This is a genomic window from Thalassospira marina (genome assembly GCF_002844375.1).
In the GTDB taxonomy this organism is placed as follows: Bacteria; Pseudomonadota; Alphaproteobacteria; order Rhodospirillales; family Thalassospiraceae; genus Thalassospira; species Thalassospira marina.
In genome coordinates this window covers 47501-105171 of record NZ_CP024200.1, presented here as the reverse complement: position 1 = coordinate 105171, position 57671 = coordinate 47501, and the positions used below count along the sequence as shown (strand labels likewise).

General features: G+C 54.3%; 44 protein-coding genes (1 of these 44 cut by a window edge). 16 read left to right on the top strand and 28 right to left on the bottom strand.

Features of this window, described 5'->3' with window-relative positions:
* Positions 1-28 precede the first annotated feature (28 nt).
* The 3 genes from CSC3H3_RS20970 to CSC3H3_RS20960 form a co-directional block, all read right to left on the bottom strand.
* Positions 29-793, bottom strand: coding sequence for a helix-turn-helix transcriptional regulator (locus tag CSC3H3_RS20970; RefSeq protein WP_172963477.1), 765 nt, complete (start codon positions 791-793; stop codon positions 29-31).
* A 159-nt stretch (positions 794-952) separates the two neighbouring features.
* Complete coding sequence (locus CSC3H3_RS20965; RefSeq protein WP_101286404.1) at positions 953-1723, bottom strand: helix-turn-helix transcriptional regulator; 771 nt, start codon at positions 1721-1723, stop codon at positions 953-955.
* Positions 1724-1884: 161 nt separating this feature from the next.
* Positions 1885-2649, bottom strand: coding sequence for a helix-turn-helix transcriptional regulator (locus tag CSC3H3_RS20960; RefSeq protein ID WP_101270871.1), 765 nt, complete (start codon positions 2647-2649; stop codon positions 1885-1887).
* A gap of 422 nt (positions 2650-3071) precedes the next feature.
* Between CSC3H3_RS20960 and CSC3H3_RS20955 the strand changes: the two genes are divergently transcribed.
* The 4 genes from CSC3H3_RS20955 to CSC3H3_RS20940 all read left to right on the top strand — a co-directional run bounded on the left by CSC3H3_RS20955 (position 3072) and on the right by CSC3H3_RS20940 (position 19561).
* The gene (locus CSC3H3_RS20955; RefSeq protein ID WP_157831979.1) at positions 3072-13826 is read left to right on the top strand and encodes a hypothetical protein; all 10755 of its coding nucleotides are present in this window, start codon (positions 3072-3074) and stop codon (positions 13824-13826) included.
* A 203-nt stretch (positions 13827-14029) separates the two neighbouring features.
* Complete coding sequence (locus tag CSC3H3_RS20950; RefSeq protein ID WP_157831978.1) at positions 14030-15499, top strand: TolC family outer membrane protein; 1470 nt, start codon at positions 14030-14032, stop codon at positions 15497-15499.
* Positions 15496-18255: a type I secretion system permease/ATPase gene (locus CSC3H3_RS20945; protein ID WP_245881422.1), complete on the top strand. Its 2760-nt coding sequence runs from the start codon at positions 15496-15498 to the stop codon at positions 18253-18255. Before CSC3H3_RS20950 ends, CSC3H3_RS20945 begins: the two co-directional genes overlap by 4 nt.
* A complete protein-coding gene (locus tag CSC3H3_RS20940) occupies positions 18248-19561 on the top strand; it encodes an HlyD family type I secretion periplasmic adaptor subunit (protein WP_157831977.1) in 1314 nt (437 codons plus the stop codon). Before CSC3H3_RS20945 ends, CSC3H3_RS20940 begins: the two co-directional genes overlap by 8 nt.
* A 63-nt stretch (positions 19562-19624) precedes the next feature.
* Here the strand turns inward: CSC3H3_RS20940 and CSC3H3_RS20935 are convergent, their stop codons facing one another.
* The gene (locus CSC3H3_RS20935) at positions 19625-20095 is read right to left on the bottom strand and encodes an Lrp/AsnC family transcriptional regulator (protein ID WP_101286401.1); all 471 of its coding nucleotides are present in this window, start codon (positions 20093-20095) and stop codon (positions 19625-19627) included.
* Between the two features lie 131 nt (positions 20096-20226).
* Between CSC3H3_RS20935 and CSC3H3_RS20930 the strand changes: the two genes are divergently transcribed.
* The 3 genes from CSC3H3_RS20930 to CSC3H3_RS20920 all read left to right on the top strand — a co-directional run bounded on the left by CSC3H3_RS20930 (position 20227) and on the right by CSC3H3_RS20920 (position 22352).
* On the top strand, positions 20227-20790 hold the full coding sequence (locus tag CSC3H3_RS20930) for an RBBP9/YdeN family alpha/beta hydrolase (protein WP_101286400.1): 564 nt from the start codon (positions 20227-20229) through the stop codon (positions 20788-20790).
* A gap of 109 nt (positions 20791-20899) precedes the next feature.
* Positions 20900-21850, top strand: a complete 951-nt coding sequence (locus CSC3H3_RS20925; protein ID WP_101286399.1) for an alpha/beta hydrolase family protein — start codon at positions 20900-20902, stop codon at positions 21848-21850.
* Entirely contained in the window at positions 21843-22352 is a 510-nt protein-coding gene (locus CSC3H3_RS20920; RefSeq protein WP_157831976.1) for a GNAT family N-acetyltransferase, read from the top strand. Before CSC3H3_RS20925 ends, CSC3H3_RS20920 begins: the two co-directional genes overlap by 8 nt.
* Before the next feature lie 55 nt (positions 22353-22407).
* Here the strand turns inward: CSC3H3_RS20920 and CSC3H3_RS20915 are convergent, their stop codons facing one another.
* The 7 genes from CSC3H3_RS20915 to CSC3H3_RS20885 form a co-directional block, all read right to left on the bottom strand.
* Positions 22408-24201 (bottom strand): adenine deaminase, encoded by a 1794-nt coding sequence (locus tag CSC3H3_RS20915; RefSeq protein WP_101286397.1) that lies wholly within the window; start codon positions 24199-24201, stop codon positions 22408-22410.
* Complete coding sequence (locus CSC3H3_RS20910) at positions 24198-25127, bottom strand: nucleoside hydrolase (RefSeq protein ID WP_101286396.1); 930 nt, start codon at positions 25125-25127, stop codon at positions 24198-24200. Before CSC3H3_RS20910 ends, CSC3H3_RS20915 begins: the two co-directional genes overlap by 4 nt.
* Complete coding sequence (locus CSC3H3_RS20905; RefSeq protein WP_101286395.1) at positions 25127-26161, bottom strand: ABC transporter ATP-binding protein; 1035 nt, start codon at positions 26159-26161, stop codon at positions 25127-25129. Before CSC3H3_RS20905 ends, CSC3H3_RS20910 begins: the two co-directional genes overlap by 1 nt.
* On the bottom strand, positions 26154-26933 hold the full coding sequence (locus tag CSC3H3_RS20900; RefSeq protein WP_101270890.1) for an ABC transporter permease: 780 nt from the start codon (positions 26931-26933) through the stop codon (positions 26154-26156). Before CSC3H3_RS20900 ends, CSC3H3_RS20905 begins: the two co-directional genes overlap by 8 nt.
* Positions 26930-27757, bottom strand: a complete 828-nt coding sequence (locus tag CSC3H3_RS20895) for an ABC transporter permease (RefSeq protein ID WP_101270892.1) — start codon at positions 27755-27757, stop codon at positions 26930-26932. Before CSC3H3_RS20895 ends, CSC3H3_RS20900 begins: the two co-directional genes overlap by 4 nt.
* A gap of 130 nt (positions 27758-27887) precedes the next feature.
* The gene (locus CSC3H3_RS20890; RefSeq protein ID WP_101270894.1) at positions 27888-28907 is read right to left on the bottom strand and encodes an ABC transporter substrate-binding protein; all 1020 of its coding nucleotides are present in this window, start codon (positions 28905-28907) and stop codon (positions 27888-27890) included.
* Entirely contained in the window at positions 28904-29983 is a 1080-nt protein-coding gene (locus tag CSC3H3_RS20885) for a LacI family DNA-binding transcriptional regulator (RefSeq protein WP_101286394.1), read from the bottom strand. The genes CSC3H3_RS20890 and CSC3H3_RS20885 overlap by 4 nt, the downstream gene beginning before the upstream one ends.
* Positions 29984-30284: 301 nt before the next feature.
* Between CSC3H3_RS20885 and CSC3H3_RS20880 the strand changes: the two genes are divergently transcribed.
* From CSC3H3_RS20880 to CSC3H3_RS20855, 6 genes are all read left to right on the top strand, one after another.
* Positions 30285-31037 (top strand): IclR family transcriptional regulator, encoded by a 753-nt coding sequence (locus CSC3H3_RS20880; protein WP_101270898.1) that lies wholly within the window; start codon positions 30285-30287, stop codon positions 31035-31037.
* A 93-nt stretch (positions 31038-31130) separates the two neighbouring features.
* Positions 31131-32090 carry a Bug family tripartite tricarboxylate transporter substrate binding protein gene (locus CSC3H3_RS20875; RefSeq protein WP_101270900.1) on the top strand — a complete coding sequence of 320 codons (960 nt, stop codon included), beginning with the start codon at positions 31131-31133 and terminating at the stop codon, positions 32088-32090.
* Between the two features lie 27 nt (positions 32091-32117).
* Positions 32118-32597 (top strand): tripartite tricarboxylate transporter TctB family protein, encoded by a 480-nt coding sequence (locus CSC3H3_RS20870; protein ID WP_101270902.1) that lies wholly within the window; start codon positions 32118-32120, stop codon positions 32595-32597.
* Positions 32598-32633: 36 nt separating this feature from the next.
* Entirely contained in the window at positions 32634-34139 is a 1506-nt protein-coding gene (locus CSC3H3_RS20865; RefSeq protein WP_101286393.1) for a tripartite tricarboxylate transporter permease, read from the top strand.
* A gap of 90 nt (positions 34140-34229) precedes the next feature.
* Positions 34230-35477: a CaiB/BaiF CoA transferase family protein gene (locus CSC3H3_RS20860; protein WP_101286392.1), complete on the top strand. Its 1248-nt coding sequence runs from the start codon at positions 34230-34232 to the stop codon at positions 35475-35477.
* Positions 35474-36367 carry an HpcH/HpaI aldolase/citrate lyase family protein gene (locus CSC3H3_RS20855; protein ID WP_101286391.1) on the top strand — a complete coding sequence of 298 codons (894 nt, stop codon included), beginning with the start codon at positions 35474-35476 and terminating at the stop codon, positions 36365-36367. The genes CSC3H3_RS20860 and CSC3H3_RS20855 overlap by 4 nt, the downstream gene beginning before the upstream one ends.
* 80 nt (positions 36368-36447) lie before the next feature.
* Here CSC3H3_RS20855 and CSC3H3_RS20850 read toward each other — a convergent pair whose 3' ends face one another.
* From CSC3H3_RS20850 to CSC3H3_RS20795, 12 genes are all read right to left on the bottom strand, one after another.
* Positions 36448-37116: an RraA family protein gene (locus CSC3H3_RS20850; protein WP_101286390.1), complete on the bottom strand. Its 669-nt coding sequence runs from the start codon at positions 37114-37116 to the stop codon at positions 36448-36450.
* The gene (locus CSC3H3_RS20845; protein ID WP_101270910.1) at positions 37113-37865 is read right to left on the bottom strand and encodes a FadR/GntR family transcriptional regulator; all 753 of its coding nucleotides are present in this window, start codon (positions 37863-37865) and stop codon (positions 37113-37115) included. Before CSC3H3_RS20845 ends, CSC3H3_RS20850 begins: the two co-directional genes overlap by 4 nt.
* On the bottom strand, positions 37859-38677 hold the full coding sequence (locus tag CSC3H3_RS20840) for an SDR family oxidoreductase (RefSeq protein WP_101286389.1): 819 nt from the start codon (positions 38675-38677) through the stop codon (positions 37859-37861). Before CSC3H3_RS20840 ends, CSC3H3_RS20845 begins: the two co-directional genes overlap by 7 nt.
* A 1-nt stretch (position 38678) precedes the next feature.
* Positions 38679-40226: a tripartite tricarboxylate transporter permease gene (locus tag CSC3H3_RS20835; protein ID WP_101286388.1), complete on the bottom strand. Its 1548-nt coding sequence runs from the start codon at positions 40224-40226 to the stop codon at positions 38679-38681.
* 5 nt (positions 40227-40231) lie between these two features.
* On the bottom strand, positions 40232-40702 hold the full coding sequence (locus CSC3H3_RS20830; protein WP_101286387.1) for a tripartite tricarboxylate transporter TctB family protein: 471 nt from the start codon (positions 40700-40702) through the stop codon (positions 40232-40234).
* Between the two features lie 20 nt (positions 40703-40722).
* Positions 40723-41691, bottom strand: a complete 969-nt coding sequence (locus CSC3H3_RS20825) for a tripartite tricarboxylate transporter substrate binding protein (RefSeq protein WP_101270918.1) — start codon at positions 41689-41691, stop codon at positions 40723-40725.
* 385 nt (positions 41692-42076) lie between these two features.
* Entirely contained in the window at positions 42077-43354 is a 1278-nt protein-coding gene (locus tag CSC3H3_RS20820) for a TRAP transporter large permease (RefSeq protein ID WP_101270922.1), read from the bottom strand.
* Positions 43351-43878, bottom strand: coding sequence for a TRAP transporter small permease (locus CSC3H3_RS20815; RefSeq protein ID WP_101270924.1), 528 nt, complete (start codon positions 43876-43878; stop codon positions 43351-43353). Before CSC3H3_RS20815 ends, CSC3H3_RS20820 begins: the two co-directional genes overlap by 4 nt.
* 89 nt (positions 43879-43967) lie before the next feature.
* The gene (locus CSC3H3_RS20810) at positions 43968-44960 is read right to left on the bottom strand and encodes a sialic acid TRAP transporter substrate-binding protein SiaP (protein WP_101286386.1); all 993 of its coding nucleotides are present in this window, start codon (positions 44958-44960) and stop codon (positions 43968-43970) included.
* A 154-nt stretch (positions 44961-45114) separates the two neighbouring features.
* Positions 45115-46617: a UxaA family hydrolase gene (locus CSC3H3_RS20805; protein WP_101286385.1), complete on the bottom strand. Its 1503-nt coding sequence runs from the start codon at positions 46615-46617 to the stop codon at positions 45115-45117.
* Positions 46614-47738 carry a mannitol dehydrogenase family protein gene (locus tag CSC3H3_RS20800; protein ID WP_101286384.1) on the bottom strand — a complete coding sequence of 375 codons (1125 nt, stop codon included), beginning with the start codon at positions 47736-47738 and terminating at the stop codon, positions 46614-46616. The genes CSC3H3_RS20805 and CSC3H3_RS20800 overlap by 4 nt, the downstream gene beginning before the upstream one ends.
* Entirely contained in the window at positions 47728-48726 is a 999-nt protein-coding gene (locus CSC3H3_RS20795) for a zinc-binding alcohol dehydrogenase family protein (protein WP_172963493.1), read from the bottom strand. The genes CSC3H3_RS20800 and CSC3H3_RS20795 overlap by 11 nt, the downstream gene beginning before the upstream one ends.
* A gap of 206 nt (positions 48727-48932) precedes the next feature.
* Here CSC3H3_RS20795 and CSC3H3_RS20790 point away from each other — a divergent pair, with 206 nt between their 5' ends.
* The gene (locus CSC3H3_RS20790) at positions 48933-49826 is read left to right on the top strand and encodes a GntR family transcriptional regulator (protein ID WP_101286382.1); all 894 of its coding nucleotides are present in this window, start codon (positions 48933-48935) and stop codon (positions 49824-49826) included.
* Between the two features lie 84 nt (positions 49827-49910).
* Here the strand turns inward: CSC3H3_RS20790 and CSC3H3_RS20785 are convergent, their stop codons facing one another.
* The 5 genes from CSC3H3_RS20785 to lsrA all read right to left on the bottom strand — a co-directional run bounded on the left by CSC3H3_RS20785 (position 49911) and on the right by lsrA (position 55895).
* A complete protein-coding gene (locus CSC3H3_RS20785; protein WP_101286381.1) occupies positions 49911-51158 on the bottom strand; it encodes a class II aldolase in 1248 nt (415 codons plus the stop codon).
* 100 nt (positions 51159-51258) lie between these two features.
* Positions 51259-52260 carry an autoinducer 2 ABC transporter substrate-binding protein LsrB gene (gene lsrB, locus CSC3H3_RS20780; RefSeq protein ID WP_165791942.1) on the bottom strand — a complete coding sequence of 334 codons (1002 nt, stop codon included), beginning with the start codon at positions 52258-52260 and terminating at the stop codon, positions 51259-51261.
* Between the two features lie 41 nt (positions 52261-52301).
* A complete protein-coding gene (locus CSC3H3_RS20775; RefSeq protein ID WP_101270939.1) occupies positions 52302-53303 on the bottom strand; it encodes an ABC transporter permease subunit in 1002 nt (333 codons plus the stop codon).
* On the bottom strand, positions 53303-54388 hold the full coding sequence (lsrC, locus tag CSC3H3_RS20770; protein WP_101286380.1) for an autoinducer 2 ABC transporter permease LsrC: 1086 nt from the start codon (positions 54386-54388) through the stop codon (positions 53303-53305). Before lsrC ends, CSC3H3_RS20775 begins: the two co-directional genes overlap by 1 nt.
* On the bottom strand, positions 54381-55895 hold the full coding sequence (gene lsrA / locus CSC3H3_RS20765; RefSeq protein ID WP_101286379.1) for an autoinducer 2 ABC transporter ATP-binding protein LsrA: 1515 nt from the start codon (positions 55893-55895) through the stop codon (positions 54381-54383). Before lsrA ends, lsrC begins: the two co-directional genes overlap by 8 nt.
* A gap of 233 nt (positions 55896-56128) precedes the next feature.
* Here lsrA and CSC3H3_RS20755 point away from each other — a divergent pair, with 233 nt between their 5' ends.
* Together CSC3H3_RS20755 and lsrK are read left to right on the top strand one after the other, a co-directional pair.
* Positions 56129-57073, top strand: a complete 945-nt coding sequence (locus tag CSC3H3_RS20755) for a sugar-binding transcriptional regulator (protein WP_101286377.1) — start codon at positions 56129-56131, stop codon at positions 57071-57073.
* Between the two features lies 1 nt (position 57074).
* Positions 57075-57671 carry the 5' portion of an autoinducer-2 kinase gene (gene lsrK / locus CSC3H3_RS20750; protein WP_101286376.1) on the top strand. It continues 969 nt past the right edge of the window, so the window shows 597 of its 1566 coding nt (coding positions 1-597); it begins with the start codon at positions 57075-57077; the stop codon falls past the right edge of the window.

Sequence of the window (57671 nt, the reverse complement as noted above, 5' to 3'; positions counted from 1 at the left end):
TGCCTGGTCACGGGCCCTGGAGCAAGGATTACGGGGTAATGAAACCCAGTTTGATGGCGGTTACCACGGCCTGTTCACGGGTGCGGGCCCCCAGTTTTTGCCGGCAGTTTCGCATATGCATTTCAACCGTGACACGGGTAATGCCCATACGATCGGCGATGGCATCATTGCGCATTCCCTTGCACAGCCATAACAGGCATTCGCGTTCACGCGGGCTGAGTTCGGGATAATGCGTGATTTTGTGGGGTGCCAGATGAACGTCTGTGCGGGTTAGTTGCGGGTCAAGTTCCTGGCAGCGTTGATGCACGGCATGGGCTGCCATAACCAGGGCGTTTTCCTTATCATCATAGAATTGGGAAAACTCCTGCTTCTGCATGGTATTTGCAATGTTAAAGCCGCTAATTTGCGGAACAGAGGGTGCCATTGTCGGGATGACAAACCCGGTGCTTGAACCTGTTTCGGCAAATTCGTTAAGCATCTGTCTGGCAGGAGCAGATAGGGAAACTGGAAGATTGACAGAATTGGTGTCAAATCTGGTGGGGGAAAAATAGGCACGGCCAACATCAATGAACGGGTCGAGGTTGGCATAGTTATTGTCGAGATAATAGCTCATCCACCAGTCGGGAAGGGTGGTTAGAAAGACGATACTGCCATCCTGTCTTTCGTGGGTATAGGTGATTTGATTGCCCCCATACTTTCTGAAAAACACCAGCCCGACCTGCCATGCGTCTGGAACGGTTTGTGCGGTGTCCAGTGCATTTAACAGATCAAACAGATCGTGATTCGGGTTCAAGAACATCCTTGCCCATTGTCAGTCTGGTGAAAATAAAAACCTGTGGTTTTTCATAAGTCATGGATTTTACCTTTATAAGGTAAAATATGCCCGGTTGTCAGCAAAAAGGCAGATAAATTCACGCTGGGTTTAGGGGGCGGACCATAAGGAAGGGGGTGTTCAGGGCGTAATGAAACCCTGTTTGATGGCGGTCACCACGGCCTGTTCACGGGTGCGTGCGCCCAGTTTTTGCCGGCAGTTTCGCAAATGCATTTCAACCGTGACACGGGTAATGCCCATACGTTCGGCAATGGCATCATTGCGCAGCCCTTTGCACAGCCATAACAGACATTCGCGTTCGCGCGGGCTGAGGTCGGGATAATGTGTGATTTTCGCTCGGACCAGGTGAACGTCTGTCTGGATAAACTGATGATCAAGTTCCTGACAGCGCTGTTGCAAGGCATGGGCCGCCAGGATCAGGGTGGTTTCCTTGCCACGATAGAATTTTGAAAATTCTTCCGTATCCATTGTGTTGGAAATGGCCAGGGCGCTTAATTGCTGCGGCATGGGCGTCATTCCCGGAATGACCAGCCCGGCAGTCGATTCCGTTTCACCAAATTCATTAAGTAGTTGCCTGGCCTTGGGCGAAAGGGTGACGGGGAAATTGGTGAAGGGCGTTTCAAATTTTCTGGGGGTAATATAGGCCCGGGCAATATCGATCAGCGGATCGCAACTGCCATAATTGTTGTCCAGATAATGGCTCATCCACCAGTCGGGCAGGGTGGTCAGAAAAACAACGCTGCCATCCAGTCTTTCAAAGCCATAGGTGAGCTGACGGGCCCCGAATTTTCTGAAAAACCGCAAGCCAGCCTGCCAGGCCGCTGGCACATCCCGCGCATCATCAAGGGCGTTTAACAGATCATAGAGATCGTTATTCGGATTCTCGATCATCTCTGCCCATTGTCAGTCTGGTGGAAATGAAAATCGGGGGTTTTTCAAAGGTCATGGATTTGACTTTTATAAGGGGAAATCTGCCAGGTTGTGAGAAAAAAGGCGGATAAGGCGGATGTGCCAGTTTGGGCTTATGGAGCAGGGCACTAAGAAAAGCGTGTTCAGGGTGTGATGAACCCCTGTTTTATGGCGGTTACCACAGCCTGTTCCCGGGTGCGCGCCCCCAGTTTTTGCCGGCAGTTTCGCAAATGCATTTCAACCGTGACACGGGTAATGCCCATACGCTCGGCAATGGCATCATTGCGCAGTCCTTTGCATAGCCACAGCAGACATTCGCGTTCGCGCGTGCTGAGAAGCGGCGAGCTGTATCGTGGCGCAACATGGACGTCCGTCTGGACGAGCTGTGGATCAAGTTCCTGGCAGCGCTGTTGTACGGCATGGGCTGCAAGGATCAGGGTGGTTTCCTTGCCGCGATAGAATTTCGAAAATTCTTCCGTATCCATCGTGTTGGAAATGGTCAGGGCACTGAGTTGCTGTGTCATGGGTGTCATTGCCGGAATGACCAGACCGGCGGTCGATTCCGTTTCGCCAAATTCATTCAGCATCTGCCGGGCTTTGGGCGAAAGGGTAACGGGAAAATCGGTGAAGGCCGTATCGAATTTTCTGGGGGCGATATAGGTCCGGGCAACATCGACCAGCGGATCGTCGATGGCATAATTGTTGTCCAGATAATGGCGCATCCACCAATCGGGTAGGGTGGTCAGAAAAACAATGCTGCCATCCAGCCTTTCAAGGCCATAGGTGATCTGACGGGCGCCGAATTTCCTGAAAAACCGCAAGCCAGCCTGCCAAGCGGCTGGCACATCATGCGCATTATCAAGAGCGTTTAACAGATCAAAGAGATCGTTATTCGGGTTGGTGATCATCCCTGGTTTTCCGGCAAAATTACACACCTATGGTTTTCCATAGGTTGTCTTCGATAATTTATAAGATGAAAATTGCGGGCATGTCAGCAGAAAGACGGACAGGAAACATAAATGTAAAAACAAAAGCTCATTGCCGACTGTTGGGTTTTGACTTTTCGCAGCAAGTGATCGTCAGGGATTCATATAGGGAATGCAGTTCTTAAGGGTAGGAAATCGAATCTATACTTAAGAGTGGTGTAGTGAAAAAGTTCACTTTTGAGTTTAATATGGTTTGAAAAATCAGACCATTGGGTAATTATTAATACCCATTGGGGACGACCGGCTGATCCTTTGGAAAACAGACCGGTCTTTAAAGCAAGATTTCGGGGCACTTGCCAGAAAGGCGTTGAAACGCACTTTCGCCAAAAACGGGAAATTTCGATATGACTTCAACGATGAACAGTGTTGAGGCGTCTGCGCAGGCAGTCGTCGGTGAACTCGCCAATGCAATTGATCGCGACACCAATGCTGCGTTTCTTGCAGGCCATTTTTTGCCATCCATTCGTGTGGCACATCAGGATGTTGACCTGGACGTTTTTGCCGGGCAGCAGACACGGGAAATCGAAATTCCCCAGGGACGAAAGGCGTTTCTGGAATTTATTGCTGACTGGCAAAAGAAATATCAGGCCAATCTCAAGCTGGGTATCGTTTCAACGCTGATCCTGCCACTGGCGGCGTGCGGCGGCGGTGGTGGCCTTGGCGGCGTTTTTGGCGGTGGTTCGGGCGGCCGCGTCGTTGACGGTTACATTTCCGGGGCCACCGTTTCGCGTGTTAACGGTTCGGGTAATACCGTTACGACCGATGCCAATGGTAATTTCACCGGGCTGACGGGCACGGGGGCGATCCAGATTACCGGTGGTACCGATATCAGCACCGGGCTTGCCTTTAACGGTACACTGACAGCGCCGGATGGCTCAACGGTTGTGACTCCGCTGACAACATTGGTTCAAAGCCTGATTGATTCGGGCGAAACTGAAGAAGACGCACTGAATGCCGTTAAAGCGGCCTTCAACGTGACGGAAGATCTTAAAACCGTTGATCCGGTTGCAACCAGTAACACAGCACTGTTCAAGGCTGGTGTTCAGGTTGCCAACATTCTGACCATGGGCGCAAAGGCCATTACCGGTTCTTCAAGCACGCAGTCGGAATCCGATGCGATCAAGTCGGTCGCGGATGCGCTGGCAACGACACTGAAGGGCGCAGTTGGCGCGGTAAACCTGGACAGTTCGGCAATCAATACCGTGCTGACAAATGCCGGTGTTGATACCACGCTTTCCAATGATACGGCCTCGATCATTTCGGCCAGTAACACCAACATCCAGAACGCCGCAACGACTGAAGACATCGTCAAAAGCCAGTATGTTGCCCAGGGTGAAGCTGCAAACGCTATCCAGGAAGGGGCGGCATCGGGCAGTCTCTCGCAAACGGCATCGGAATATGATTCCGCTGCACAGGCTGCCAAGGCGCAGAATGTCTCGCTCAGCAATGGCGGGGTTGGGTCCTTTACGGTTTCGGTCACGGAACAGGGCGTGTTGTCTTTCAGCAACCTGCCGACATCGGGCAATATTACCCTGACGCTTGATGCGGATGGTGGTGGATCGGTTGTGTATACCGGCGGAACCCTGACCATTCCCGACACAAACACCGTTACCTCGCTTAATCTTGCCGGTGTTGGCCGCCCGGTGATCATTAATGATTTTGGCGCAGTCACCACCCTGACCGGTTCCTCAACCGCGCGGACCACCATTGTTGGGTCGCTCGATACCCTTCGGGCCTTTATCCCGACCGGGTCGGAACAGGACCCCAATACCATTACCGGTATCTTCACATTCCGGGTTACGGGGATTTCCGATCTTAGCACCAATAACGCCGCATTTTATGACCTGGTTGATGATATTGCCAATGTCGGCACCAGCCCGCGTGTGGCTGTTGTTGGTGACACGGATGTCAATTTCACCATCGCTGCGACCGGTGCGCAGTCCCTGGCTTCTCTTTACAGCCTGACGACAACGGGTACAGGGACCATTGCGCTGACCGGGGCAACAGCGGCAAACCTTGCTGCATCGGTAGCAAAGCTGACGACGGCCGTTTCGGCAGGTATTTCTGCTGAAGTAACCGATACCAGCGGTGCATCGCTTGCGCTTTCCAAAACGCTGCTGGCACGTTTGTCCTCGCTGGATTTCAATGTTGATAACGGCATCATCAATTATAGCGGTGCAACCAACGCCGCATTGACCACTGATCTTGCGAAGATCGATATTTCAGGCCACACGGTAACAATCAATGTTGCCGGTGTGATCAACGAAAACTTTTCGATCACGGATGACCAGCTGGAAACTCTTGGCGCACTGACGGCTTCCGGGACTGGTACCATTACCATCACCAGCCTCGATAATGCCGATGATATTTCCGCTGTCCTGACCAAATTGACCGTCGCTTCGGGTTCGACGATTTCACTGGTTGCGGCGGCGGACGAAAATATCGCCATTACCAAAGCCCAGCTTGACCAGATCGCTACCCTGACCGTAAGCGGGACTGGTGAAATTACCCTTGGCGATGCGACCAGTGCTGCGCTTTCAACTGATTTCGCAAAGCTTTCTGCCGGGAGCGAAAAGATTTCGATCACCGGTGCATCGGGCGAGAATTTCACTCTTGCGAAAACCTTTATTGATCAGCTTGGTCATTTCACCACGGTTTCAGGCAATCTGGCTGTCACCGGTTTGACCGCAGCCGATTTGACGACTGATCTTGCCAAATTGACTGTTGACGGTACAACCTCACTTGCCGGTGCGGCCGGGGAAGATTTTGTCTTTGATAAAACCTTCCTTGATAGCTATGCCGCCTTTGAAGCCACCGGTGATGGTACCATCACCTATCAGGATGCAACCGGGGCTGCGCTTACTGCCGATCTTGACAAGCTTTCTGTTGCCGAGGGTGGCAGCATTTCTGTTGTTGGTGCGACGGATGAATCCTTCAGCCTGACGCAAACCCAGCTTGATAATCTGGCATCCATTGGCGCACTCGGGACCGGTGATATTTCCCTGTCCGGGGTTACAAATGCCAATCTGGCAGCTGACCTTGCCAAAATCTCGGTTGTGTCGGGTGAAATTTCGCTGTCCGGTGCTGCCGATGAAAGCCTGGTTCTGACGCAGGCGCAGCTTGATAGCATTGCAGATGTTGCTGTCAGCGGTTCGGGTACGATTACCGTTACGGGTGTTACATCATCCGATCTTGCAGGTGATCTTGCCAAAATCCAAAGTGCGGCTTCTGGCATCACCCTTGAAGGTGCCGCCGATGAAAACTTTGCTGTGACCAAAACTGTTCTTGACCAGATCGGGCATCTGAATGCGACCGGAACGGGTACCATCACCTACAGCGAAGCACTTGGTTCTTCTTTGACCGACGACCTTGCCAAGCTTGGTGTTGAAACGGGTACAATTTCGGTTTCCGGCGCCGATGGTGAAAGTTTCAGCATCAGCGAAGCCAATCTGGCTGAATTGGCCGGGCTTGCCGCAACAGGTAGCGGCGATGTCACGATTACAAGCGTGACGGCAGCCGGCATTTCGGCCGCCATTGGCGCGGTAAGTGTTGTTAGCGGGACCATTGGTGTTCAGGCGGCATCGGGTGAAAATATCGTTCTGTCGCAGGCTGACTTTGCCCGGATCGACAGCATTTCCACCACGGGAAGCGGCAATCTGACGCTAAATGGTTACAGCGCATCGTCCCTGAGCGAAGCAATCGCCAAAACATCCGTTGATGGCACCTTCACCGTAAACGGCGCCACCGATAGCAGCTTTGTTATCACCGAAAGCGACCTTGACGATGTTGATGCCCTGAATGCGACGGGTACCGGGAATGTTACGCTAAGCGGTGTAACGGCAGCACGCCTTGCTGCGGATCTGAGTGCGATTTCGGTTGAAACCGGGAATTTCAGCATCACCGGTGCATCTGGTGAAAGCTTCACGATTTCGGAAACGGATCTGGGCGAACTTGCCGGTCTGGAGGCAACAGATGGCGGTGATATCGTTCTGAATGATGCGACAGCCAGCAACTTTGTCGCAGACCTTGCAAAACTTTCCGGTGCTACTGTCACGGTCAATGGTGCGACCGGGGAGAATCTGACAGTTACCAAAGCCCAGCTTGATGATCTTGCTGCAGTAAATGGTGCCGATGGCACGACTATGACCATCAGCGGCCTGACTGCGGCAGACTTCACCGCCGACTTGGGCAAAGTGTCGGCAAATGGCGGGTTGGTTCTTTCGGGTGCGGAAGGCGAAAGCTTCTCGATTTCCCAGTCGGTCCTTGATGGTATCAATCAGTTCACCGTTGTCGGGTCTGGCAGCATCACATTGACAGATGTAACAGAAGCCTCCTTTGATGCAGATGTTGCCAAAATTACGGTCGACACTGGTGCAATCAACATCGTTGCCGCTGATGGCGAAAACCTGACTTTGACCCAGTCCGAAGCAGCCTCTTATGGCTCCATTACGGTTACCGGGGCAGGTGACATCACCATTACCGAAGTTTCGGGCGATGTTACCGCCGTTCTTGATAATTTGAATGTGGGCAGTGGCTCTATCAGTGTTTCGGCTGTTGCTGACCAAAACCTTTCGATTACGGAATCAGCACTGGGCGACCTTGGTGGTTTGGCCGCGACCGGTACAGGCAATATTACGCTGACCGATGCCAGCAGTTCGGGCGTTTCTGCCGATCTTGCCAAGCTTTCCGTGGAAAGCGGTACGATTTCCATCACGGTTAGCGAGGTTGATACCTCGGACGTTAACCTGACCTATGCCGATGTTTCTGGCAAAAACATTGCCATTACAGCAACCGGTTCGGTCAATGTGACGGTTTCGGAAGACGGCGCCTATGATTTCAGCACGCTTTCGGGCGATACCGTTAAGCTGGTGATTGATACCAGCAATGGCGATGTCACGATCAGCAGCCTCGAACTGAATGGTATCGATGAAATCGAAGTTACCGGCACGGGCAATGCCTATATTCAGGCGGCTGATGTTGACGGTCTGACCATTACCTTTAGCGCGACCGATAGTGGCAATGTTGTTGTGGCCGTTCCGGAAGGCACCACCATTGATCAATCCGGCCTGACCGGCGATGTCGAATATCAGTCAAGCGTCACCTATAACGAAAGCGGTGTTGCGCTTGATGGGTATCTGGCCGGGGCCACTGTCATGCTTGTTGATGGTGATGGCAACCAGGTTGGTCAGCAAACCTGGACGACGGATGCTACTGGCCACTACACCATTACCGATTTCCAGTTTACCGGCATTCTTCCCGAAGATGTTGCTGTGCGTATCACCGGGGGGACGGACCTTACGACAGGTCAGTCCTTTGATGGGGTCCTTCTGGTGTCGGCAGGTGAAAGTGCAGGTGTTGCGACCGGTCTTACGACGGTGATGCATTATCTGGTGGCGGGAAATTCGGCAGCAGATATCACCGAAGCACAAAGCGATCTGATTGCAGGGCTTGGTCTTGATGCAACATCGCTGTCGGGTTCCAACCTTCTGACGATTGATCCTCTCAGCACTGTTGCTTCAAGCAGTGCGACGGCCGCTGAAATGGCAAATGCCGCATCCTTGCAAATCGCCTCTGCCGAGATGCTGGTCCTGACCAGCGAACTGGCAAAAGGCCTTCAGCCGGTTCTGCAAGGTTTGGGGGATGATTCAAGCCAGAGCGAAATCTCGCAAGTGATCATGCGCCAGATTGCCGCAGCTATTGAAAATGCGAATGGCGCAGAAGTTGACTTCACTAACGGAACGGTTCTGACCGACCTTATTACTGCTGTCGGTAATGCGATTGTTGGCAGCTCGAACTTTGACGGGACCCAGACAGTTGGCAGCAACAATGTCACATTGAATGACGTGTTTACCGAAATTGCCGAACTGGTCGGGAATACGGTTGGGGCGCTTGAACAGTTGATGCCGTCTTCGTCCGAGCTGCAAAGCCCGGCGGATATCGATGCCATGTCCCTTCTGATTTCGGCGGTCAAGATTCAGGTGGCTGCCGGGTCAACGCTCGCAAGTCTGATCAATGATCTGTTTGACAGCAACGGTGACTTCCAGGATTCCGCCTATGACGCGCTGGTTACCTATAACAATGACTTTGCCACCAACTTCCAGGATGCGCTTTCAAATGCTGCTGTTGGCGAACTGATTGACGGAACCATCTATGGCTCCTCCGGGGCCGATGTTCTGGACAATGGTGACGAGGGTGGCCGCTTCTTTGGCAATGGCGGTGGTGACACCATGATCGGCGGTACGGGCGATGACCGCTTCTATCTTGGCACCAGTGATTTTGTTTCCGGCCTGTCGATTAGCGGATCGGATCAGGGCACCCTTGGTCGTGACCGTGTTGTGCTGCGTGGTGAAGCCGATGATCAATATGATTTCACCACATCGGGGACCGTGTTTAACGGTATCGACCGGATTGAAGTGGGCAGTGATGTTGCAGGACAGCAGATCGTGCTGGGGGATGGTGTTGTCAGCACCGCAGATGGCAATAACGATACCAATGCGGGTGATATGCGCATTGTTTCGCGCATCTATGACAGCAACGGTGTTGATGTTGGTATGCAAAACGGTGTTGTCGTTGATGCCACCGAATTGACAGGCAACAATTCCATTTCGTTTGAAGGACAGCGCGCTGTCGAAGATGGTGAAACCTTTGGCGGTTTCATGGGGGATGACACTGTCAAGGGTGGCGATGGTGCAGACACGCTGTTTGGCGGTCTGGGCAACGACATCCTGGAGGGCAATGATGGTGATGATACCATCAGTGGCGACGAAGGAAATGACACCATCTTTGGTGGCGATGGCAATGACTCGCTTCTCGGTGGGGATGGTGCCGATGTTATCAATGGCGGTGCGGGTAAAGATACCCTGATTGGCGGCGACGGCGTCGACACCCTGATGGGGGGCGAGGGTGATGACCGCTTCTTTATCGACGCTGATGGGGATACCATGGTTGGTGGGGACGGTAAGGACCGTTTCTATCTGACCTCGGTCGCAGATCTTGCCAATGGTGTTACTGTGATGGGTGATGGCACGACATCGGGTAACACGGGTGAAGACCGCCTTGTCATTCAGCTTGATGAAAGTGAAGACCCGCAGTCGGTTGATCTGACGGCAAGCAATATCCAGATCGACGGTATTGACCGGATCGACATTGGTTCGGATGTCGCTGGCCTGACCATCACGCTGGATCATGCACTGGCAATGTCAGCGGACAATAACCAGGATGATACCCTTGGCGATATTCGGATTAACAGCCGTGTCTATGTGGACAATGAATCTGAAATCGGTCTGACGGCTTCGCCGATTACCAATGGCATCATTGTTGATGGCCGTGGACTTGAATCAACCGACAGCCTGTTGTTCGACGGCGAAGTTCATGTTTCCCTGAATGATGCACAGACAGGTGACGAAACTTATGGCGGCTTTAGCGGTAACGACACCGTTTATGGCGGCGCGGGGTCCGATACCATGTTTGGTGGTGCGGGCAATGACCGGCTTTATGGTTATGACGGTAACGATTACCTCGATGGCGGGGATGGTGATGACCGTCTTTATGCCGGCGGTGGCGTAAACAGCCTGATCGGCGGTGCCGGTGCTGACCGCTTCTATATCACCAATATCGCCGACGCCGCGGGTACCTATATTGACGGTAATGGTGGATCATCGACAGAAGACAGTGCCGTTTCCAATGACCGGCTGGTTCTTGACCTGTCAGAAGGTGTCACTGTTGATTTCAACAATGTCACTGTCTCGAATATCGACCGTATCGATATTGCGCAGGACGTTGCCGGGCTTCACCTTATTCTTGATCACGATTTGGCATCGACAGCAAATTCCGACAATGACGGAACGCTTGGTGACATTCGCATTACCAGCCGTGTCTATACCGATAATGATACCGGTTTGACATCAACGCCGATCACCAATGGCATTTTTGTCGATGGTTCAGCACTTGAAAGCACTGATTTCCTTCGGTTTGACGGCGAAGTTCATGTCGATCTGATCGAGGGTAGTGAAACCGAATACGAAACCTATGGCGGCTTTAGCGGTGATGACACCGTTTGGGGGGGTGCCGGTAATGACGATATCGCCGCGGGCGATGGCGATGACCGGATAGTCGGTAACGATGGCGACGACGTATTGCTCGGTGGTAATGGTGCAGACCGCATTCATGGCGGTGCTGGCGTTGATACCATGATCGGTGGTCTTGGCACCGACCGGCTCTATGTTGACCTGGCAACAGATCTTAGCGATGGCAGCGTGATCATCGGTGGTGATTATGACTTCGATAATGACGAACTGGCAGAAGCCGAAGCCAGCACCAATGACCGTCTTATCTTTGGTCAGGCCTCGGCCTATGATCTAAGCGATACCACCCTTGAAAATCGCGATATCACCATTGCCCAGATCGATCGCATCGAATTCCGTGACAATTCGGCAGGCTATGAACTGACCCTTGGCGATGGTGTTGTCTCCACGGCGGATGCCAATGGAGATGGTACGCTCGGCGATATCCAGATCGTATCGCGTGCCACGGAAGAACAGGATGGTGAAGAAGTTGATGTTCCGATTACTGCCGGTGTCACGGTTGATGCCAGCGGCCTGTCGGCCAACTATTCTATCCATTTCCAGGGTGAAACCCTGTTTGATGATGAAACGCAGGCCAATTTTGGTGGTTTCTCGGGTAACGACCGTATTTACGGTGGCTTGGGCAATGACACCATCAATGGTGGTGCCGGGGATGACCGCATTTATTACAATGGTGGTGCCGATACCCTGATCGGTGGCAGCGGGCGTGACCGTTTCTATCTGATGACAACAGCCCTTGCTGCTGGTCTGTTAATTGATGGTAGCTTTGAAGCGGCAGCAAATGACCGTCTGTTGCTTGCCACGGCAGGTACATTTGATCTGACCGATCAGGCCCTGACAGATGGCAATGTTACCATTACCAATATCGACCGTATCGAACTGCGTGACGATGCGGCAGGCAACGTGTTGAAGATCGGTTCTGAACTGGCATCCACGGCGGATGCCAATATGGATGGCACGGCAGGCGATATTTCGGTTGTCAGCCGCGTCTTTGACAGCAACGACAATGATGTGCCCTTTACCAATGATGTCGTCATTGATGGTTCCGAACTGACAGCATCACAGCGCCTGATTGTTGAAGGTGAAGTCCGTAGTGACGAAGATGGTAATTATGGCGGGTTCGATGGCAACGATACCCTGATTGGTGGTGCTGGCAACGATACCCTTGAAGGTGGTAACGGTAACGATACCCTGATTGGTAACGGTGGCGATGACGTCCTGCGGGGGGGGGCAGGTGCTGACCATATTACGGGTGGCGCGGGTGCCGATATCTTTGCCATGAGCCTTGGCGGTGACGCGGTTGCCGTGACCTATTCGGATTACACACCGGTACAGGGTGACTCCTTCGAGGTTACAATTGACGGGTACTCCTATAGCGCCCGTGCGGACGAGGCCAATACCACCCTTGACAGCATCCTCGATGACCTTGCCTATGTGATCAATAATGACAGCGGGCATAACTATTTTGCCCGGGTCTCGGATGGTCAGCTTCAGATTGCCGGTATTGATGGAAATGCGGTGGTCGATGCCAATACCTATTCTCAAGGCATGGCATATGCCGACCAACCGGAATCCGATGATCTGTTTGCCTTCAGCTTCACCGACACGACGACACCGCAGGTGGGCGATTTCCTGCGTCTGACAGTCGGTGATCAGGTCTTCCAGGTGCAGATGAGCGATGGTGACACACCGGGTGGTTTGATCTTCCAGTTGGCAGCTCAAATCTCGGCGCAGGCACAGGCTGCTTATGACCTTGATGAAAACGCCGATGTTGTGGATGCCGCCGCCATTGATACCGACGGTGATTCAGGACATGAAGCAGACCGTCTGTTCATCTATGTTCCGGATGGTCAGTCGATCGATCTGGATCATTCCGGTACCATCCATGCATCCAGCGGGCCTGTCTTTAACGAAACGGATGCTGGTGATAGCTTTAATGTCGATACAGCAGCCGATACGGTAACGGCCCAGACCGGGACGCTTACCCTTTCTACCAACGATGGTGATTATGTTGCCGGTTCTTTCCTGTCGATCGAACTGACAATCACCACAAGCGGCAACGAAGTTGAAACAAACTATCTTTCAACCGCAGTTGTTGCCGGGAATGCCGCAGCCAGCATTCAGGCGCTTGTCGATGAAATCAAGGCACAGGATGCCGCCTTCGCTACCAGCGACGGCGACCCAAGCCAAACCTTCTTTGACAGTATCACGATTGATGGTGGCAACATTCAGTTTGTTGGCAAGGAAGTCGGTTCTGATTTCACCATCGATGCGACCTTCCTTGGCGATTTGACGGCAAATGCTGCTTATGTCGATCCGCTGCAAAGCGAAACAGACACCTTTGACGCTGTTCTGTTTGATTTCTACGATTTCGCACAGGCAAACCAGACCCTTCAGGATCATGGGACATTCGTCCTGTCGATTGATGACATTACGCTGACTGAACCGGTAATCAGTACCGACACGCTGGCTGATGTAATCTCGCGTTTTGCCGATAACCTGAAGGCGAACGGCTATACTGTCGGCATCGAAGACAATCAGACCCTGTTTGTTGCTTCCGATGAACAGATCACCAGTCACTCCATTGCAGCCTATCAGTCCGGTACGGCACTTGATAACGGCAGCGATGAAGCGATTAGTGGATCGTCCGACAGCATCGTTTCGGCATTTGACGTTGTTACCGACTTCGTGGTGGGTGAAGACAAATTTGATCTGTCCCTGCTGGGTGGTGATCACACCGTGCCGAACGCGGTAAGTGTCGATAATACGTCGATTACGAATTCTGCCGACGGGGGCTTTGAACTGTCTACGGCCTTGACCGGACTGAACATCGATAGTGGCGCTGCCATGTTCGTTACGGTATCGGGCGGCGGGGATGCTGATGGAACATACCTGATCGTTGATAATGGAGATGGAACCCTTAATGGTGACCAGGATCTGTTTGTTGACGTGTCGGGTATTAGCGGCGATCTGAACAGTGCCAATGTTTCCGATCTTTTCTATTCGGAAACATAAGCCTGGACGACATCACGGGCACGAGGGGTGGCATGTCCACCCCTTGTTGCTTTTCGGGGAGATACACCCTTTGCGGGGAAAGAGGGATTGGTGTTTAACCCAGAATGGAAAATAAATTTGCTTGCCTGCTGCTGATTTCGGGACTGATCAGTACAACGACTTTACCAGCCACCGTTAACGCTGCGCCCCAGAATGGCGCGGACATGGCTTCTGCGACCATGACGAACGAGGACCAGCTCGCCCGTCAACTGGGCGAGGATGCTGCCGGTTCAACGGCGATGACACCGCTGTTTCGTGAAATTGCCAAAAGCATGAATGGCTCGGAAGTGCTGGTGAACCAGTTTCTGACCCAAACCGGCAATGAAACCGTGAAACGGCCGTTGCCGTCCGAATTGTCGTCCATGTCGCAAACGGATGCATCCGCCACAACACAAATGGCGGAGGGTAAACCCGAAGGGTTTATTGCCAAGGTGCGCCAGGCTGTTGAAACTCACCCGTCGATCAAAAGCACCATTTATGGGGCCCGCCAGGCCACCGACAGTGTTGATGAAGTCGGCGGTGCACTTTATCCGCAGGTCGATTTCGCCCTTGAAGGGGGCTATAATGTCGCCCGGGCAGATGACCGGGTTGCTGCAGATAACGACCCCGATGGTGTGTTGTCGGTCAGCCAGCTTTTATATGATGCCGGTGAAACCTTTGACCGCATCGATGCCGCGCGTGAAAACGTAACCGGCAGCAAATATGCAGCCCTTGATAGCGCCCAGCAATTTTGCCTGCGGGCCATTTCCGCCTATTTTGATATTGTCCGCCTGCAAACCAAGGTGTTGCTGGCAATTGACAATCGCGACCGCCACGAACTGATTTTCCGAAGTGTAAATGACCGCGCTGCCGGTGGGGCCGGGACATCTGCCGATGTTTTCCGTACTGAAGGGCGCCTGGCCGAGGCCAATGCCAACCTGACCGAACTGATTGGCGAACTGGACCGCATGCGTGCGAGTTACAAGGAACTGTTTGGCGATGTCCCAACCCATGGTGAACGGCCCGATTATATCCCCGATATTCCCAAAAATGCCGAAGTCGCCCTACAACATGCCCTGGGTCATAACCCCACCCTGGCCCAAAGCGAGGCCAGCACACGGGCGGCATCATTTGAATATGATGCCAGCAAAGCCGCCTGGTACCCCAAGGTTTCGGTCGTGGTCGAAGGCCGGCAATATGACCTTTCCGAACCGCGCGCCAATGACAACGAAATGCGGTTTTACCTGCGGTTTAACTATAACCTGTTTGATGGTGGCAGTGACCAGGCACGCGAAAGCCGGGCATCAAACCGCCTGTCACAGGCCAAGGAACGCGAACGCCAGTCCCGCCTGGAACTGGAACGCCAGATTGCCAGTTCGCTAAGCGATATTGCCACCCGTGAACAGCGCCTTCATGCCCTGTCACTGGCTGCGCGCGCGGAAAAAGAAACATTCCTGACCTATCTGGACCTGTTTTCCATTGGCCGGCGTGACCTTGTCGATGTGCTTGATAGCCAGCGTGAATTTTACCAGACCGCAAGTTCCCTGATTGACGCCCGCACCCTGGCGGACCTGTCGCGTTATGTGTTGCTGTCGCTTACCGGTGAATTGCTGCCCAGTTTTGGTATTGATGATTTTGGGTGGGAGGTGAAATGAACCGTTCCCTTGGCCGTATAACCCCGGTGAAGACAGTTTCCACCAAACCCGAAACAGGTGCAGCGCCCGTGCCTGATGAAGATGCGATGACCAATGCAAACCAGCAGCCTGATCGGGCAGCAGAAGCCACAACGGGTGCCACAACCGCGCCCAAAAAGCCGATTGATGATGAACCTGCGCAGCCGCGTGTGACAAAAGCCGAAAATACCGCCCGGGCTGTTGATTATATTGAACAATGCCTAGTTTATCTGTGCCGGCATTATGACATGTCTGTCACGGCAAATTATTTTCGCAATCTGGGCGATGGCAACCACGAAACCGGCCCGCAGTTTTTTGCCGAAATGGCGCGCAAGGTTGGCCTTGCCTGCATTGCCGGGGATGTGAAACTTGAAACCTTGAACCATACAACCCTGCCGGTTGCAGCCTTTCTGGATGATGGCAAGGTTGTTGTGATTGTCAGCCGCGAAGGGCCACATAAACTAGCCGTTTATGACCCAGATTTTGGCGATGCGCCGGTGATCATGTCGGTTGCGGATTTGCGCGGGGTGTTTAGCGGGCTTGGCATTGCCGTGCGCCCCTATTTCCGCGAAAGCCAGCATGTTGACCACCAATTGGCAAAACGGGGTCGGCACTGGTTCTGGTCCGCACTTGCCAAAAACAAGCCGATCTATTTTCAGGTTATCGTTGCTGCCGCCCTGACCAACTTTTTAAGTCTGACGGTGTCGCTGTTTACCATGGTGGTTTATGACCGCATCCTGCCTAACGAAGCGATTGATTCCCTGATCGCGATGACGGTGGGTGTGGGCTTTGCAATCTGTTTTGATTTCACCATCAAAATGCTGCGCGCCCATTTTATTGATCGGGCGGGGATAAAGGCCGATCAGGAAATTGGCAGCGAAATTTTCGATCATTTGCTGGAAATGCAAATGAAGGACCGTCGCGGGTCATCGGGTGCATTTGCCAATACGCTGCGCGAATTTGAAACCCTGCGCGAGTTTTTTACCTCCGCCTCGCTGGTCGCGCTGGTTGATATTCCCTTTATCATGCTGTTTTTGTTTGTCATTTATGGCATTGGCGGGCCGCTGGTGCTGGTTCCCGCGATTGCGGTGCCGACAATCATTATTCTGGGCATTGGCGTTCAGCCCCTTTTGGCCCGTTATGCCCAGTCTGCCTTTGAAGAAGGGCAGACCAAGCAGGGGGTTCTGGTTGAAACCATTTCCGGGCTGGAAACGGTTAAAACATCGGGTGCGGCCCGTCTGATGCGCCAACGCTGGAAAGACAGCCTGAAATTCCAGGCTGGTGTCGGCGCGCGCAGCCGCCGTATTTCGCATATGGTTGTGAATATGACGGCATCGGCACAGCAGGTGTCGCAGATTGGCATTGTCGTTTTTGGTGTTTTCCTGATTGCCGCGGGCGAAACCTCGATGGGCGCGCTGGTCGGGTCGGTTATTCTGGTGGGGCGGGCATTGGCGCCGCTGGGTCAGATCGCACAGACACTGACACGCCTCAACCAGGTGCGCACATCCTATCGCAACCTGAATGGCCTGATGAAACAATCCACCGAACGCCAGGATGGACGGCATTACCTGTCGCGTCCGCGTCTGGCGGGCCGGATCGAATTTCAGAATGTCAATTTTTCCTATCCCGGGCAGAACATTGCCGCTTTGCGCGATGTATCGTTTGTGATTGAACCGGGCGAGAAAATTGCCCTTCTGGGGCGGATCGGGTCGGGCAAAAGCACGATTTTGCGTCTGATGCTGGGCCTTTATGAACCCGATAGCGGATCGATCCTGATTGATGGAACCGACATCCGCCAGATTGACCCTGCTGACCTGCGGGCCAATATATCGGCCGTGTTGCAGGATGCCTGGCTGTTTTCCGGCACGGTGAAACAGAACATATCTGTTGGCGCCTATCGCCCGAATGACGAGGAAATCCTGCGGGCATCGAGCCTGTCGGGGGCGCACGATTTTATCAGCCGCCATCCCAGTGGATATGACCTGATGATACAGGAACGTGGCGAGGGCCTTTCGGGCGGGCAGCGGCAATCCATTTCGCTGGCGCGCGGTTTGGTCGGTGCGCCGCCTGTATTGTTGATGGACGAACCCACCAGCATGATGGACATGCAGACCGAACAACTGGTGGTGAACCGCCTGCGCGAGGAAGCCAAGGACCAGACCATTCTGGTCGTGACCCACCGGCCCAGCATGCTTGATCTGGTTGATACGGTTCTGGTGCTTGATGGTGGGGCGGTTGTTGCCCGTGGCCCAAAATCCATTGTGAATAAAAAGATGCCAACCGCTGGCCAGCAAAGCGATGATGTGCCGGGTGAACAAACGCCCGTATCATCGCCAATGGCGGCTAAGCCGGGCAATCCCGCCGTGCAGGATGATGCCAACCATGCCGGGGATGGCGGGATTACGGATGCAGAGCCATCGGATGGTCGCGATGACCCTGCTGTATCTGGCAATGGTGCGGCACGGGCCTTTCGGCGGATATCGAAACTGCGTGCTGCGCAGCCCCAGCCGGTTGCCAAAATTGTGCGGCATAGTGCGGCAGGCCTTGATGCCGCGGCAGATAGCAGCGTGATTGCGGCAAAGGCCGTTTCGGGTCAAGCCACCAATCAGCAGGCTGGTGGTAATGACGGGGATGATGCTGTTTCACCATCGGCGCGTGCCGCCGTGGAAGCAATCGAGCCACAAACGGTTATAAATCGCGCAGAAATGGGCGATGAAAAGGAGAACGGTAATGCGTAGCCGTGATCTTAATTCCGAAATCATTCGCCAGATAAACGGGCGGAAGTCGTTTTTCTCTGGCTGGGCATTGCTGGCAGTGATCGGGCTTTTTGTTGTCAGCATGATCAGCTGGGCCGCCGTTGCCGAGGTTGACGAGGTCACGCGCGGGTCGGGCAAAATCATACCGTCGCAGGATTTGCAGAAGGTGCAAACCATGCATGGTGGCATGATCAAGGATATGCTGGTGCATGAAGGGCAGAGCGTCCATCGTGGTGATTTGTTGCTCGTGCTTGATACCACGGCATCGCAAAGTGAATATAACCAGCTGGAACAGAAAAAATTCGCGCTGCAGGCCCAGATCGAACGTTTGACGGCCGAAATCCAGGGGGTGGAGCTTAAATTTTCGCCCGGTCTGGCCGAAAGTTCGCCTGCTGTTACCCTGACCCAGCAACGCCTGTTTGAAGGCCGCCGCTCGGAACTGGCATCGGAACTGGCCGTGCTGGAACAGCAGAAACGCCAGAAGATCAAGGAAATGGGCGAAGCCCAAAGCGAGCTTGATACCGCGACCGAAGGATTGACCCTGTCGCAATCTGAAATCAGTATGATCCAGCCGCTGGTGGAACGCGGGATCGAACCGAAACTGTCGCTGATCCAGTTGCAGCGTACCCATGCCGAATTGCAGGGAAAACAGCAGACATCAAAAATCCGCATCGAACGGTTAAACCTTGCCCTGGCCGAAATTGCCGAGCGTTTCAAAACCATGCATGAAACCTTCCGCAAGGATGCCTTGCAGGAGCTTTCAAAGGCAACCGCGGAACTGGCCGAACTCGAAGAAAGCCTTCCGGCCTATGCCAGCAAAGTGGACCGTTCGGAAATTCGCTCGCCGGTTGATGGTATTGTGAACCAGATTTTGAAAACCACCATTGGCGGTGTGGCCCAGCCCGGTGAATCCCTGGTCGAAATTGTACCGATTGACGATGATTTCCTGGTCGAGGCCCATATCAAACCGGCCGATATCGGCTTTTTGCATCCGGGGCAGCGGGTAAAGGTTAAACTGACGGCCTATGACTTTGCCCGTTATGGCTCGCTTGATGGCGAACTGGCAACCATTGGTGCAGACGTTATTGAACTGCCCGAAACAAAGGAACCGGTTTATCCGGTTGTCGTGCGGGTGTTTTCCCGCCTGACCGATGCCAGCGGCAAAGCACTGGATATTGTTCCGGGTATGGTGGCGGAAATCAACATCCTGACGGGCAGCAAAACGGTTTTGAATTATTTTGTCGAGCCTGTCGTCAAGGTGAAGAAAAACGCCTTTACCGAAAGCTGATGGTGCCGGGTTTGGATGCGGATAACCCTTGTTGGGGGCGTTTTCGTTCTCGTCCCCGTCCCATCATCCGGGATAGCGGTAATGCAACACAGCTGATCCAATTGGTTTGGCGGGTTCCGAACGCAAAACCAGCGACGTTGTAACCGCGCCGTGGCGCGCGATGCTATCGACGATGGATTCAAGGTCGCCCGGTGTTGGCACCAGCACCTTTAACATAAAGCAATCCTCGCCGGTTAGCCGGTGAACTTCGATGACATGGGGCATGCTGGCGAAATGGCGCAGGCAGGGCTGGATATGTTCATGGGTGGTTTTCAGGCGGATAATCGCCATTAATCCCAATCCCAGTGCCGCCGGGTCAATGCGCGCACCATAGCCGGTAATGATACCCCGTTCTTCCAGCCGTTTTACCCGTTCGGACATGGCAGGTTGCGACAGGCCAATGCGCCGCCCCAGTTCCGAAAGCGGGGTTCGGGCATTTTCCTGCAGGGCTTCGATAATTGCGATATCAAGCCGGTCGATTGCTGGTTGTGTCATGTGTTTGGTCCCGCCTTAAACCGTTAAGTCATCGGAAAATTCAAACATTTGCCGATGACTTGCCATGTACGTTTTTTAAATATTACCCATAATTGGCGTCAGAAATGATGGATTTTTCAAGGACGCCCAACATGCAACACCCCATTGTGGTCCTGCCCGGTATTGGTGGGTCTGGCGAAAATCACTGGCAAAGCCTATGGGAACGCCGCTGGAAAAACGAAAATGCCAATATTGTGCGTTTCGCCCCGCCAGACTGGAACCAGCCAAAGCTGGAGGACTGGCTTCTGGCGCTCGATCAGGCAATCACGGATATTGGAAAACCGTCGGTATTGGTTGCACACAGCCTGTCATGCCTGCTTGTGGCACATTGGGCGCATTGGCGGGGCCAACTTGCCGCCCAATTGGTGCGTGCGGCCTTTCTCGTTGCGGTGCCCGACCCGGATGGATCCGCCTTTCCCCCACAGGCCCAAACATTCAAGGCGGTGCCGCGCAATCCATTGCCGTTTCCTGCACTGGTGGTATGCAGCACCAATGACCCCTATGGCACGGTTGATTATGCCAAATCCTGCGCGCAAAGCTGGCAGGCCGATTGTGTGGCGGCAGGGGCGTTGGGGCATATAAACGGTGCCAGCAATATCGGTGATTGGCCACAGGGACAGGCACTGTTTGCATCGTTTTGCGCGGCGTTGGCTTAACAGCTTGGTGCAAAAGAGGGTTTTGTCGATAAAACACGATTGCAGGGCAGGGGCGAAGCAGGCTTAAATATTGCGATGTTAGAAAGGCTTGTGCCAAAGAAAGGCAGCAATGACAGATAAAACAGATCCGGTACGTTTTATCACCCGGACATCCGATGGCGTTGATATTTCCGGGTTTGAATGGCGGCCAGAAACCCGTGAAGGTGATGAGCCGGTCACCCGCCCTGTTGTGATCATTTGCGCGGCAACCGCTGTTCGCTGCCGCTATTATGCGCGCTTTGCCCGTTATTTATGCCAGCATGGTTTTGATGTTCTGACATTTGATTATCGCGGCATCGGGGAATCCCGGCCGAAAAAACTGCGCGGTTTTCGCGCGGGCTGGGGCGAATGGGGATTATTCGATGTCGAGGCCATTTTACAATATGCCCAAGCCCGTTTTCCTGGTCAGCCGCTTTATGCCGTTGGCCATTCGATTGGCGGTTTTGCCCTGGGCCTGGCACCATCCAGCCATTTGTTAAAACATGTGGTTACGGTTGGGGCGCAATTTGCCTATTGGCGCGATTACGCATTGCAATCCCGCCGGCGCATGTTCATGAAATGGCATATTTTCATGCCGGTGCTGGCACGATCCGTCGGCTATTTTCCCGGCGCGCGGCTGGGCTGGCTGGAAGATGTGCCAAGGCACGTTGTCCATGACTGGAGCAGGATGGGCCCGCGCGCCGAAAACAGCCTGTCTTTGCCATTGGCAGCAAACCGGCTGCAACAGCATTTTGCGGCCATGCAGGCGCAATTACTGGCAATTGGCTTAACAGATGACCCGTTTGGCACGGTTGCTGCCGTGGAACGGTTATTATCCTATTACACTGGTTCAAATCGCACCCATCTGCGCATAGCGCCAGATGATATTGGTGTGGAGGATATTGGCCATTTCGCCTTTTTCCATAACCGTTTTGAAAACAGTTTATGGCCCCTTGCCCTGGGCTGGTTACAAAATGGCACATTGCCAGATAATGCACCGGGAATGGTGCGAACCCCCGATCAGGAACAGAACCATGGTTGAAATCAAACAGGCCCGTGCCGCCGACCGCGCAGGATGGGAAGCATTATGGCGCGAAAACATTGCCAACTTTGGCGCGCCGGATATGGGTGATGATGTGATCAACACATTATGGCAGCGGATTGTGGACCCAAACCACCCCATGCAGGCCTGGCTTGCCGTTGAAAACGGTGCGGATGGCGTGATGGATGATAGTCAAACGGAAGGTTATGGCGAGGGCAGCAAGGAGAGCAGCAGGATCGTGGGCCTTGCGCATATCATATTGCATCCGCATACCTTCTCAGTGCGCAATGTCGCCTATCTGGAGGATTTCTGGGTATCCGATGATCAGCGCGGCAAGGGCATTGGCCGTAAAATGATTGCAGCCCTGGTGGATGCCGCCAAACAGCAAGATTGGGGGCGGTTATACTGGCTGACCGCCAACGATAACGTCGCGGCCCAGCGCCTGTATGACCGTTTGGCAGACCGCGTTGACGCCGTTTTATACCGGATTGATACCGCCTAAAGCTGAAAGCATTCGGGCGATGGCAGTTTGGTTTTCTGCCATCGCCATATCTTTGTCAGGGGATAATTTCCAGAACCGGCGTTTCAAGAACGCTATCGCTGATGACATCGGCGATACCCCGGTCTGTCTGATGCGGGCCGACATTGCAGGCAAGTGTCGCCCCAAACAGTGCCTTGAACACCAGATAGGGCGGGTTCCAATCGACAATGCGGTCGGTTGCTGCACGGATGGCGGCAAATTGTTGGGCGGTTTCGCCCATGGAAATATCGGTCAGCAAGCCGCATAAAGGCAGCGGTAACAGGGCATCTATTTTACCATCCGATGCCACTGCCATGCCGCCGCCTGCAGCAATAACTGCATTTGCCGCAACGGCCATATCTTCGGCATTGCCGCCAAAAACCGTCAGATTATGGCTGTCATGGGAAACGGTGGTGCAAACTGCGCCGCGCCATTTTCCCCACCCGGTCAGCAGGCCCACACGCGGGCGGCTGTCGGCCCTGCCATGGCGGTGGGCAACCGCAATTAACGTTGTTTCTTCGGGCGGAATGACAAAACCGTTGCCGATATTGGCCGTGATTTCGCCCCAGCGGGTAAAGCGTGGCTGGTCAATGGTGGCAAGGCGGGCCTTGCTGCCGTTTCCTTCCACGCGAATGCGGAAATCATCACTAACAAGCGGCGCGATTTTCATGGTGTTGTGTAAAACGGCGCTATTTTGGGCTGGGGCCGGTTCGCATAGGGTTCCATTTTGTGCTGCCAGTTTGCCATTGGCAAAAACATGGCTGGCAACGAAATTTTCCAGATCATCAAAAATTGCGATATCGGCACGTTTGCCCGCGGCAATCAGGCCCAGATCAGCGCGGCCCAACCGGGATGCGGCATTAAGGGTAGCGGCGCGCAATGCCCAAATGGCGGGCATGCCATATGACACCAGCCGGCGCACCACATCGTCTAACCCGCCTTTTTGCGCCAGATCGTCGGGGAACACATCATCGGTACAAAGTGAAAGCGTTTGCGGTAAAAATCCAAGCTCGTTCAGGGTTTTAACAAAGCCTGGCAACAGGTGGTCGTGTGATCCGCGCATTTCGACATGGATACCCGTCCGCAATTTTTCCAGCAAATCCTCGTTTGATGTCAGTTCGTGATCGGAACTGACACCGGCCACCATAAAGGCCTGCAGGTCGGCCCCGGTCAGGCCGCGGGCATGACCACACACCATTTTGCCCGATGCCAGGCCTGCCTGCATGATATTGGTCATGCGATCTGTCCGGTTGATCACGCCGCGCATATTCATGACTTCGGCCACACCGGCAATTTCCGGCCAGCTTAAAATATCGGCCATGGCGGTACCGTCAAAATCCGCACCCGAAAGCTCCAGCCCCGGGGCGGCGGGCACGCAGGAAGGTGCCAGCACAAGTGCGCGCAGCGGCAGGTTGCGTGTGGCATCAACCGCCCATTTTACCCCATCCTTGCCTAATACATTGCCCAGTTCATGCGGGTCCCAGACAATGGTGGTCACACCACGTGGCACCACCGTTTGGGCATAAATGGCCGGTGTGACCATTGAACTTTCGACATGCATGTGGCTGTCGATCAGGCCCGGTGTGATGAACTTGCCGGTGGCATCAATGGTTTTTTGGGCAGCAATGAACTGGCCGGGGGCATGGATACTGGCAATCAGCGGGCCAACAAGGCCGATATCGGCAGCGCGAATTTCACTGGTGACCATATCCACAATCTGCCCACCGGTGATCAGGTAATCAAAGGGGGCATCACCGCGTGCGCATACAACTGCACGGGTGCGCAGGGCTTCGTCATTCAGATCAGTGGGTTCGCTGGTTCTGGTGTTCATTTTTCGGCTTCTGCTTGCAGGGCGGCAAAAATCATTTCACGCGCGGTGACGGCATCAACGCGCACGGCATATTCGCCGTTTTTGGGCGCGGCTGGCCTTGGGTCAACAATGGTGCGCCCGCGTGACGGGCCGTTGTTCAAATCAACGGTGATATGGGCCGGGGCAAATTCGATCACATCATCGCTGACAACCGAAATGGCAGCACACGGGTCAAACAGGGCCATGGCCGCGCGGCCCCGCGACAGGGCGATATTGATGTAACCCTGTGTCAGATCGGCCAAAAGGGCGGCATTTTTGCCCCCGGCCGCGCGAATGGCCTGGACATCATCGGGCGCGGCCTGCACCTGGCGGCATAAATCCAGGTCGACCATGCGAAAAGGTACATTATGGGCCAGAACAATCGCCAGGGCCTCAGGGTCGGCAAAGGCATTATATTCGGCCGATGCCGTATGGTTACCAAGGCTGATGGCACCACCCATCCATGTGATCTGGTCAATTTTCGTGGCCATTTCAGGCCGGGCCAGCAGCAGGGCGGCAAGATTGCCAAGCGGGCCTAGCGCCAGAATATGCCTGTCTTCGCCGGCGGCAGATGGCTTTTGTAACCAGTCGCACAGGGCATCAAAGGCCGGGATGGCAGGTGCAAGGGGAACATCGGGCAATGTTTTGCCGGCGGATAACATGCCGGTTGCACCCATAATACGTTCTGCCGTTTCCAGGGTGCCAAGGATGGCGCGTGTGCGGCCCATATGAATAGGAAATTGCCAGGCAAACAGGCTGGCGGCTGCAGCAGCATTTTTTGCCACCTGAGGTAACGGGCAATTGCCCGCCACCAGCGACATGCCATCAATGACCAGACCGCCATGGGAAACGCACAGCACGGCGGCAATGTCGTCAAAGCCCATGTCGGTATCGATCCAGATTCCCATCAAAGGCCCCCAAACCGGGAAAGCGGTGCTGCTTTTTCAACATTCAGGTCAAAGGCAACGTTACTGCCAAACGGGTGAACCGGCAGGGTGGCGTCACATTCGGCCTTGATTTGGCCAAGCGGCGTATCAAGCAGATATTCGCGTGTGCCACCAGCAAAGGATGTACCACGCACCTGGCCCTGATGCGGGCCGGAACCAAGGGTGATGGTGCCGGGACGCCAGGCAAGGCCCATGGTATTGGGCGGGACGGTGCCGCGCAGGTCGATATGCTGGCTGCCGGTTTTCAGCATGCCATTTTCCAGGGCAAAAACATTTTCAAAGCCAACGAAATCGGCAACGAAATCCGAAATCGGATGGTTATAAATTTCCTCGGGCGTGCCGATCTGTTCGATATGTCCGTCTTTCATCACGATGATGCGGTCGGCCATGGCCAGGGCTTCAACCTGGTCATGGGTGACGAATATCATGGTTACACCGCTTTCCTTTTGTACGCGCTGTAATTCGGTGCGCATTTCAAGGCGCAGGCGGGCATCCAGGTTGGATAACGGTTCATCCAGAAGCAATACCTTGGGTTCCATCACCATGGAGCGCGCCAGCGACACACGCTGCTGTTGCCCACCGGAAAGTTCGGCGGGCTTGCGGGTGGTGAATTTCTCCAGCCCTACGGTTTTAAGGCCCTGTTTGACCCGTGAATCAAGATCAGTGCTCTTAATCCCCATCAGGCGCAGGCCAAAGGCAACGTTTTCATACACATTAAGGTGCGGAAACAGCGCATAGGACTGAAACACCAGCCCGACAGGCCGTTTGTTGGCAGGCGTTCTGGTAATATCAGCACCATCCAGGCGAATGGTGCCCGATGACGGGGCCAGCAAACCAGCAATCGCCCGCATGGTCGTGGTTTTGCCGCAGCCTGACGGACCCAGCAATGCCACCAGTTCCCCCTTGCCGATATCCAGATCCATTTCCGGCACGGCGATATTTTTGCCGTAAGACAGTGTCAGTTTTTCAAGGCTGAGAAATTTTGAATCAGACATAGCGGGAAAATCCTAGGAAACGTTCGGCCAGAAAAACAATACCCAGCGACATGAAAGCCAGCAGTGCTGACAATGCCGCAACCGAGGGGTCGTAAGTGATTTCCATATAGGCCAGCATATCGATGGGCAGGGTGCGTATACCGGGCCCGGATAAAAACAGCGATACCGGCACCTGGTTGAAACTGGTGACAAAACCCAGAATAAAGGCCGCGAGGATACCGCCGCGAATATTGGGCAGCACCACCCGGAAAAAAGCCCCCAAACGGGACGCGCCAAGCAAAACGGCGGCTTCTTCGATGTCGGACCGCAAATTGGTCAGGCTGGCGGAAACAACCCGCACAGCATAGGGCAAAATAAGCGCGGTGTGGGCGACAAACAGCGCAAAAAGAATGCCGGTATTAAACGGCACCACAAAATAGCGCAGCAGTGCCAGACCAACGATAATGCCCGGCACAATAATGGGCGAGGACACAATGGTACGGATGGTTTCAGCACCCGGCACCTTGTAGCGCGACAATGCATAACTTGCCGGTACGCCAAGCAACAGCGCCATCAATGTACCGCCAATGGCAAGAAACATGGAAATGCCAAAGCTTTGACGGAAGCTTTCGATTTCAAAAACCTTGAATACCCAGCGCAGCGACAGGCCCTGTGGCGGAAAGGCAAGGGTTTCACCAGCGGAAAGGGATGCGGCAATGATAATGGCAAACGGGCCGATCAAAAAGGCCAGTACCAGCAGCAAAACAATGGGGGAAAACAGGCGCGATGTCATTTCTTGTTCCTCGCCGTGGCCAGCCGTTTAAGCAGCAGGTTTGCCGAAAAGGCCATGACGATCAGGATCAGCGCAATCACGCTGGCCGATACAAAATCATTGGCAACCGTGACCCGCTGATACATCAGGGTTTCTAGCATCAAAACCTTGGACCCGCCCAGAATGGCAGGGGTGATATAGGCGGTCATGGAGCCGGTAAAAACCAGCGTACCACCAATAACCAGCCCTTCGCGGGTGAGCGGCAGGATGACGCGGGTAAACACCTGCAACCAGTTCGCGCCCAGCACGCGGGCGGCGGGCACCGCATCGCGCGGCATGTTTTCAAGCGCACTGATCAGGGAAATGATCATCAGGGGCAAAAACAGTTGCAGCAGGCCAATGAAAACGGCGGTTTCGGTAAACAGGAAGCGGATGGGTTCGTCGCTCAGGCCAACGGCCATCAGGGCCTTGTTGACAAAACCGGTGCGCCCCAAAATGACCAGCCAGGCATAGGTACGCGCGACCGGTGATATCATTAACGGCAGAACAACCAGCCCCGTCACACGGCCCTTGCCTTTGGCCGGCAGGTTCACAATCGCAAAGGCTGCGGCATAGCCGATAATCGCTGCCGCAGCAGTTACCATTGCGGCCAGTTTCAGGGTGCGTAAAAACACCGCCTGATTAAGCGAATGGGAAAAGAAATCGATATAGGCCTGGATAGACCAGCCATCGGCCGTATGGAATCCTTCGGATAAAAGGATAATCACGGGAACCAGAAAAACGGCTCCGGCAAAAACGGCAGCAGGCAGGACCAGTGCAATGGCTTCGGCCCGGTTCTGAAACATTTTGGTTGCTCTGTAGGGATTGGTCGGTAAACGCCCGGCGTGGTGGCGCAAGGGGCGGTTATTTCATTCGGTATTTCGCGGACAATGTTAGGGTTTGGCAGGGCACCCGATGGCGCCCTGCCGCCCAATATTACTGGCCGACTTTTTCGTTCCACTGTTCAAGCCAGGCATCGCGATTATCAATCATGACGTCTGACGGGATCAGGTGCAGGTTGGCAACCGTATCGGCGCCATAGGTCAGGTTATCGGCAATGTCGTCGGCAACTTTAACGTCCTTGTTGGCCGGGCTGTCCACCAGGCCTTCGGCAAGTTTGGTCTGAATGTCGGTCGACAGCCAGAAATCCATAAATTGCAGGGCAAGATCACGATGTTCGCTGCCTTTGGTCAGGACCATCACATTCATGCCGCCGGACTGGCCTTCTTTCGGGGTGGCCCATTTGATTGGCAGGTCCATTTTGGAAAAACCTTTCCAGGCAAAACGGCCAATCGGTGCCGCCCAGATTTCTTCCTGCTGCATAAGCTGAACAAGCTGCGAAGACCGGACATAAAAAGTCACGATATCGTCTTTGTGCTTGCCGACTTCCTCGATCGGGCCTTTCAGGCTGGTGTCATCATCGCCCATGGCTTTGCCCAGCATATAAAGGGTCAGCGGGCCCTGGCTGGTGGTGATGTTGGGCAGGGCAACATGGCCAGCCAGCTTGTCAGACAGAAGATCCTTCCAGGATGTCAGGTCGATCTTGTCGGAACGATAGGCAATCGAGCTGGTATAGAAGGTGTAACCAAGGCTGTAACCATCGCCATTGGGGTCTTTGGCGATGTCATAAAGCTTGTCGAAATTTTCAAGCTTGCTGGTATCGATTTTGTCGGTCAGGTCCTTGCGGTGGGCCGCAAGTGCATCCTGCGAGGTCATCACGGCAAGGTCGACAACCGGGTGATCCTTGTTGGCTTCCATCTTGGCGAGACGCTCAACCGAATTGCCGGTTTCAACAACCAGTTCGCAGCCGCATTTTTCCTCGAACGGTTTATACAGGATTTCCTTGAAGGCATCCTGGGCAAAACCATAAACCGAAATTGTCAGCTTGTTTTCGTCAGCCTGCGCCGCATTAAGGGATGCGATCAGCGCACATGAAGCCAGCAGCAGTTTTTTCACAACGTCTCTCCATTGGGAAGGGGTGTTTGGTCAGGGGTTGCCGGGCCGGTGGAAGACCGAATGATCAGTTCCATCGGAACCCTGGACGTATCAGCCATGACGGTATCGGGGACCGTTCGTTTTTTTGAGCTTGCAGGTGTCGGTTTTTTATCCCGGTTGCCGGTGATTTCGCTAATCAGTGCGGCAACCGCGATTTTGGCAATTTGTGCCATATCCATATGGACAGTGGTCAGGGCCGGGGTGACGACGGGCGAAAAGATAAGGTCGTCAAAACCCGTAACGCTGACCTGTGCGGGCACGCGAAAGCCCGCTGTTTGCAGTTCCGTCAGGACCCGCAGTGCCAACAGGTCGGAAACGGTTGCAATTGCGGTAACGCCGTTTTTCACCAGGTCCGGCAGGTTAAGTGATGCCGTTGTGCCGCCCTGGCGCAAAATAGGTTCCAGCCAGATCGTCTGGCATGAAATATCGGCGGGGAAGGCCGCGCGCATGCCGCCGATGCGGTCATTTTGCACATTTGATGCCGGGTCATTGCCCAGCAGCAGGATGTTTTTATGGCCCAGCCCGGCAAGGTGATGGGCAATCTGTTCGCCGCCATGCCAGTGATCGGCCGAAACGGTATTACCCGGTGTTGACGGGGTATCGACCATAGCAACAGGGCAGCCCACCGTGCCAATGCGCGTCCCACGACGGGGAATGACAATAAGCCCGTCAACGCCACGTTCAATCAGTCGGCCGATGGCGTCGGTCTGGGTGGTGACTTCACCGCGGGAATCCGCAATCAGCACGCCATAACCATTGGCTGACGCCGCGCTTTCCATCGCCTGGGCAATTTGCGGGAATAAAGGGTTGGCAATATCAGGCAGGACAAGCCCCAAAACGCCTGACCGGCCCGTGCGTAATGCCCGCCCGGCATTGCTGGGCACATAGCCCATATCGCTGGCTTTTTTGCGAATTTTCTTTACTAGATCAGCCGAAACCCGGCCCTTGCCCGACAGGGCATTGGACACAGTTGCCGATGAAACCCCAAGGGCTTCGCCGATCTTGGTTAGATTTGGACCTGTTCGCTTGCCAGCCATTCAATACCCGAAAGCAATATGTGCCAAAACGATGATTAATCGATTAAGCAAACGCTAGTCGAGTCTTTGAAAAGAGTCGAGAAGAAATTGAGGCAAGGTTAGGGGAACTTATTCCGCAGGTGCGAGGCGATTTATAAGTATTTGAAAAACAACAATTTCAAATTTTGCGAATGACAGACAAGGGAAAGCGCGCCGCCAGGGACGAGGTTTTTCTTGACAGCTTATCAGTCAGAACTGTAGCATAAGTTCACAATAATGAACAAGTTCAAAATACTGAACTTTAGAAAATACCGGAGGAAAGATGAGTGGTCGTGGGGCAGAACGTATTCTTGAAGTGATCGAATGGCTGGCACGCCAACCCGCCGGCCGAACTCTGACGGATGTTGTTGCCAATCTGTCTCTGCCCAAAAGCAGTGCGCTGATGTTGTTACGTACATTGGTGGAAGCTGGATATGTGCGCCGTGATGAGGCGGGCCTTTACCACATTCGCCGATTACCGGGAGAGGCAAGTGCCGACAGCCGTGCCTGGGGCACGGTTTTGCGACTTGTCGATGCCAGCTTGCGCGAAGCAGTCCGTCTGACCGATGAAACCGGATTTATTGGCGTTTTTGATGATGTGCAACAGGTGCGGTACCTCAACAAGGTGCTGCCGGCACGCGAAATTCGCTATGACCGCGACATTTCGGTGGCGCGTATTGCCGCACATGTTGCCACCGGGCAGGTGTTACTGGCGGGGTTAACCGATGCCGCATTAAGTGCCTATTGCGCTGATTTGGCCCGCGAGCGTGATGATGTCGACATTAACGAACTGATTGCACAAATCAAAACGGTACGGATCGACGGTTATTCATTGAATTTGCAGGGACGGGTCGAAGGGGCGGCTGGTATTGCGGCGCCCATTTTTGACCGGAACGGAAATATGGTTGCGGCACTGAATATAGCAGGGCCACGCGAAAGAATTGCGGCACGGCAGGATGAAATTCTGTCTGTCGTTATCAAGGCAGGGCAACAGGCTTCGGCCGCGCTGTCGGAAATACGTCGCGAAAGCCGATAAAAACAGGTTTTCCGACGCCAGGTCGATGCAATTTCCATCCTACGGGAAAACAGGACATGAAATTGCGATTTAAAAAACATTGGGAGGAAGAAGATGACATTCACGAAATTGATAAAAGGTGCACTGGCCGGGGCTGTTGCCCTGTCATTCGCCGGGGTTGCACAGGCAGATGATTTTCCGTCACGTGGTATTGAATTTGTGGCCGGTTATGGCCCTGGCGGCGGGCACGACACCATGTTGCGTGCCATGGCAAAGGTAATCCAGAATAACGAATTGTCGGAAGTTCCGATTAATGTGGTTAACAAACCCGGTGGCAGTTCTGCAGTGGCCCTTGGATATTTAAATTCGCATAAGGGTGACGGGCATTTTCTGATGTCGGCAACATCCTCCTTCATTACGACGCCGCTGACCTCGAATGTCGGGCTTGATTACACCAATTTCACCCCGATTGCCCGCCTTGGTGTTGATCCGGAATTACTGGTTGTTAACGCATCTGGCCCCTACAAGACGCTTGACGACATTGCAAAAGCCGACAAGGTTTTGAATGTGGGTGGTACGGGCACCGGAACAATCGAGAACATCGTTACCATCAAACTGGCCGAAGCCCTTGGCAAGAAACTGAATTACATTCCGTTTCAGGGTGACGGCGAAGTTGTTTCAGCATTGCTGAGCAATCAGGTTGATTTCACCATTACCAATACTGGCCCGGTTGGTGATTTCATTAAAACCGGTCGCTTTAACGCGCTTGCAATCAGCACCGAAAAACGTGTCGAACTGTTTCCCGATGTCCCGACCTTTATCGAACAGGGTTATGACATCAATCTAAGCCTGTTTCGTGGCGTTGTAGCTGCAGGTGATATTGGTGATACCGAAAAAGCCTACCTTTTGAAAATGGTCAAGGCGATGAGCGAAACCAAAGAATGGCAGGAAAATTACATTCAGCCGAACTCGGTTGTACCTGACTTTCTGGGACCAGACGAATTTGCTGAATATCTCAAAGGTATGAATGATGTTTACAAAGCATCGCTGACCAACCTTGGTATCATCAAGTAAAAAACTTCCGAAGAAACGGAGTTCTCCATGAAAATTTCGGAGATCATTCTTCTGGGCGGGCTGTCGGTATTTTCCGGCAGCCTCCTGTGGGGCAGCCTTGACATGCCCTATTCAACCGACACCACGTTTGGTCCGGGTTTTATTCCGCTTAACATTTCCATTGCTTTGCTGGCATTGGTTGGTGTTGTCGCTGTTCGGGCTGTGTTGCGTTCAAAACGTGGCTTTGTTGCTCCGCAAGATACTGCTGCACACGGCGGGGATGGGGGCGAAAATAGCGGCGTGGAAACGTTGGGTGCTTTTATGCTTGGCGGCGCAATTGTTGCAATTGCGATCAGTATCTATGCCATGTCGTATATTGGTGTGCTGATCCCGCTTGGTTTTTTGCTGGTCGTTCTGTCGTGGCAGTTTTCGGGGCACGGGTTGCTTAAATCTGTTGTGATCAGCCTAATTGTGCTGGCGGCGATTTACCTGATCTTTTCGATTTGGTTGCGCATCCCACTTCATTGACCGCCCATCCCTTGAACATCTGTTCTGGAAACAGTCATGCTTGATACTCTCGCCAGTCTCAGCGGCGGCTTTGAAACCGTGCTGACTTTTCATAATATTGTTCTGATTTTCCTTGCCGGAATTATCGGAACTGTCATTGGGGCTCTGCCCGGCCTTGGCCCGTCGGCGGGTATCGCGCTGATGCTGCCTTTGACATTTGGCATGCCCCACGCATCGGGCTTGTGCCTTTTGACCGGTGTTTACATGGGGACCATGTATGGTGGTCGCATAACGTCGATCTTGATTAATACGCCCGGCGATGCGCCCGCGATTATTACGGCCCTTGAGGGGTATCCGATGATGTGCAAGGGCAAGGGTGGCCTGGCATTGGGTATTTCGGCAATAAGTTCGTTTGTTGGCGGATTTTTCGGCCTCGCAGTGCTGGTGTTCTTTGCACCCGTGGTTGCGGAATATGCCATTTTCCTCGGGCCGCCGGAATATTTTATGCTGATGCTAGTGGGCCTTAGCACGATTGTACTGTTAGCAGGTGCAGATGTTTTCAAAGCATTGATCGTTACCTGCTTTGGCTTTTTGGTCAGTACCTTTGGCAGCGATTATATTTCTGGTCATGTCCGGTTTGCGTTTGTGCCTGAATTGATTGAAGGCGTTGATTTCGTTGCCATCATCATTGGTCTTTATGGCCTGGGAGAGGTTTTTTATAATCTTGAACGCAAGATCGTTCTAAATTTGGGTAAACCAAATTTCGGTTTTTCCGATTACATTCCCGGTAAAGCAGACCTGAAAGAAGCATCCGCCCCAACAGTACGCGGATCAATTTTGGGGACATTCATCGGTATTCTGCCTGGTGCTGGCGCCACAATTGCGACATTTCTGGCTTATGCGCTGGAACGTAAATTGTCAAAAAGGCCCGAAACATTTGGCAAGGGTGCGATCGCCGGTCTTGCCAGCCCCGAAGCTTCAAACAATGCTGCCGTTCCGGGATCGCTTATCCCGCTTATTACGCTGGGCATTCCGGGGTCCGGCGGAACAGCTATTATGCTGGGTGCGTTGATCATGTTTGGGTTGCAGCCTGGCCCGCTTTTGATGGTTCAGTCCGGCGATGTGGTTTGGGCCATGATTGCCGGTCTGATTTTGGCAAACTTCTTTTTGCTGGCATCAAATGTGTTGTTGATCCCGTTATTTGTGAACCTGCTGCGTCTGGTGCAAAAGCATTTGCCCAGTATTGTAGTTGGGCTTTGCATTGTCGGGGCGTTTTCGCTGAATTACGGCACATTTAATATCTGGATTGCACTGATCTTCGGCGTTATCGGCTATTTGATGCGGAAGAACGACTATCCGACTGGTCCGTTTATTCTGGCAGTGGTTTTGGCACCGTTGGCGGAAAACTATTTCCGTCAATCGATCATGCTTGCCCAGGGGTCATGGAGTATCTTTGTCAGTCGTCCGGTTTCATTGACGCTGGTAGTGTTTATGGTTCTGGTGGTTTGCGCCAGCATCATCAGCAAGCAGTTTTTACGTCGCCGCCGTGTCGGCACCGAATAGCATTATACCGCGACTGAACCTTGGTCTGGTCGCGGCTTCGTAAAACTGAATTTTCAGAATAAAAATATAGAATTGAAGGACCGAATTTTCATGGATGCATCCACATCACATTGGCGTAAGGCAGCCTTTACCCCCGAACAAAGCGGTGCTTTGAAAGGGCTTGTGGTTGTTGACCTGTCCCGTCTTGTGGCGGGAAATATGACCTCGCTGCAATTGGCTGATTTTGGTGCCGATGTTATAAAGGTTGAACCGGTTTCATCGGGCGACCCGTTACGGGCGTGGCAAAATGCAGGTGTTTCGTCTTTCTGGAAAGTTTACGGGCGTAACAAGCGCAGTATTGCCCTGGATTTTCGCAAGGATGGCGCGATTGATATCTTGCGCGGCCTGATCGCCCACGCCGATGTGCTGATTGAAAATTTCCGCCCCGGCACGATGGAAAAGATGGGTCTGGCACCTGATCAATTGCGCAAGGATCATCCGGGGTTGGTGATTTTGCGGGTGTCAGGGTTTGGTCAGACCGGACCCTACAGCCCGCGTCCGGGTTTTGGCACGATTGTCGAAGGGATGTCGGGCTTTGCGCATCGCAATGGTGAGGCCGACGGAGGGCCGTTATTGCCGCCGCTGGCCCTGGCCGATATGATCGCCGGTTTATATGGCGCGTTTTCGGTGATGACGGCCTTGCGGGTGCGCGATGATACCGGGCAGGGGCAGGTGATTGATCTGTCGCTGCTGGAACCGATTATTTCAACCCTTGGCCCTGAAGCGCTGGATTTTGCCCTGATGGGCAAGGCAAAGCCACGGGTTGGCAATGGCTCAAATACATCAAGCCCGCGCAATGTTTATCAAACGGCAGACGGGTTGTATGTGGCCCTTTCTGGGTCGATGCAGCGCATGGCAGAACGCCTGTTTTGCCTAATGGGCCGCGACGATATGAACAGCGACCCCCGCTATGCCACCAATGCGGCCCGTGTTGCTCATCGGTCGGAGGTTGACAAAATTGTTGGCGACTGGATCGGCCAATATACCCGCGATGAAGTGATGGAAAAATTTGAAGCTGCCGAAATAACGGCATCACCGCTTTATAACATTGCCGATATTCATGAAGATCGCCACTTTATCGAACGTGGCGTTTATGTTGATGTGCCTGATGATGACCTTGGTGAAATCGCCATGCACAGCCCAGTTCCGCGTTTGTCTGATACCCCTGGCACCATTCGTTTTGCCGCCCCCCGGCTGGGCGAGCATAGCGAACAGATCTTGCGCGATATTGGATATGATGATGCCCAGGTCAAAGCCGCCTTTGAAAGTGCTCTAGTTAGCCGGAGTAAGGATAAATGACGGTTTTGCCGGATCAACCGCATTATTCTTGGCGATCATTGCTATATGTGCCCGCCAATAATCCGCGATTTGTCGGCAAGGCCCAGCAGCGCGGCGCTGACGGCGTGGTGTTGGACCTTGAAGACAGTGTTCCCGATACCGACAAGGAAAATGCCCGCAATCTGTGCGCCGAAGCCATTGCCGATATGACTGATGGCCCCAGCGATGTATTGGTGCGGATCAATGCCAGCCTGCGGCAGGCTATTCCCGATCTGGAAAAAATTGTCCAGCCGGGTTTAAAGGCCATTTTGCTGCCCAAGGCCGACAGGCCCGATAAAATTGCCTTACTGGCAGAAACCCTTGATGAACTGGAGGCCGAGCGCGGCATTGCGCCAGGCAGCATCAAATTTATTCCGATGATCGAGGCCCCGGCGGGCTTTTTTGCCGCCAGTGATATCGCCACGGCGTCGTCGCGTTCGATCGGCTTGCTGTTGGGCAGCGAAGATTTCGCGACTGAGGCCGGTATGGAGCCAGACCCTGAAGCCCTGCTATTACCACGCCAGCAACTGGTATTTGCCGCGCGCAAGGCAGGGCTAGTGCCGTATGGTTTGCTGGAAAGTGCGGCCGATTATTCCAATGTTGAAAAGACCCTGGAAATTGCGCTGCGTGCTGCCCGGTTTGGCTTTGAAGGGTCGACCTGTGTGCATCCGGCACTGGTGCCGGTTTTAAACCAGGCTTTTTCCCCCAGTGTTGAGCAAATTGCCCATGCCCGCGAGGTGATGGCAACCCTTGAGACCGCAGCGGCACAAGGCAAGGGCGCGGCGGTTCTGAAAGGCCGCATGATTGACGCCCCAATGCGCAAACGCGCCGAAAGGCTGCTGGTTCGTGCACAGCGTTTCGGATTGATCTGACTTTCAGCGTTAGAGTAGCACAATAGAAAAGCGGGAAACGGCAATGGCTGTTTCCCGTTTTTGTTTTTCCGTCGGGATAATCAGGCAGCAGGCCAGACCGATTGCAGTTTTTCGCCGGTCAGCAGGCGGTCGCGGGCGGATTGTTCGTTTTTACCCAGATCATCGGCAGCATTGGCAATAGCGACCAAATGTTCCTTGGGCAGGGCAACAACGCCGTCAATATCAGCAAAAATAACGTCGCCGGGGCGAATGGTAACGCCTGAAATGGTTACAGGGACCTGTGAATGGCGGGGTTCCTTTTTACCCGTTACACCAACCGGGCTGGGATGGGTGCCAAATAGCGGATAACCCAGTTCACGCACCTGGGCTAGGTCACGGACCGTTCCGTTAACGATGGTGGCGGCAAGGCCGCGGGTTTTTGACCCGGTTGACATCAGTTCGCCCGTGCAGGACCCATCGGCACAGGATGCATCCACCACCATAATGCCGCCCTTGGGCGCATTATCGATGGCATTATGATACACATCCTGCGGTTCGCCTTTGCGGTCGGATGGTTCGAACAGAACCGTCACCGCCGGGCCGCATACAACTTCGCCCGGTGCCAGGGTACCAAACAGGGAAATACCGCCAAGGTAACCCCACAGGCCCAGATGTTCCATGCTGTCGTGAATGTCGCCGGAATACCATTTTTTCAGGCGTTCAATGGCATCCCAGTCGGTATCGGAATAATCGAATTTATCGGTGGTCATTCTTGGGTTTCCTTGTTTTGGGCCTTGGCGATGGCGACCTGCAAATAGGCGCTGCTGTTATTGATATGCGCAGCGATTGCTTCTTTCGCGGCGGCTTCATCGCGGTTTTTGATCAACTCATACAGGCGTTCATGTTCGGCACAGGCAACATCAAGTGATTTGACCGGCACCCGGCTGGTGACACGGATGACATCGGTAATCAGCCCGTAAAGATTGTTGTAAAGAACGGCCATGACATCATTGCCAGCCGACTGAACCAGTGCGCGGTGAAAGGCAGCGTCGCAATCGGTGAATTTGCCAAATTCGCCAGCCTTTGCCGTTTCACGCAGCTTGTTCATTGCTGCGTCAATTTCGGGTGTGATCGGGTTTTCACGCGCAACGAGCGCGCCGATCACCTCGACCTCGATCATGCGGCGCACATCCATCAACTGGACCAGATAATCCGGGTTGGTGGAAAAAAGCTGCCGCACGGTTGTTGCCAGCGTGCCCAGAAATTCGGCCACATCATCGCGAACGATCATTGCCCGTTCGCCATGCTTGCGCCGGACCAGACCCTTGGTTTCCAGAATTTGCATGGCTTCACGCACAGAACGGGTGCTGACATTGAAATCCCGGGCAATCGCGCTTTCCGATGGTAACCGCTCGCCAATCGGCAGGCTGCCATTTAGAATCCGGTTTTCAAGGTCTTCCGCCACACTAAGATGCAGTCTTTCGCGATCTGCCGGGCGGGCTGCCCCCTCTATCACCATGCTGTAAATCCTCCATCAACCACAACGTTTGATCCCGTCATATAGGATGACGCGTCAGATGCAAGAAAACGTATGACGCCATTATATTCATCAATCTCGGCCTGGCGACGCATGGGGACGCGATCAAGGAACGCATCGATGAATTCCTTGTCAAAGCTGGCGGTTTTTACCCCGCCAAATGAAATAAGGTTGGTACGCACCCCTTTGGTGCCCCAATAGGTCGCAAGATAGCGCGTCAAATTCAAAAGGCCGGATTTCGATGCCGCATAGGAAATCGCCTTTACAAACGGCACACCATCGCGTTCCTCGCGATAGGCATAAAGCGCCTGGTTGGGCGATACCATGCCGTAAATCGACCCGACATTAATGATCGAGCCACGGCCTTTTTCGGCCATTTTGCTGCCAATCACCTGGCTGGTCAGCATGACCCCGGTCAGGTTGGTATCAATGATTTCATCCCAGTAACGCTGGGGGTAAACCTCAAACGGGGCATTTTGTTCGGCTGACCCGTCGGGTTTGGAATCAATCCCGGCATTGTTTACCAGCACATCGGGCACGCCCCAATCGGCAATCAATTGATCGGTTGCTTTTTGCAGGGCTTCCTTGTCGGTGACGCTGGCAACATAAACCCGGATATTGTCGGAAACGCCGGGGAATTTTTCGGCGATCTGATCGCGGTCAAACGGGCGGCGGCTGTAAATCGCAACCTTTGCGCCGGCTTTGGCCAGGGATTGCGAAAACTGCGTGCCCAACTGTCCCAGACCACCGGTGACGACGATGACTTTGTCTTTGACGCTGAAAATATCAACCATGTTAGTTTCTCTCTTGTTCGTGGTCGGACGTGTGTATGGAAAAGGCAGGTTGCGTGCGCGGCGGGCCAAAGGCGCGCCAGCCAGCACGAATAAGCGGCAGGATCAAAAGGGTGCAAACGACAATGCCGAGGATTGCCGCGATCGGCCGGTCAAAAAAGCCCAGTAGGTTGCCATTGGCAATTTGCATCGACATGATGAAATTGCGTTCCAGCACCGGGCCCAGAACCAGCCCCAGAATGATCGGGGCAATGGGAAAGCCGTTTTCTTCGAGAAGGTAACCAACGATGCCGGCAACAAACATAACGCCGATATCAAAGGTGGAATTGTTGATGGCAAAGGACCCGAGAATGCAGCAGGCCAGCACCACCGGCACGATAATGCCGCGCGGAACAGACAGCACGCGGCGCGCGCCCTTGATGGCCAGATACCCAATGGGAAACAGCAACAGATTGGCGACGAAAAACGTCATGATGATTGCTGTTGGCATCGAAGGGTTTTCAACAAACAGGCGTGGGCCGGGGTTAAGCCCCTTCATGAACAGCACACCCACGGCAATGGCGGTTACCGCATCGCCGGGAATGCCAAAAACAAGGGCAGGTATCCAGGCGCTGGAAAGTCCGGCATTGTTTGATGTGCTGGCTTCGATCAGGCCTTCTTCATGGCCGGTGCCAAATTTTTCCGGCGTTTTTGACATCCGCTTGCTCATGCCATAGGCGATCCAGGCGGCGACATCCCCGCCAACGCCGGGCAATGCCCCCACGGCCGATCCCAGCGATGCACCGCGCACAAAACTGAAAGGGTAGCGGGCAAATAACCGCCCCATACCGTGAAACGGGCGTGCGCGTGATGTGTCCGGGGCGGGCGGAAAGGATGCATTGGCCGAAAAACCGCGCAATACCTCGGCAAAGGCGAACATGCCGATCATGACGGGGATAAAGCTGACACCGCCCATCAGATCAATCGAGCCAAAGGTAAAACGTGGCTGGCCGCTGGTGACGTCAAGGCCGACCGTTGCAATCAGCAACCCGATCAGAAGCGAGATAAATCCCCGTGCCGGTTGGCTGCTGCTGACAAGGGCCGATGTCATAAGGCCCAGCATTGCCAGCCAGAAAAATTCAAAGCTGGAAAACATCAGCGCAACTTTGGCCAGAAGCGGCCCCGTGATCAGCAATACAATCGCGCCAACCAGCCCGCCACAGGCAGAAAAGAAGATGCCGATGCTAAGCGCGGTTTCGGCCTTGCCCTTCATTGTCAGGGCATAGGATTCATCCACATAGGCCGCCGATGCCGGGGTGCCAGGAATGCGCAGCAGCGCACCAGGAATATCCCCCGCCGTAATTGCCATGGCGGTGGTTGAAACGATCAGGGCAATTGCCGGGACCGGATCAAGGTAAAAGGTCAGCGGAACAAGAAGGGCCGTTGCCATGGTGGCGGTCAGCCCCGGTATGGCGCCGATAAACAGGCCATATACAGCCCCCCCTAAAATCGCCAGCAGGACGGGGGCCTGAAAAACGGTTTCGGCGGCGGTTGTCAGGGTTTCAAATGTCATATCTGTCACCACGGCAAGGGAAATGGCCCCGCCGAAAGCGGAACATACAGGATCTGGGCAAAGACATATTGCAGGCCCAAAATCACAAACAGGGCCACGGGCACGGCAATGACCGGGCGGATTTGCATCAGAAGCATCAGAACGATGGTGTAAACCAGGCCCAGCAGCGGAAAGCCGATAACCGGCAGGGCATAAATGGCGACAAGTACGCCCGCCATCGTCCAGATTGCCGCGATAATGCCGCGCGTGCGGCCACGCCAGGCGGAAAGATCAATGATCGGTCCATTGTTTGCAGCACGAAACCCCGTGACCAGAATTTTCAATGCCAGTACCAGCATGGCAATGCCGATCAGGGTGGGCATCAGATTGGGGCCAAAGGTGGTTCCTGGCACAGCGGGAAGCTGCTGTGCCAGAATAATGACTCCACCCCCAAGAACGGCGAATATCAAACCGGTAAGGCGGTCATCGATACGCATGGTGTTGCTCCAGGCTATCGTTATTTCGCCAGACCAAGGGTTTGCATGGTTTTCACCAGCCCTTCACGCGACTGCATGACGGTATTGGTGAATTGTTCGCTATCCTGATAGGCAACCGAGAACCCGCGGGATGCCATAAAGTCCCGGAATTTCGGGTCTTCGGTAATGTCTTTCAGGGTTTTTGACAATGTGGCGGTAATGTCGTCCGGCAGGCCCTTGGGTGCGGCCAACCCACGAAATGGCAGCGGCGACCAGTTGATATCAAAGGCTTCTGTCGTGGTGGTTAAATCGGGCCAGGCATCGCTGCGTTCGTTGGAAACCAGCGCAAGCGTTTTGGCTTCGCCTGCTTCGACCAGCGAACGGGCCTCGGCCGGGGATGTGGAAACAACATCAATCGCACCGGCAGCAAGTTGCTGCATGGCGGGTGCGGCACCATCGGATGCCACCCACGGGCTGGCATCGGGGTTTACATCGAGCGTGTTTAAAAGACCAGCCCAGGCAAGGTGGGAAAGGCCACCACGGTTTGCCCCCGATGCCTTGATATCGCCGGGGTGGGCCTTGACGGCGTCAATCAGCTCGCCAACCGTTTTATAGGGTGCATCTGCGCGCACATTCACCGCAATCGGATCGGCGTTAAAGCGGCCAATCAGGGTGAAATCCTCTGGCTTGGCACCGGGAATACCCTGGGCGTCATACATGGTCATTTCAATGGTCACCACGCCAAGGGTGTATCCATCGGCCGGGGCATTGGCGATGGCAACATGGCCAACCACGCCACCGCCACCTGTGCGGTTTACAACGTTAAAAGGCTGGCCCAGCCGTTGTTCAAGCTGCTGGGCAACCGCGCGTGCGGTGGCATCGGTACCACCACCAGCCGACCAGGGCACAATGATGGTGACGGCCCGTTCAGGCCATTTGGCAAAGGCGGATTGGGAAAAACTGGCGCAGGCAAGGGCAATCGCGCCAAGCGCGACGAGGGTCCGTTTCATTCTGTTTCCTCCCGAAAGGATATCGCATTTTTGCGTGTTCTTGTCCGGGTTGTTCCCGGTGCTTCACCATCTTATGACATAAGTCATATGTCAAGAGTTTAGCGTTTAAAAAATTGATGATCTTTCGGGAATTTTACCTGCCGGGAAACGGGAAGGCGGCATTTGGGGCACCTTGTGGTGCGGCAGAGGGGCGAACTGGCTATTTGTGGGGCGTTGGGAGATAGGGCGCGGGCAGGGAAAAATCGGATGAAGGCAGGGCGTGAGGAACCGGCACTGGCGCGATAATGATGGGAACGTATATGGAGCGCGCCACCGTAAACAAAAACGGCGCGGCATGCCGGTCAGGATGCATGCCGCGCCGTTTTAAAATTCAGTCCACCATATCCTAGCGATAAAGCAGGGTTGGTAGCAGGGTGCTAAGCTGCGGGATGAAGGCCAGCAGGAACAGCACAATTAACAGCGGTATCAGGAAAGGTGCCGTTGCCTTGACGCATTCCTCGAACCGGACACCCGATACGCGCGAAAGCACATAAAGCACCATGCCCACAGGCGGGGTCAGCAGACCGAGCATCAGGTTCAGGATAACGATGATGCCCAGATGAACCGGGTCGATACCGACGGTTTGCGCAACTGGCAGTAATACCGGCACCAGAATGGTGATGGCTGCGATGGTTTCCATGAAACAGCCCACAACAAGCACCAGCAGCATGATCAGAACAATGATCAGGTTTTTGTTGTCGGTAAAACCAAGAACAAAATTTGCCAGATGCTGTGCCGACTGGTTGGCTGTCAAAATCCAGGCAAATACTGCGGCTGCGCCAACGATCAACATGATGGCGGCTGTGGTTTCGACCGTGTCCATGGTAACGCGTAACAGGTGGCGCATCGTCAGCGTACGATAAACCGCCAGCCCCAGAACCAGCGAATAGGCAACGGCGCCGACGGCGGCCTCGGTCGGGGTGAAAAGGCCGGTGGAAATACCGCCAATGATGATGACCGGCGTCATGAGTGGCAGGAAGGCTTCCTTGCTGGCACGACCCAGAACGCCCCAGGCAAAGGCCTGGTCACGGGGGTAATTGCGCCGGCGGGAATACCACGCCACCATAACCATCAATGCAACGGCCATCATCAGGCCCGGAATGATCCCGGCCAGGAAAAGCTGACCGATGGAAACCTGGGCAATCACCCCAAACAGAACCAGCGGCAGGGAGGGCGGAATGATCGGGCCGATGGTCGATGATGCTGCTGTAATGCCAACGGCAAAGGGCGTGTCATAGCCTGCATCGCGCATGGCCTTGATTTCAACATTGCCAAGGCCGCCCGCATCGGCCACAGCCGCACCGGACATACCGGCAAAAATAACGCTGGCCCCGACATTGACATGGCCCAGCCCACCGGGCATCCAGCCCACAATGGCGCGGGCAAAATTAAAGATGCGCACCGTAATGCCACCGGTATTCATCAGGTGGCCAGCCATAATGAAAAACGGCACGGCAAGCAGCGGAAAGCTGTTCACCCCGTTGATCATGTTATGGAGCATGCTCACCGGCGGCATACCGGCAATAAAAAGATAAACCAGCGATGACCCCGCCAGTGCAACCGCCACCGGCGCGCCACAAACCAGCAGCACCGCCAGCAGGATAAACATGATTGCCAGGCTCATGGTGCGGGCCTCCGCAGGGTGTAAAAGGCGCGAACAAGGGTGATGGCGGCAGTAAGTGCCAGGCAGACGATAACGGCCCAGAACATCCATGACCGGGAAAGATCAATGCTGATCATACGTTGCCGTCCCATCCGGTTGGCAAGCGTTACGCCCGACCATGCCGCATAGGCAAAAAAGCCCGCTGTTGCCAGATCCATCAAAAAGAACAGGGCGCGTGACGCAGCCTTGGGAATGTAAAGATGGAAGAAATCCAGATAGATGTGGCTTTTCTTGCGCGCGCAGATGGCAGCGCCGGAAAAGGTCACGATGATCAGCAGGTAACGGGCGATTTCCTCGGTCCAGGAAATCGAATTATTCAGGACATAGCGTGAAAAAAATTGCAGGAAAACAACCAGGATCAAGGCCCAGAAAACGGCAAATATCGGCGCATCCCACCAGGAAATATCGCTGATATCGGTTTGTTGGGCATCAATCTGGCTGGTGATTTCCTTGGCAATTTCGCTGTCGCTTGTAAGCTTGTTCATGGCCCACCTTCGGCATCAAACAGCACGACAGGACGGATGAAGCAGGGAGAAACTCCATCCGTCCCATTCATCAGGCACAAAAGGGCAGATTATTTGCCAATGGCCTGCAGACGGTCGAAGGTTTCAGGCGACCAGGGCATGTCTTTGCCCTTCAGCAGCGGCTGAACGATATCCATGAACGGCTGACGGTCGACATCGTGAACTTTCACACCCTGGTCCTTGAACCACTGAACCAGGGATGCTTCCTGGTCGCGGACCTGTTTGGTGGCATCGGCCGATGCTTCGCGCAGGATATCGACAATGATTTTGCGATCCGCTTCGTCGATATGGTCATAGGTGCTGCCTGACATCAGGGTGGTCAGGGTGGCAATGGTGTGGCCGGTCAGGCTGATATCGCTTTGTACTTCGTAAAACTGCGCCGCCTTGATGGTCGGCAGCGGGTTTTCCTGGGCATCAACAACGCCCTGCTGCAGGCCAAGGTAAACTTCCGAAAAGGCCATCGGGGTCGGGTTCGCGCCAACGGCTTTGGGGAACATGGTATAGGCCGGTGCGTTCGGCACGCGGATCTTCAGGCCTTTCATGTCTTCGGGCTTGAGGATCGGTTTGTTGGCAGTAACCTGACGGGTCCCGTAATAGGTATGGGTGATCAGGATATTGCCCGTCGCGTCCTGGTAACCTTTGGCCATTTCATCGCGCAGGTCGCTGTTCCAGAAAGCCTGCCAATGGTCATAGTTACGGAAAACAAACGGGTAATCGATGACGCCGATTTCCGGGTAGCTTTGCGCCATGAATGCCGGGCCGGTATAGATCAGATCGACGGTCCCAAGCGACAGGCCTTCATTGATGGATTCTTCGTTGCCCAGCGATGAAGACGGGAAAACCTGCATTTCATAGCGGTCATCGGTCTTTGCCTTGATTTCCTCGGCGGCTTTCAGCAGCACCTGGTGATAGGGCGTTGATTCATCATAAATATGGGCAAATTTCAGGATTTCGGCCGCCTGCGCGGACGTAACAAGGCCAAACGCCAATGTGGCGGCTGCAATGGCTGTAGACGGAAAAATGGCCTTAAAAGACGAGAACATTTATGGGTTTCCTCCCGATCGGTAAAATGGGTTTTGTTGCCGTTATTATTGGTTTTGCCGCATCTTTGCGGAAAGGCAGGTGCCCGTTTGCCGGGCATTCCTGTCAGGTGTTTTGGTGGCCCGTTGGGCCATGTCTGGTTACGCGGGGGCGCGGTTAAAGGACCGCGCCAATTTTCCATGGGACAAACTCATTGTCGCCATAGCCAAATTCCTCGCTTTTTGTTTTTGCGCCCGATGCGGTATCGAGAATGGTGTTGTAAATTTGCAGGCCCAGTTCCTCGTGGGTTTGTTGGCCGGTAATCACGGTGCCGCAATCGATATCCATATCTTCGGGCATGCGGGCAAACAGGCTGCTGCTTGATGCCAGCTTGAGCGACGGTGCCGGTTTCGCGCCAAAACACGAACCGCGACCGGTTGTAAAAGCAATGATATTGGCGCCACTGGCGACCTGGCCCGTGGCCGAAACCGGGTCATAGCCGGGGCTGTCCATGTAAACGAGGCCGGGTTTGCGTACCGGATAGGCGTAGCCAATGGCATCGGCTACCGGTGCCCGCCCCGATTTGGCAACGGCACCAAGTGATTTTTCCAGAATGGTGGTCAAACCGCCGCGCTTGTTTCCCGGTGACGGGTTGTTATCAAGCGTGGCATTGTTCTTTTCGGCGTAGTCTTTCCACCATTCGATCATATCGGCAATCCGTGCGCCGGTTTCGGCATCGGACCGCGCGATCAGCAAATGTTCGGCACCAAAAATTTCCGGTGTTTCGGAAAGCAGGCTGGTTCCGCCTGCCGCGACCAGAAGGTCGCTGGCAACGCCAAGTGCGGGGTTGGCCGAAAGGCCCGAAAAACCATCAGAACCGCCACATTGCATACCCAAAACAAGTTCGGATGCCGGGCAGGTTTCGCGCTGGTCTTTGGACACGACAGCGGCGATACCATCAAGGATTTCAACCGCCTTGCGCACCGCCGATGATGAACCGGCAGCTGACTGGATATTGAAGCTGGCATAGCGGGCGGCGTAATCGGGGTCTTCTTTTTCGCCATAAGCACTAAGCTGGTTGACCTCGCAACCCAGCCCGACCAGCAAAACACCGCCAAAATTGGGATGGTCGCGATAACCCGCAAGGGTGCGCACCAGAATGTCGTAACCTTCGCCATGATTGACCATGCCACAGCCCTGGTCATGAACGATGGGCGCAAAGCCATCAATGCCGGGATATTTCGGCAAAAGGGTGCGGGTTGCGGCATCGGCAATGGCGCGGCAAACCGTGGCCGAACAATTGACCGTTGAAACAATGCCAATAAAATTGCGCGTACCGACCCGGCCATTTTTACGGCGATACCCCATAAAGGTATCGCGTTCGGGGCGGGGTAAAACCGGCGCAGCGGCTTTATCGGCACCAAGGCGGGCATCGCCCATGGCCAGATTGTGGCTGTGAACCAGCGTGCCTGTTGCGATGTCGGCAATTGCAACACCAATAACCTGGCCGTATTTGACGATTTGTTCGCCTTTGACGATATCGCGGGCTGCAAATTTGTGGCCAGCACCAATGTCTTCGGCCACATTAATGCCCGGTGATGATGTATCACCCGATTTAAGCGGCAGCAGCGCGATCAGGACATTGTCGGTTTCGTTCAGGCGAAGGGCGTTAATCTTCATGGTGCGGGAACCTTGTTGATCATGGCGGCAAGCGCAGGTTTTTTTGTTGTATCGCCGTGGCTTTGTGCCCAATGGACAAACCCACGGATGCGGCGCTCTATCTTTTGGCGGTGGTTTTGGGCGATATCGGCCAGCCTGTGATCCAGGAACGGGTTGCGGAACCGGTCCAGTGTTGTGGCCAGATAATCCCGTGCCCGGTCTTCCATTCCGGCGGCGGCAAAGCCGGGGATGACCTCGTTTTCATACATTTCCTGCAGGGCGCGGAATGTTTCGATATCTTCCAGAAATGTTTTTACCGAAAGCGTGGCATCACTGCCTTTTTGCTGCCAGCGTTCGGCAAGCCAGGTGTGCCCCAGATTAAGGATGAACAGTTTCAGGGCTTCGATTTCGTCAAGTGAATCCACCAATTCAATGGATGGATGCAGGCAGGGCAAAATCAGGCCGGGTTGGTGTTCAACCGCCCACAGGGCATAGGGTTCGCAAATGGCACCGGCGGGTTCGATGGGTTCGGAAACGATACGGTCAACCAGCGAATTTGCCCAGATGACACGGTTTTCCAGCCAGTCCTGAAAATCGCTGTCATGGTTGCTGGCAAGGGCCAGCACACAGGATTTCAAAACTGCCCCGTTACCGGGAATCAGCTCCATCGGCAAAATCGTCAGCGGGCGGCCGTGGGCAAGAAAACGTTCACGCAGCAACAGCATAAGTTTTGCCGGAAAGGACATTTCCTGCTGAAAATCGCTGTTCTGGTCGGCCGGTTGTGGCGCGTAACCGGCATCACCGGTATTTGAAACCACATATTCGACTTCGTTGACGAATATCGCGACGATTTTGGGCCAGTCCGTTGCGGTGGAAAGTGCCCGGGTAATGGCGCGCACGCTCTGACTGCGATCAACAATCACGCCATTTTCCAGCCCGCGAATTTTAACGGGGTAACCATTATCAGCCGCAAGTGCCGCAACCCGGCCCGCCCGCGATGCATCACCACTGGATTGCACCACCGTAATCGGGCCAATGGCCTGACCACGATGCATGGCTTCATCAACAAACAGGTCGAAATGCGCCTGCAAAAAACGGCTGGTGCCAAATTGCAGGATCGGGGTTGGAACCTTAGCCGACATGAAGGATGGCTTTCACAATGTCTTCGCGGTCATGAAGCCAGGCGGGAAGCTGTTCGACGCCGTTATCAAATGTGCCTTCGTGGGTGTTTAAAAGGTCAACCGGGACATCACCGGCGCGCATATGATGCATGACCTTTTCAAAATCTTCGCGCAGGGCATTTCGGCTGCCCATCAGGGTGGTTTCGCGTTTGTGGAATTCCGGGTCATCGATGCGCAATTCACCTTTGACCACACCAACAAATACCAGCGTGCCACCATGGGCGAGGTCGTTGATGGCAACATTCATGGCATTGATATTGCCCGTTGCATCATAAACGGTTTCAAAACCATCCTTGGGCAGGTCGGCATTGGCATCGTTGACCAGCACACCCTTTGATCCCTTTACAATCGCGCAGGCACGATCAAGGCGTTGCTGGCTGGTATCGCGCAGGGTGATTTCGGCACCGACAAAGCTGGCAAAAAGGGCGGTGCCAATGCCAATTGGCCCGGCACCAACGACCAGCGCCTTTGTCCCCGCTGCAATGCGCGACCGGCTTACGGCATGGGCACCAATGGCCAGAAATTCGACCATTGCCGCATCACGGGCAGACAGGCCCTGTGCAGGGTAAAGGTTACCTTCGGGAACGCGGATCTGGTCACACATGCCGCCATCGCCATGCACACCCAGCACCGAAATCGACATGCAGCAATTGGGCTTGCCAATGCGGCATGCGTGGCAGGTGCCACACGTTACATAGGGGTTCACAACAACAAGGTCCCCCACCGCGATGGACCCGTCAGACGAGGCATCAAGTGCGGTGCCTGAAAGCTCATGTCCCATCACGCGCGGATATTGCAAAAACGGATGCAGGCCTTCCATGATGTGATAATCGGTGCCGCAAATGCCGATGCTGCGAATGGCAACCCGGATGTGGCCTTCCTTTGCCTCGGGCGTCGGGGCGGTTCCGCTGGCAAGCGTGCCGGGTTCGACACATACGATTGTCTTCATCACTGTCATGGCTGTTTCCCTGTTTCAGGCGGTTTGGATCTGGCTGCCCAAATTGTATTTTCTACATAAAAAACAAGTTCGATTTGCCGTCAACAGTTTTTTATGAATAAAATACTAAATCAGTGATCAAATGTTCGACAAAGCAATTGCCTTTGCGCAATACAGCGGGCATTTTCAGAAGAAACGCATGGGGAAACGGAAAACACGTGGCAAAAACAAACAGGACCTACAAGGAAACCTATAACGCCTGTCTGGATTACATTGTCTCGCTTGGCGAAGGAGCGTGCCTGCCGCCGGAAAAGGAAATGGCGGGCAAATGGTCCATCAGCCGCAGCACGGTTCGCGCCGTTCTTGACCATCTTTCCGAAGAAAAGATCATTCACTGGAAAGGCCGCGAAAAAACGGTCCTGCGTTTGCCCTCCAAGGCGGATTATTTTCAGGCCAGCGAAACCCGGCCAACCGCCGATTTGATCGAACCGGCCTTCATGCAATATATTGTCGGTGGCGACCTGGCCCCTGGCACCGTTTTGCGCGAAAGCGAACTTGCCAAAAGTTTCGGGGTCAGTGCCTCGTCGGTGCGTGAATATCTGATTCGTTTTTCACGCTTTGGCCTGATCGAAAAGAAACCGAACCGTTATTGGGTCCTGAACGGCTTTACCCGCGAATTTGCCATGGAGCTTTTTGATGTGCGCGAAATGTTTGAACTGCGCGCATTCGATGCCTTTGCAAAGCTGCCATCTGACCATGCCGATTGGGGCAAGCTTGCTGCACTTGCCGATGAACACCGCCATCTGCAGGAAGATATGGACAGCCGCTACATGCTGTTTCCCCGTCTTGATGACCGGTTTCATCGACTGATCATTGCGGCATTTCATAACCGCTTTGCTGATGATTTTTACGATCTGGTCGCGCTGATTTTCCATTATCATTACCGCTGGAACAAAACCGGCGAAAAAGACCGCAACGCCGATGCCGTGGTCGAGCATCTAAGCGTCATCAACGCCCTGCAGGAAGGCGATATTGACGGCGCGCGCAAACATTTCCAGGGTCATTTGCAAACGGCACGGCGCACACTTCTGGCATCTGTCGCCTGGGACTGATTGCGAATTTTCTGGGAAAAAAGGCCACCCAGCAGGCGGTTTTATGCCGGGTGGCTTCACAAAGGCTGTTGCTGTGCCAGAAGTTTACTTCTTTTGCAGCTTGGCCTGTTCCAATGACCAATATTCCATATCGAACAGATCAGCCTCGTTGATCGGCTGGAAGCGGCCGATTTTTTCGGCAGCATTAATGATCCGGGCGGTTTGTTCGCCAAGGTCACCAGCAATGGCTGCAGCTTTTGCATCCTTGCCCAGGCCGACCAGACCAACATTTCTGATCATGACAATGCGGGGCCACGCATCCAACTGGACTTTCGGTTCGCTGGCGTTGGGCGCATTGCGATTGAAATAGGCACTATATTTTTGCTGGTAATCCGCAATTGCGGCCAAAATGGTACCTTCGTTTGAATTTTCATCAATTATCATCGGAAATGGTTTGATCCGAATGACATGGTCCGGTGTTGCCGTTCCGCGCATGGAAATTTCTTCCAGCGCCGGGTTGGACAGATAGGCGCGAATGGACGGTGTCGTTCGGAAATCCAGGGCAATGCCGTTGGCAAAGGGCGATGCGCCATTTTGCAATGCGGCCTGCAAGTTTTCACGCAGGGTATCATTCAGGCTGCCGTCGGATTTTTCCGGTCCGGGCAGGGCAATGCCTTTGGCGGATATGTAATTTTCGGCCTCGGTGACAAAATCGATCATGCGGTCATAGGATTCTTTGGCCGTCGCGCCAAAGGTGAAAAGACCATGATTTTTAAGCCAGAGCCCCTGGCAATCCGGGAACTGGTCAAACAGGTCGGCCCCGGCAATCGACAGGTCATAACCCGGCATCACATAAGGCAGAAATGCCAGGCGGTCGCCGTAAATTTCGCGCATGATTTCTTCGGAATTATCCTGGTCTGCCAGCACCAGAACGGCTGTTGAGTGCGTATGATCCACAAATGTATCGGGCAGATACGCATGCAAAAGGGCTTCGACCGACGGGTTCGGGGCATCAGCTTCCAAAAGGTTTTTGCGCAGAAGGGCAACCATTTCCGGGTCGCTCAGACGGCCCTGGTGGCGGGCTTCGTGCAATGGTTCCAGATAAACGGCTGGCAGGCCCGGTGCCTCGATGGTTTCAAGGTCCCAGCCGCTGCCTTTGACATGGATGATGCGTGTACCGTCATCCTGCGTGACCTTGACCGATGTATTCCCCCCGCCATGCAAAACAAGGTCGGGCACCTGGCCGATAATGCGAGACGTATAAACCCGCAGGCCAAGATCGGCCGGCTGGCCCTTTGCCAGCGCCTGGTCAATATAGGTTTGGGCGTCCTGATCGTTCCATAAATTCTGCATCGGGGCATTTCCGTTAGGCTGAAATTTGAAAGATGAAATTCAATAACAAATAAAGATGCACGACACCGTGGGAGGACGATGTCGTGCCTGATTTCCGAAATCAGAAATCAAAATTGTCGATATTGTCTTTGGTAAAGACAGTACGTTCCGGCAGCAGGATGATGCCGTTGCCTTCGGCTTCATAGTCATAGCCCTGAACACTGTTGGGCGAGACTTCAACCGTGCCGATGCCCGGAATGTCGAGCTTGTCGCCAACTTTCATCGGGCCGTCTTTCAGGACATGGTCGGCAACATAAACGGCGATCTTGCCCTGCTGGGTAACATCCCACAGACCAAAACGTTCCACCGTGCCGCGCTTGACATAGGGGCGCATCACATTGGGCGTGCTGAAACCAACAATGGTGACCTTGCCTGCGCGATCAAGGTTTTCGGCTGCCTGTGCCGATGCGGGCAGGGCGTTGGCATCCGGTGCGATGATGGCATCAAGGTCCGGATAGGCCTTCAGGATGCTTTCAGCCGTCTGCAGGGATTTCTGTGCATCGTTATAACCGTACTGGGTGGTGACGATTTCCCAGCCCGGATGTTCCTTGGCAATTTTGGCCTTGGCGGCGTTGGCCCAGGCGTTCTGGTCGGTTACGGTCGGGCTGGAATAGAAAAAGGCGACCTTTGCCTTGTCCTTTTTAATGCCGTCATTGGCCATATCGACCAAAAGACCGCCCAGCTGTTCCGGGGTGCCCTGGTTAACGTAATAGCTGCGGCATTCCGGCTTCACATCGCTATCCCAGGTCATGACCAGCACGTCGCGTTTCATTGCGCGCTGCAGTGCCGGGCACAGGCCATCGGGCGATACCGAAGACAGGATCAGTGCATTGTAGCCCTGATTGACAAAGTTGTTCACGAACTGGACCTGGCCGGAAACGCTCGGTTCCGTCGGGCCGTCATAGGTGACTTTTTCATTCAGTTCTTTACCGGCTGCCAGTGCGCCATTACCGCCGCTGGTAAAAAAGCCGACACCAACAAGCTTCGGAATAAAGGCAATCTGGTTTTCAGCCAGCGCCGGGGTTGCTGCTGCAATGATCGAACCCGTGATCGCTGCTGCCATAGTCCATTTGAATTGACGTCCAAACATGTCGTTCCTCCTCCTCATGATGCTGCGCGTTTCCGGTTCGTCGCCATTATTCGCGCAGCGACAAAGCTGGTCAGCAAGGCGCTTCCGTGGCGCAATGCGACCGCAACCACCAGCAACGCACCTGAGAGCGCGCTGGAAATCTGACTGGGAACACCGCTCATTTGCAGGCCCTGTTGCAGGTAGCCAATAACAAGCGTTGCCAGAAATGTTCCGATGATGGACCCTTGCCCGCCATAAATGGAGGCACCACCCAGAACCGCCGCCGTAATGGCGGGCAGCAGGGTTGCGGTGCCCAGATCAACACGGGCCGATCCGAAATAGGCCGAAAGAACAAGCCCCGCGATCCCGGCAAAAACGCCGGTCATCACATAGGTCATGGTCTGAATGGTGCGAATGGGAAGGCCGCTATAGCGTGCGGCATGTTCGCTTAACCCGCACAGGAAAACCGAACGGCCAAATCGCGAAAAATGCAGGATTACAAACAGGATGACTGCTTCAATCAGCAGCACCACAAAGGGGGCTGGCAGGCCTGCCAGTTCGATATAGGCAAAACCGGTGAAGCTGTCGGGGAAATTGCCAATGCCTTCATAGCCACCCGCACCAACAACACCGGAAAGAACTGTTGCCGCACCGCTAAACAGATAAAGGCTGCCCAGTGTCACGACCAGTGGCTGAATGCGCGACAGATGAATGATCCCGGCATTAAACAGCCCGGCAATCGCGCCCGCGCCAAGGGCGGCCACAATGCAAAGCGGCAAGGGCAGGCCAAAGAAATTGGCGATGCCAAAAATGATCGCGCACAAACCAATCGTCGATGCAAAGGAAACGTCAATGCCACCAGCAATGATCACGATGGTCAGCGGCAGGGCAACAATGCCGATCTGGGCAAAGTCACTGGTGCTGTAAAGCAGGTTGGACAGGTTCAAAAAGCGCGGATTGATGGCACCGAAAATGGCGAATTCCGCCACCAGCATGACAAACAGCGCCATTTCCCAGCGCAGAAAGAAACGTTTCATTATGCGTGCTCCTGCGGGGTGGCATTTGATTGCGCATTGGTGGGGCGCGGGAGGGTGTTTTCAGGGCTGTTTGCCGCTGCACCGGTGTTGGTGTTGGTATTGGTGGGGTTCGGGGCGTGCACGGCATAGCGTTTGGCGCGAATGGCCTTTTCCACGGCAATGCGCACCCGGCCATCAAGCAGCAGGACCAGCAGCAACACCGCCCCCGCAATAAAGTCGTTCCAGAAGGCGGGGATTTTTAAAAACACCAGCGCACTGTCAATCGAGGTCATGAAAATCACGCCCACAAACACGCCAGGTACCGACCCGCTACCGCCCAGCAGGCTGACCCCACCCAGAACGTTGGCGGCAATCGCCTTTAATTCGATGCCATTACCTGCCTGGTTGGGAATAAAGCCAATCTGGGCGGCAAAAATGATCCCTGCCAGGGCGGCAAGCGTACCAGCCGCCACAAAGGCGCTGATCTGCACCAGATGAATGCGAATACCAAGGTGGCGGGCGGCTTCGCGGTTATCGCCGACGGCATAAAAATAGCGGCCAAAGCGCGTATGGCGGGTGATTGCCCAAACCCCAGCAAGGGCAATCACCACAGCCACCGTCAGGACCGAAATCCCGATGCTGCCGTTTTCTGCCAGAAATTTAAGGGATTGCGGCAATTCCTCGATCCATTTGCCGCCTGTCAGGATCAGCATGATCCCGCGAAACAGGCCCAGTGTGCCAAGCGTTGCAATAATGGACGGCACATTGAAAAAGGTAACAAGAATGCCGTTAAACAGGCCCGCCAGCGCCCCGCAGATCAGGCAAATGACAATTGCAGGCACCAGCCCCATGCCGTCATTTAACAAAAGACCCAGAATAACCGCGCTAAGCCCCAGAACCGATCCGCTGGAAACATCAATATTGCGGGTCAAAATAACCAGCATGGTGCCCAGTGCCACGGTCATCAAAACCAGACTGTTGGACATGATGACCGACGCGGTCGATAATGACAGATAACCAGGTGCGGCAATGCCGATCAGGATAAAGGCTAGCACGGTAACGCCAAACAGGGTCGCAACGCGGTTGCGGGCAAAGAAATCAAGCATGGCTTGCCGCTCCGGATTCAAAGGCTAAATGGGCGATGGCATCAACATTGATCGCCTGGCTGGAAAGTTCTCCGCACTGATGGCCGTGCGCCATGACGATCACGCGGTCGGCAAGTTGTTCGATTTCGTCGAAATCCGATGAAATTAGCAAAACACCCATGCCCTTTTCAGCCAGTTGGTGAATCAGGCGGTAAATGTCGTTACGTGCAGCCACGTCTACGCCGCGTGTCGGTTCATCAAGGATCAACAGGCGCGGGTTCGCCGCCAGGCATTTTGCCAGCAAAACCTTTTGCTGGTTCCCGCCTGAAAGCCGACCGGCCGATTGGCCGGGACCTTCGCATTTGATGCCCAGTGCATCCCGAAATTCGGAAAATTCGCCGGTTTCCCGTTTGCCTTTGGGGAAAAACCCCAGGCGATGCATCGTATAGCCCGACATATTCCATGCCAGTGATGCTTCCAAGAACAGGCCGTTCTGCTGGCGGTCTTCGGGCAGGTAAACCAGCCCGGCATCAACGCATTTGCGTGGGGATCGCTCGACAAGGTCCTTGCCCTGCAATTTCACACTACCGCTGCTTGACGGGCGCAGGCCAAACAATGTTTCGGCCAGTTCCGACCGCCCGGCACCAACAACCCCGGCCAGGCCAACAATCTCGCCAGCACGTACATCAAATGAAATGTTGCGAAACCCTTCGCCGCTGAAATGCGAAATTTCAAGAATGCTGCTGGCAAGGTTGAAATCGGTATTGCGCTGGCGTTGCGGGGCGGCAATTGATGCGCCTGCTGTCGCGGCGGTTTTGGTCATTGCCTCAACAATCTGCTGGTCGTCATATTCATCAAGCGTGCCATAAAGAACAATCGCGCCATCCCGCAGCACACTGATCACATCGCAAATTTCGCGAATTTCCCGCAATTTATGCGAAATAAAGAAAATGCCCACGCCCTGCGCCTGTAACTGGCGGACGCGATCAAACAGGGCATTTGCTTCATGGGGTGTCAGGGCCGATGTTGGCTCGTCCAGGATCAAAACCCGCGCCTTGCGAATAAGGCCGCGCAAAATCTCGACAATCTGGCGGTCGGCAATTTCAAGGGTCGCGGCCTGTGCATCCAGGTCCAGGCGCACGGCAAGCTCGGCAATCAACTTTTCAATGTCGCCGCGCAATGCCTTTGCCGATGCCCGCAGGCCAAGGCATATATTTTCCAGAACGGACTGATTGGGCAGGATATGGGCTTCCTGCGGCACAAGATACAGCCCCAATGCCTGGGCCGCCGCCGGTGACGGATTGCTCAGCACCTGGCCGTTAATTTCGATGCTGCCCGATTCCGGGTTTACCAGCCCGGCAATCGATTTCATCAAAGTCGACTTGCCAGCGCCATTTCCCCCCAGCAGGGCATGGACCTGCCCGGGCAGAAGCGTGATGTCCACACCCTTGAGAACTGCCGTTCCACCATATGATTTCCATATGTCGTTCACGCGAACGGCGGCTGCGTCTTGGTTTTTCCGTTCCATCCCTGGGGCCTGTTCATTTGTTTTTATGATGAACATGTGATCATACCAAAACGCAGGCGTCAATATGAATTATCGCTTAATGTTATTGTGCATCGCCGCATAGTTTGGCGTTTAACGAGTGTTTCTGCGCTTTTTGGCAGGCAGGAAAAATTTGCACTTTCGGATGGTTGACGTGATCACTTGTTTAATGAATAATCATTTGAACAAATAACACAAAAGCTGGGATGGCGTTCATGGTGTCAGACAATACAGATTGGAGCTACGCGGACGCGGAGGAAGAAACCCTCACCCGTATCGCGTGGTACTATTATAATGACGGTTTGACCCAAGGCGAAATCGGCGACAAGCTCGGCCTGTCGCGCATCAAGGTCTCGCGCCTGCTTGAAAGTGGCCGTCGGACCGGCATCATCCAGGTGCGCATCAATTCCCGCCATCAGGGCTGCCTTGAATATGAACAGCGCCTGCAGGATCGCTGGGGTCTGCGCGAAGTTCGCGTCATCCCCCATCTTGAAGGTGGCGATCTTAGCGAACGTCTTGGTCAGGCGGCAGCACAATTTCTCATGCAGCGTCTGCGCCCCGATGATCTGCTTGCCGTTGGCTGGGGGGCGACGGTCAGTCATACCATTCAACGTCTTGGCCACATGGCCAATGAACGCAATGTGTCGCTGGTCAGCTTAACCGGCGGTGTTGCCACTTATGTTGATGGCATGCGCACCGCAAACTGGGGCAGCAGCGTGCATCTTGTGCCGGCTCCGCTTGTGGTGTCCGATCAGCATGTCGCTTCTGCCCTTATGGCGGAACCTGCCATTTCGGCTGTGTTGGAAATGGCCCTGAATGCGGCCTATCAACTGGTGGGGATTGGCGAACTGAATGCCGATTCCACCGTTGTTCGCAGTGGCTATATCACCCCGGTCGAGGTCGAACCGTTGCGGCGCAAGGGCGCTGTTGGCGATATTCTGTGCCAGTTTTTTGATGATAACGGCCAGGCGCTTGATCTGCCGCTTCATCAGCGTGTGGTGGGCGCGCGTCTTGCGGCGCTTTCAAATTCCGAAAATGTCATTGCTGCGGCTGGCGGGGTCAGCAAGGTGCGGGCGATCCAGTCCGCGCTGAAGGGCAAATATGTCGACATTCTGATTACCGATGAAAAAACCGCCGAAAAGCTGCTGGAGGATAACTAAGATGGCAAAGGGTGATTATCTTCTGGCGATTGATGCCGGGACCGGCAGTGGCCGCGCGGTGGTATTTGACCGCGATGGCAACCAGCTTGGTGCCATGCAGCGCGAATGGTGGCATAAAACCGATCCTCGCTATCCCGGTTCGATGGATTTTGACGTCGAAGGCAATTGGGCACTTATATGTAGCTGTATTGAAGGCGCGCTTGGGGCTGCCGGTATTTCCGGTACCGATATTGCCGCTGTCAGCGCCACAAGCATGCGCGAGGCCTTTGTTGCCTTTGACCGTGATGGTCGCGAAATCTGGGCCTGCGCCAATGTCGATGGCCGCGCGGTCGATCAGGTCCGTCAGTTGAAAACGGATTTCCCCGGTGTCGAACACGACCTTTATAATCAGACCGGGCAAACCTTTGCCCTGGGGGCATTGCCGCGCCTTTTATGGCTGCGTCAGCAAATGCCCGATATCTACGACCGTATCGATAAAATCTGCATGCTTTCGGACTGGGTGGTTGCCCGCCTTTCCGGGGTGATTGTCTCTGATCCCTCCAATGCCGGGACGACGGGTATTTTCGGTTTGCGCGAACGCGACTGGCTGCCATCGGCC

Bases quoted from the DNA above. Each gene is read 5' to 3' on its own strand.
- CSC3H3_RS20910 (WP_101286396.1), bottom strand. From the start codon at position 25,127: ATGGGAATCTGGATCGATACCGACATGGGCTTTGACGACATTGCCGCC.
- CSC3H3_RS20965 (WP_101286404.1), bottom strand. From the start codon at position 1,723: ATGATCGAGAATCCGAATAACGATCTCTATGATCTGTTAAACGCCCTT.
- CSC3H3_RS20895 (WP_101270892.1), bottom strand. From the start codon at position 27,757: ATGTTTCAGAACCGGGCCGAAGCCATTGCACTGGTCCTGCCTGCTGCC.
- CSC3H3_RS20945 (WP_245881422.1), top strand. From the start codon at position 15,496: ATGAACCGTTCCCTTGGCCGTATAACCCCGGTGAAGACAGTTTCCACC.
- CSC3H3_RS20850 (WP_101286390.1), bottom strand. From the start codon at position 37,116: ATGACCACCGATAAATTCGATTATTCCGATACCGACTGGGATGCCATT.
- CSC3H3_RS20960 (WP_101270871.1), bottom strand. From the start codon at position 2,649: ATGATCACCAACCCGAATAACGATCTCTTTGATCTGTTAAACGCTCTT.
- CSC3H3_RS20885 (WP_101286394.1), bottom strand. From the start codon at position 29,983: ATGGCTGGCAAGCGAACAGGTCCAAATCTAACCAAGATCGGCGAAGCC.
- CSC3H3_RS20955 (WP_157831979.1), top strand. From the start codon at position 3,072: ATGACTTCAACGATGAACAGTGTTGAGGCGTCTGCGCAGGCAGTCGTC.
- CSC3H3_RS20905 (WP_101286395.1), bottom strand. From the start codon at position 26,161: ATGTCTGATTCAAAATTTCTCAGCCTTGAAAAACTGACACTGTCTTAC.
- lsrB (WP_165791942.1), bottom strand. From the start codon at position 52,260: ATGGCAGCAGCGATCACGGGTTCGATCATTGCAGCAGCAACCCCGGCG.
- CSC3H3_RS20755 (WP_101286377.1), top strand. From the start codon at position 56,129: ATGGTGTCAGACAATACAGATTGGAGCTACGCGGACGCGGAGGAAGAA.
- CSC3H3_RS20920 (WP_157831976.1), top strand. From the start codon at position 21,843: ATGGTTGAAATCAAACAGGCCCGTGCCGCCGACCGCGCAGGATGGGAA.
- CSC3H3_RS20930 (WP_101286400.1), top strand. From the start codon at position 20,227: ATGCAACACCCCATTGTGGTCCTGCCCGGTATTGGTGGGTCTGGCGAA.
- CSC3H3_RS20835 (WP_101286388.1), bottom strand. From the start codon at position 40,226: ATGACATTTGAAACCCTGACAACCGCCGCCGAAACCGTTTTTCAGGCC.
- CSC3H3_RS20875 (WP_101270900.1), top strand. From the start codon at position 31,131: ATGACATTCACGAAATTGATAAAAGGTGCACTGGCCGGGGCTGTTGCC.
- CSC3H3_RS20870 (WP_101270902.1), top strand. From the start codon at position 32,118: ATGAAAATTTCGGAGATCATTCTTCTGGGCGGGCTGTCGGTATTTTCC.
- CSC3H3_RS20805 (WP_101286385.1), bottom strand. From the start codon at position 46,617: ATGAAGATTAACGCCCTTCGCCTGAACGAAACCGACAATGTCCTGATC.
- CSC3H3_RS20950 (WP_157831978.1), top strand. From the start codon at position 14,030: ATGGCTTCTGCGACCATGACGAACGAGGACCAGCTCGCCCGTCAACTG.
- CSC3H3_RS20860 (WP_101286392.1), top strand. From the start codon at position 34,230: ATGGATGCATCCACATCACATTGGCGTAAGGCAGCCTTTACCCCCGAA.
- CSC3H3_RS20845 (WP_101270910.1), bottom strand. From the start codon at position 37,865: ATGGTGATAGAGGGGGCAGCCCGCCCGGCAGATCGCGAAAGACTGCAT.
- CSC3H3_RS20855 (WP_101286391.1), top strand. From the start codon at position 35,474: ATGACGGTTTTGCCGGATCAACCGCATTATTCTTGGCGATCATTGCTA.
- lsrC (WP_101286380.1), bottom strand. From the start codon at position 54,388: ATGCTTGATTTCTTTGCCCGCAACCGCGTTGCGACCCTGTTTGGCGTT.
- CSC3H3_RS20925 (WP_101286399.1), top strand. From the start codon at position 20,900: ATGACAGATAAAACAGATCCGGTACGTTTTATCACCCGGACATCCGAT.
- CSC3H3_RS20815 (WP_101270924.1), bottom strand. From the start codon at position 43,878: ATGAACAAGCTTACAAGCGACAGCGAAATTGCCAAGGAAATCACCAGC.
- CSC3H3_RS20865 (WP_101286393.1), top strand. From the start codon at position 32,634: ATGCTTGATACTCTCGCCAGTCTCAGCGGCGGCTTTGAAACCGTGCTG.
- CSC3H3_RS20785 (WP_101286381.1), bottom strand. From the start codon at position 51,158: ATGCAGAATTTATGGAACGATCAGGACGCCCAAACCTATATTGACCAG.
- CSC3H3_RS20830 (WP_101286387.1), bottom strand. From the start codon at position 40,702: ATGCGTATCGATGACCGCCTTACCGGTTTGATATTCGCCGTTCTTGGG.
- CSC3H3_RS20810 (WP_101286386.1), bottom strand. From the start codon at position 44,960: ATGTTCTCGTCTTTTAAGGCCATTTTTCCGTCTACAGCCATTGCAGCC.
- CSC3H3_RS20915 (WP_101286397.1), bottom strand. From the start codon at position 24,201: ATGAACACCAGAACCAGCGAACCCACTGATCTGAATGACGAAGCCCTG.
- CSC3H3_RS20800 (WP_101286384.1), bottom strand. From the start codon at position 47,738: ATGTCGGCTAAGGTTCCAACCCCGATCCTGCAATTTGGCACCAGCCGT.
- CSC3H3_RS20795 (WP_172963493.1), bottom strand. From the start codon at position 48,726: ATGAAGACAATCGTATGTGTCGAACCCGGCACGCTTGCCAGCGGAACC.
- CSC3H3_RS20775 (WP_101270939.1), bottom strand. From the start codon at position 53,303: ATGAAACGTTTCTTTCTGCGCTGGGAAATGGCGCTGTTTGTCATGCTG.
- CSC3H3_RS20880 (WP_101270898.1), top strand. From the start codon at position 30,285: ATGAGTGGTCGTGGGGCAGAACGTATTCTTGAAGTGATCGAATGGCTG.
- CSC3H3_RS20825 (WP_101270918.1), bottom strand. From the start codon at position 41,691: ATGAAACGGACCCTCGTCGCGCTTGGCGCGATTGCCCTTGCCTGCGCC.
- CSC3H3_RS20820 (WP_101270922.1), bottom strand. From the start codon at position 43,354: ATGAGCCTGGCAATCATGTTTATCCTGCTGGCGGTGCTGCTGGTTTGT.
- CSC3H3_RS20940 (WP_157831977.1), top strand. From the start codon at position 18,248: ATGCGTAGCCGTGATCTTAATTCCGAAATCATTCGCCAGATAAACGGG.
- CSC3H3_RS20935 (WP_101286401.1), bottom strand. From the start codon at position 20,095: ATGACACAACCAGCAATCGACCGGCTTGATATCGCAATTATCGAAGCC.
- CSC3H3_RS20900 (WP_101270890.1), bottom strand. From the start codon at position 26,933: ATGACATCGCGCCTGTTTTCCCCCATTGTTTTGCTGCTGGTACTGGCC.
- CSC3H3_RS20840 (WP_101286389.1), bottom strand. From the start codon at position 38,677: ATGGTTGATATTTTCAGCGTCAAAGACAAAGTCATCGTCGTCACCGGT.
- lsrA (WP_101286379.1), bottom strand. From the start codon at position 55,895: ATGGAACGGAAAAACCAAGACGCAGCCGCCGTTCGCGTGAACGACATA.